40 protein-coding genes, 2 tRNA genes and 2 pseudogenes are annotated in these 47,671 nt (G+C 66.8%); 27 read left to right on the forward strand and 17 right to left on the reverse strand.

Features of this window, described 5'->3' with window-relative positions; genetic code table 11:
• The 4 genes and pseudogenes from HII36_RS20875 to HII36_RS20890 all read left to right on the forward strand — a co-directional run.
• Positions 1 to 1,145, forward strand: a pseudogene (locus tag HII36_RS20875) (hypothetical protein); the annotation flags it as partial.
• Positions 1,135 to 3,695 (forward strand): annotated as a pseudogene (gene pepN / locus HII36_RS20880) (aminopeptidase N). The pseudogenes HII36_RS20875 and pepN, both read left to right, overlap by 11 nt.
• A 225-nt stretch (positions 3,696 to 3,920) precedes the next feature.
• Complete coding sequence (locus HII36_RS20885; RefSeq protein WP_173524915.1) at positions 3,921 to 5,597, forward strand: AfsR/SARP family transcriptional regulator; 1,677 nt, start codon at positions 3,921 to 3,923, stop codon at positions 5,595 to 5,597.
• Between the two features lie 300 nt (positions 5,598 to 5,897).
• The gene (locus HII36_RS20890; RefSeq protein WP_173524916.1) at positions 5,898 to 6,500 is read left to right on the forward strand and encodes a hypothetical protein; all 603 of its coding nucleotides are present in this window, start codon (positions 5,898 to 5,900) and stop codon (positions 6,498 to 6,500) included.
• 92 nt (positions 6,501 to 6,592) lie between these two features.
• Here the strand turns inward: HII36_RS20890 and HII36_RS20895 are convergent, their stop codons facing one another.
• Complete coding sequence (locus tag HII36_RS20895; protein WP_173524917.1) at positions 6,593 to 6,907, reverse strand: hypothetical protein; 315 nt, start codon at positions 6,905 to 6,907, stop codon at positions 6,593 to 6,595.
• 171 nt (positions 6,908 to 7,078) lie between these two features.
• On the reverse strand, positions 7,079 to 7,525 hold the full coding sequence (locus tag HII36_RS20900) for a hypothetical protein (RefSeq protein WP_173524918.1): 447 nt from the start codon (positions 7,523 to 7,525) through the stop codon (positions 7,079 to 7,081).
• 1,747 nt (positions 7,526 to 9,272) lie between these two features.
• Here HII36_RS20900 and HII36_RS20905 point away from each other — a divergent pair.
• Genes HII36_RS20905 through HII36_RS20915 form a run of 3 tightly spaced genes read left to right on the forward strand, consistent with a single transcriptional unit; the run spans position 9,273 to position 10,380 of the window.
• Positions 9,273 to 9,512 carry a hypothetical protein gene (locus HII36_RS20905; protein ID WP_173524919.1) on the forward strand — a complete coding sequence of 80 codons (240 nt, stop codon included), beginning with the start codon at positions 9,273 to 9,275 and terminating at the stop codon, positions 9,510 to 9,512.
• Positions 9,509 to 9,841, forward strand: coding sequence for a hypothetical protein (locus HII36_RS20910; protein ID WP_173524920.1), 333 nt, complete (start codon positions 9,509 to 9,511; stop codon positions 9,839 to 9,841). Before HII36_RS20905 ends, HII36_RS20910 begins: the two co-directional genes overlap by 4 nt.
• Positions 9,769 to 10,380, forward strand: a complete 612-nt coding sequence (locus HII36_RS20915) for a site-specific integrase (RefSeq protein WP_173524921.1) — start codon at positions 9,769 to 9,771, stop codon at positions 10,378 to 10,380. Before HII36_RS20910 ends, HII36_RS20915 begins: the two co-directional genes overlap by 73 nt.
• A gap of 34 nt (positions 10,381 to 10,414) precedes the next feature.
• Here HII36_RS20915 and HII36_RS20920 read toward each other — a convergent pair.
• Positions 10,415 to 10,517, reverse strand: a tRNA-OTHER gene (locus HII36_RS20920).
• A 315-nt stretch (positions 10,518 to 10,832) separates the two neighbouring features.
• Between HII36_RS20920 and HII36_RS20925 the strand changes: the two genes are divergently transcribed.
• Positions 10,833 to 13,064: a hypothetical protein gene (locus tag HII36_RS20925; protein ID WP_173524922.1), complete on the forward strand. Its 2,232-nt coding sequence runs from the start codon at positions 10,833 to 10,835 to the stop codon at positions 13,062 to 13,064.
• 222 nt (positions 13,065 to 13,286) lie between these two features.
• Here HII36_RS20925 and HII36_RS20930 read toward each other — a convergent pair whose 3' ends face one another.
• Positions 13,287 to 14,516, reverse strand: coding sequence for a tetratricopeptide repeat protein (locus tag HII36_RS20930; protein ID WP_173524923.1), 1,230 nt, complete (start codon positions 14,514 to 14,516; stop codon positions 13,287 to 13,289).
• A 101-nt stretch (positions 14,517 to 14,617) separates the two neighbouring features.
• Between HII36_RS20930 and HII36_RS20935 the strand changes: the two genes are divergently transcribed.
• Entirely contained in the window at positions 14,618 to 14,953 is a 336-nt protein-coding gene (locus HII36_RS20935) for a hypothetical protein (protein ID WP_173524924.1), read from the forward strand.
• 243 nt (positions 14,954 to 15,196) lie between these two features.
• On the opposite strand, the gene HII36_RS20940 is transcribed toward HII36_RS20935, so the two are convergent.
• On the reverse strand, positions 15,197 to 15,760 hold the full coding sequence (locus tag HII36_RS20940) for a GNAT family N-acetyltransferase (RefSeq protein WP_173524925.1): 564 nt from the start codon (positions 15,758 to 15,760) through the stop codon (positions 15,197 to 15,199).
• Positions 15,753 to 16,565 (reverse strand): GntR family transcriptional regulator, encoded by an 813-nt coding sequence (locus HII36_RS20945; protein WP_173524926.1) that lies wholly within the window; start codon positions 16,563 to 16,565, stop codon positions 15,753 to 15,755. The genes HII36_RS20940 and HII36_RS20945 overlap by 8 nt, the downstream gene beginning before the upstream one ends.
• A gap of 388 nt (positions 16,566 to 16,953) precedes the next feature.
• Here HII36_RS20945 and HII36_RS20950 point away from each other — a divergent pair, with 388 nt between their 5' ends.
• The 10 genes from HII36_RS20950 (at position 16,954) to HII36_RS20995 (ending at position 25,089) form a co-directional block, all read left to right on the forward strand.
• Positions 16,954 to 17,259 carry a WhiB family transcriptional regulator gene (locus HII36_RS20950; protein ID WP_173524927.1) on the forward strand — a complete coding sequence of 102 codons (306 nt, stop codon included), beginning with the start codon at positions 16,954 to 16,956 and terminating at the stop codon, positions 17,257 to 17,259.
• 176 nt (positions 17,260 to 17,435) lie between these two features.
• Positions 17,436 to 17,600 (forward strand): hypothetical protein, encoded by a 165-nt coding sequence (locus HII36_RS20955; protein WP_173524928.1) that lies wholly within the window; start codon positions 17,436 to 17,438, stop codon positions 17,598 to 17,600.
• 2 nt (positions 17,601 to 17,602) lie between these two features.
• Positions 17,603 to 17,818 carry a hypothetical protein gene (locus HII36_RS20960; protein ID WP_173524929.1) on the forward strand — a complete coding sequence of 72 codons (216 nt, stop codon included), beginning with the start codon at positions 17,603 to 17,605 and terminating at the stop codon, positions 17,816 to 17,818.
• Positions 17,776 to 18,891 (forward strand): DUF2637 domain-containing protein, encoded by a 1,116-nt coding sequence (locus tag HII36_RS20965; protein WP_173524930.1) that lies wholly within the window; start codon positions 17,776 to 17,778, stop codon positions 18,889 to 18,891. The genes HII36_RS20960 and HII36_RS20965 overlap by 43 nt, the downstream gene beginning before the upstream one ends.
• A gap of 208 nt (positions 18,892 to 19,099) precedes the next feature.
• The gene (locus HII36_RS20970) at positions 19,100 to 21,295 is read left to right on the forward strand and encodes a cell division protein FtsK (protein ID WP_217369756.1); all 2,196 of its coding nucleotides are present in this window, start codon (positions 19,100 to 19,102) and stop codon (positions 21,293 to 21,295) included.
• Positions 21,296 to 21,438: 143 nt separating this feature from the next.
• On the forward strand, positions 21,439 to 21,687 hold the full coding sequence (locus HII36_RS20975) for a hypothetical protein (protein WP_217369757.1): 249 nt from the start codon (positions 21,439 to 21,441) through the stop codon (positions 21,685 to 21,687).
• Between the two features lie 21 nt (positions 21,688 to 21,708).
• Positions 21,709 to 22,605, forward strand: a complete 897-nt coding sequence (locus HII36_RS20980) for a bifunctional DNA primase/polymerase (protein ID WP_173524931.1) — start codon at positions 21,709 to 21,711, stop codon at positions 22,603 to 22,605.
• On the forward strand, positions 22,602 to 23,729 hold the full coding sequence (locus tag HII36_RS20985; protein WP_173524932.1) for an AAA family ATPase: 1,128 nt from the start codon (positions 22,602 to 22,604) through the stop codon (positions 23,727 to 23,729). The genes HII36_RS20980 and HII36_RS20985 overlap by 4 nt, the downstream gene beginning before the upstream one ends.
• Positions 23,726 to 23,947, forward strand: a complete 222-nt coding sequence (locus HII36_RS20990) for a helix-turn-helix domain-containing protein (RefSeq protein WP_173524933.1) — start codon at positions 23,726 to 23,728, stop codon at positions 23,945 to 23,947. The genes HII36_RS20985 and HII36_RS20990 overlap by 4 nt, the downstream gene beginning before the upstream one ends.
• Positions 23,947 to 25,089, forward strand: a complete 1,143-nt coding sequence (locus HII36_RS20995; RefSeq protein ID WP_173524934.1) for a tyrosine-type recombinase/integrase — start codon at positions 23,947 to 23,949, stop codon at positions 25,087 to 25,089. Before HII36_RS20990 ends, HII36_RS20995 begins: the two co-directional genes overlap by 1 nt.
• Before the next feature lie 62 nt (positions 25,090 to 25,151).
• On the opposite strand, the gene HII36_RS21000 is transcribed toward HII36_RS20995, so the two are convergent.
• The 10 genes from HII36_RS21000 to dnaA form a co-directional block, all read right to left on the reverse strand.
• Positions 25,152 to 25,709 carry an RNA-binding domain-containing protein gene (locus HII36_RS21000; protein ID WP_236003702.1) on the reverse strand — a complete coding sequence of 186 codons (558 nt, stop codon included), beginning with the start codon at positions 25,707 to 25,709 and terminating at the stop codon, positions 25,152 to 25,154.
• Between the two features lie 524 nt (positions 25,710 to 26,233).
• Positions 26,234 to 26,307: transfer RNA gene (locus HII36_RS21005), tRNA-Ile, on the reverse strand.
• Between the two features lie 127 nt (positions 26,308 to 26,434).
• Positions 26,435 to 27,115, reverse strand: coding sequence for a DUF3566 domain-containing protein (locus tag HII36_RS21010; RefSeq protein WP_173524936.1), 681 nt, complete (start codon positions 27,113 to 27,115; stop codon positions 26,435 to 26,437).
• Between the two features lie 3 nt (positions 27,116 to 27,118).
• Positions 27,119 to 29,617: a DNA gyrase subunit A gene (gyrA, locus tag HII36_RS21015; RefSeq protein WP_173524937.1), complete on the reverse strand. Its 2,499-nt coding sequence runs from the start codon at positions 29,615 to 29,617 to the stop codon at positions 27,119 to 27,121.
• 68 nt (positions 29,618 to 29,685) lie between these two features.
• A complete protein-coding gene (gene gyrB, locus HII36_RS21020; RefSeq protein WP_173524938.1) occupies positions 29,686 to 31,629 on the reverse strand; it encodes a DNA topoisomerase (ATP-hydrolyzing) subunit B in 1,944 nt (647 codons plus the stop codon).
• A 301-nt stretch (positions 31,630 to 31,930) separates the two neighbouring features.
• Complete coding sequence (locus HII36_RS21025; protein ID WP_328807804.1) at positions 31,931 to 32,431, reverse strand: DUF721 domain-containing protein; 501 nt, start codon at positions 32,429 to 32,431, stop codon at positions 31,931 to 31,933.
• A gap of 438 nt (positions 32,432 to 32,869) precedes the next feature.
• Positions 32,870 to 34,111 carry a DNA replication/repair protein RecF gene (gene recF / locus HII36_RS21030; RefSeq protein ID WP_173524939.1) on the reverse strand — a complete coding sequence of 414 codons (1,242 nt, stop codon included), beginning with the start codon at positions 34,109 to 34,111 and terminating at the stop codon, positions 32,870 to 32,872.
• Positions 34,112 to 34,228: 117 nt separating this feature from the next.
• Positions 34,229 to 35,170 carry a phosphogluconate dehydrogenase (NAD(+)-dependent, decarboxylating) gene (gene gnd / locus HII36_RS21035; protein WP_173524940.1) on the reverse strand — a complete coding sequence of 314 codons (942 nt, stop codon included), beginning with the start codon at positions 35,168 to 35,170 and terminating at the stop codon, positions 34,229 to 34,231.
• 46 nt (positions 35,171 to 35,216) lie between these two features.
• Positions 35,217 to 36,356 (reverse strand): DNA polymerase III subunit beta, encoded by a 1,140-nt coding sequence (gene dnaN, locus HII36_RS21040; RefSeq protein WP_173524941.1) that lies wholly within the window; start codon positions 36,354 to 36,356, stop codon positions 35,217 to 35,219.
• Between the two features lie 535 nt (positions 36,357 to 36,891).
• On the reverse strand, positions 36,892 to 38,472 hold the full coding sequence (gene dnaA, locus HII36_RS21045; protein ID WP_173524952.1) for a chromosomal replication initiator protein DnaA: 1,581 nt from the start codon (positions 38,470 to 38,472) through the stop codon (positions 36,892 to 36,894).
• 1,002 nt (positions 38,473 to 39,474) lie between these two features.
• Here dnaA and rpmH point away from each other — a divergent pair.
• From rpmH to HII36_RS21085, 8 genes are all read left to right on the forward strand, one after another.
• Entirely contained in the window at positions 39,475 to 39,612 is a 138-nt protein-coding gene (gene rpmH / locus HII36_RS21050; protein WP_043614899.1) for a 50S ribosomal protein L34, read from the forward strand.
• Positions 39,613 to 39,675: 63 nt separating this feature from the next.
• Positions 39,676 to 40,038, forward strand: coding sequence for a ribonuclease P protein component (gene rnpA, locus HII36_RS21055; RefSeq protein WP_173524942.1), 363 nt, complete (start codon positions 39,676 to 39,678; stop codon positions 40,036 to 40,038).
• On the forward strand, positions 40,035 to 40,316 hold the full coding sequence (gene yidD / locus HII36_RS21060; RefSeq protein WP_173524943.1) for a membrane protein insertion efficiency factor YidD: 282 nt from the start codon (positions 40,035 to 40,037) through the stop codon (positions 40,314 to 40,316). Before rnpA ends, yidD begins: the two co-directional genes overlap by 4 nt.
• Before the next feature lie 4 nt (positions 40,317 to 40,320).
• Positions 40,321 to 41,271 (forward strand): membrane protein insertase YidC, encoded by a 951-nt coding sequence (gene yidC, locus HII36_RS21065; protein ID WP_173524944.1) that lies wholly within the window; start codon positions 40,321 to 40,323, stop codon positions 41,269 to 41,271.
• A 20-nt stretch (positions 41,272 to 41,291) separates the two neighbouring features.
• Positions 41,292 to 41,780, forward strand: coding sequence for a Jag family protein (locus HII36_RS21070; protein WP_173524945.1), 489 nt, complete (start codon positions 41,292 to 41,294; stop codon positions 41,778 to 41,780).
• 389 nt (positions 41,781 to 42,169) lie between these two features.
• Positions 42,170 to 42,841, forward strand: coding sequence for a 16S rRNA (guanine(527)-N(7))-methyltransferase RsmG (rsmG, locus tag HII36_RS21075; RefSeq protein ID WP_173524946.1), 672 nt, complete (start codon positions 42,170 to 42,172; stop codon positions 42,839 to 42,841).
• A 137-nt stretch (positions 42,842 to 42,978) separates the two neighbouring features.
• Entirely contained in the window at positions 42,979 to 43,908 is a 930-nt protein-coding gene (locus HII36_RS21080; protein ID WP_217369760.1) for a ParA family protein, read from the forward strand.
• Positions 43,909 to 44,587: 679 nt separating this feature from the next.
• Positions 44,588 to 45,553 (forward strand): ParB/RepB/Spo0J family partition protein, encoded by a 966-nt coding sequence (locus HII36_RS21085; protein ID WP_173524947.1) that lies wholly within the window; start codon positions 44,588 to 44,590, stop codon positions 45,551 to 45,553.
• A 728-nt stretch (positions 45,554 to 46,281) separates the two neighbouring features.
• On the opposite strand, the gene HII36_RS21090 is transcribed toward HII36_RS21085, so the two are convergent.
• A complete protein-coding gene (locus HII36_RS21090) occupies positions 46,282 to 47,328 on the reverse strand; it encodes a threonine aldolase family protein (protein WP_173524948.1) in 1,047 nt (348 codons plus the stop codon).
• Positions 47,329 to 47,671 lie beyond the last annotated feature (343 nt).

Consider the following 47,671-nt stretch of genomic DNA (forward strand, 5'->3'; position numbering starts at 1 on the left):
CCTCCCACCTCGACCCGCGCGCCTCCCGTTGGGACCCGCACCGGCGGGCCGCAGAAGCCGGAGAAGCCGGAGAAGCAGGGAAGGCCGCGCGCCCGAATGCGGTAGTCCTGCTGATCACCAGGACGGCCGACACCGAGATGGCCGCCGTCGCCAACCTGCTGCGCCGGGTGGGCGTCCCGGTCCTCCGCCTGGACTCCGACGCCCCAGACCCCCCAGACCTGCTCATCGACCCCGCCGAACGCCTGATCCGCCTCGGCGAGGTCCATGCCAGACCGGTCGTCACCTGGGTGCGCCACTTCTCAACCAGGTCGCTGCCCGACTCGGGCGTGTCACCGCCCAGCTCGGGCAAGCCGCCACCCAGCCCAGGCGAGTCACCGCCCAGCCCAGGCGAGCCGCCCCCCAGCCCAGGCGGATACACGCAGTGGCGGCGCGAGTCATGGGCGGCGCTCGTCCGGCAGCTCACCACCGTGTCAGCCACGCTCATCCCGTCCAGCGGCCCCGGCCTGCTGGAACAGCTCGCGACCGCAACCCGGCTGGGCATCGCAGTCCCACGCACAATCATCACCACGAACTGGGCGGCAGCGGCCGCGTTGCCCGACCCCAAGGTCGTGCTGAAGTCACTGGGCGGCCACTTCGTGGAGGCCGAACCCGGCAGGCTCACCGGCGTCTTCGCCGAGGTCCACGAACTGTCCGCACTCGACCACCCCACGAGCCGCTTCGGCGCCCCCGTCGTCGTGCAGTCCTACGTCGAGCACGACAGCGAACTACGCGTCTACCTGCTCGGCGACAAGCTGGTCACCTACGAGGTGACCAAGCACTCGCCGTCCGACCCCTGGCGCCGCCCCGACCGCATACGCGCCCGCCTCGTCAGCACCCCCGAGCCGGTACGCGCCGCCACGCAGGCGCTGGCCGCCACGTGGAACCTGCGTTACGCCGCCTTCGACTTCCTGATCACCCCCGACGGGCCCGTCTTCCTCGAAGCCAACCTGGACGGCGACTGGCGCTGGCTGGAGCGCGGCACGTCCACGTCGGAGGTCACGCTCGGGGCCGCGCGGCTGGTGCGCGACCTGTACACGAAGGAGGCGCCGGTCGCCGCCGGCCTCCTGACGTTCCTCGCCGGAGGAGGCAGTCACCATGGCCGATAACCTCACCAGGACGGAGGCCGCCGAGCGCGCCCGGCTGGTCCGGGTCGCCGCGTACGCGGTCGAACTCGACCTGACCGGCGGCGCCGAGCGGTTCCGCAGCACCACCACGGTGCATTTCACCGGCCTCAAGCCCGGCGCCCCCACGTTCATCGACCTGCACGACGCCCACGTCCACCGGGCCACCCTCAACGGCGCCGACCTGGACGTCTCCACCTACGACGCCGCCAAGGGCCGGTTCCCGCTCCCTCCCCCCGCCGTCCACAACGAGCTGGTGATCGAGGCCGACTGCGCCTACTCGCGGACCGGTGAGGGCCTGCACCGCTTCGTCGACCCGCTGGACGGCGCCGTCTACCTGCACAGCCACTTCGAGACCGCCGAGGCCCACCGGGTCTACGCCTGCTTCGACCAGCCCGATCTCAAGGCGACCTTCCAGCTCACCGTGCACGCGCCAGGCGGCTGGACCTGCGTCTCCAACTCCATGGGCGGCAGAACCGGCAATACCTGGCGTTTCCCGCCCACGCCGGTGATGTCCACCTACATCACCGCCCTGGTCGCCGGCCCCTACCACAAGGTGACCGACGAGCACGACGGCATCCCGCTCGGCGTCTACTGCCGCGCCTCCCTGGCCGAACACCTCGACGCCGACAACATCCTCGAGGTCACCCGCCAGGGCTTCGACTTCTTCCACCGCGTCTTCGGCGTGCGCTACCCCTTCGGCAAGTACGACCAGCTGTTCGTACCGGAGTTCAACGCCGGCGCGATGGAGAACGCCGGCTGCGTCACCTTCCTGGAGGACTACGTCTTCCGCTCCCGCGTCACCGACGCCGTGGTCGAGCGCCGCGCCGAGACCATCCTGCACGAGATGGCCCACATGTGGTTCGGCGACCTGGTCACCATGCGCTGGTGGGACGACCTGTGGCTGAACGAGTCGTTCGCCACCTACATGGCCGTGCTCTCCCAAGCCGAGGCCACCCGCTGGGGCAAGGGCGCCTGGACCACCTTCGCCAACGTGGAAAAAGCCTGGGCCTACCGCCAGGACCAGCTGCCCTCCACCCACCCCATCGCCGCCGACATCCCGGACATGCAGGCGGTCGAGGTCAACTTCGACGGCATCACCTACGCCAAGGGCGCCTCGGTGCTCAAGCAGCTGGTGGCCTACGTCGGCCTGGACAACTTCCTGGCCGGGGTGCGTGACTACTTCGCCGAGCACGCCTGGGGCAACACCGAGCTGAAGGACCTGCTCGGCGCGCTGGAGCGCACCTCCGGCCGCGACCTGTCGTCGTGGTCGAAGGAGTGGCTGGAGACCTCCTGGGTCAACACGCTGCGCCCGTCCTTCACCCTCACCGACGGCCGGTTCGACACCTTCGAGGTGGTGCAGGAAGCCCCCGCCGACTACCCCACCCTGCGCTCACACCGCGTCGCCATCGGCCTGTACACCCTGACCGGCGGGCAACTGGTACGCACCAAGCGGGTGGAACTGGACGTCGTCGGCGCCCGCACCCCGGTCGCGGACCTGGCAGGCGAGCAGCAGCCGGACCTGGTGCTGATCAACGACGACGACCTGACCTACGCCAAGATCCGCCTGGACGAGCGCTCCCTGCGCACCCTGGTCGACGGCGGCATCGCCGCGTTCACCGAGTCGCTGCCGCGCGCGCTGTGCTGGTCGGCCGCCTGGGACATGACCCGCGACGGCGAGCTGAGCGCGCACGACTACGTCCGGCTGGTCGCCTCCGCCGCGCACACGATCGGCGGCGACCTGGCCGTCCTGGAGAGCGTGCTCAACCAGGCCAGGGTGAGCGCGGTGCAGTACACCGACCCCGCCACCCGGCCGCGGGCGCTCGCCCTGCTCGCCGACGCGCTGCGGTCCATGATCGAGGCCGCCGCGCCCGGATCCGACCAGCAGCTCGCCTACCTGACCTCGCTCGCCGCGGTCTCACGGCGGCCCGGCGACCTGGCCTTCCTCCGTGACATCCGCGACGGCGCGGCGGTGCCCGAGGGGCTGAGCGTCGACGCCGACCTGCGCTGGACGCTCGTCCACGCCCTCGTCTCCGGCGGCGTGCTGACCGAGCCGACATCGACGCCGAGCTGGAGCGCGACCCCTCGGCGAGCGGTGAGCGCGCGGCGGCCCAGTGCCGCGCGGCGATCCCCACCCCCGAGGGCAAGGCCGCCGCGTGGAAGGCGATCACCAGTGGGACGCTCACCGGCGCGATGCTCCGCAGCACCGTCATGGGATTTCAGGACGCGCATAATCCGGAACTGCTCCGCCCTTATCGGGAGCCGTACTTCGACGAAGTCGGCCGTATTTACCGTGCGTGGCCGTCCGACGCCGCACGCACATTCGCGCTGGGCGGCTTTCCGTTATTGCTCATCGAACGGGAAACGGTCGACCTGGCCGGGAACCGGCTGGCGGCGGCCGGATATCCGCCGGCCCTGAACCGTCTGGTGAGCGAGGGGATGGCCAATCTAATGCGCGCTCTGCGCAACCGCGCCTACACAACGCTACTGGTCGAAGGCGGGTCGACCGACCCGGACAGGCCCCCAACAAGATAGTTGACAAGCCAAGGATGGTGGTCAATTATCCTCGCAGGGGGCAGCTCCAAGGTAACCATCACGGGGGCCGATGTGCCTGGAAAAGGGCAGACACACTTATCCTCCCCCGATTCTCCGCACCGCCCGAAAAGCGGCACCGAATTCAGCATTCTCGGCCCGGTGAGCGTCCGGTCCGGCGGACTGAATTCGAATATCGGACCGCATAAACAACGGCTACTGCTGGCCATGTTGCTGTGCCGGGCGAACACCGCGGTACCGACCGCGAAGCTGGCCACCGACCTCTGGGACGAGTCACCACCCGCCCACGCGCGCAAGAACATCCAGACCTACGTCTCCCTGCTCAGGAAGATCGTCGGCGACCGGGTACGCAACGTCGGCTACGGCTACATGATCAACGTGGCCGCGGAGGAGCTCGACTGGCTCAGGTTCCAGGGCCTGGCCGCGGCCGGACGCAGGAGCGCGCGGGCCGGCGACCAGGCCGCCGCCGCCCGGCTGCTGCGCGAGGCGATCCTGTTGCGCAAGGCCACCCCGCTCGCCGACCTGCTCGACTCGCCGTCGGCGATCAGGGAGTCCGAGCAGCTCGAACTGCGTTTCCTGACCGTGTACGAGGACTGGGCCGAGCTCGCCGTCGCACTCGCCCAGTACGACGAGGTCCTCACGAGCAGCGAGGAGATCGTCGCCACGTACCCGCACCGCGACCGCGTCTGCGCCGCCAGGATGCTCGCGCTGGCCCGCATCGGCCGCGTACAGGAGGCCCTGAGCCTGTACGAGGAACGCCGCCAGCAGCTCGCCCGCGACCTCGGCCTCGACCCCAGCCCGATGCTGCGCAGACGCTACGCCGAACTCCTCGACCAGGACACCAGCCCCGCGCAGCAGCCGCGCCCGCCCAACCGGCTGCCCAGCGCCCCGGTCCGCATCCCGCCACGCGTCATCGACTTCGCCGGCCGGACCCACGAGATCCAGGCGCTGACCGGACTGCTCCACGAGGACGGCCCGCCTGGCGGCGCGGCGCTGGTCGCCGGGCCCATCGGCGTCGGCAAGACCACGCTCGCCGTCCACGTCGCACACCTGATGCACGCGCAGTTCCCCGACGGCGTGGTCGTCGTCACCCTGCACGACGCCAACTCCGCCCCGCTGCCGACCGGCCGCGTGCTGCGCAACCTGCTGCACATCATCGGCCTGGATCTGGGCACGGAGGTCGAATACGCCGACGCCGTCGCGATCTGGCGCTCCTGGCTGGCCGAGCACCGGATGCTCATCATCCTCGACGACGCGCCGAACGAGGCGTCCGTCCGAGCACTGCTGCCCAGTTTCGGCGGCAGCCGGGTGATCATCACCAGCCGGATGAAGCTGAGCGCGCTCGACTCCGTCCTGCGGCTGGACCTGCAGCCCTTCACCGTCCAGGAGGGCCTCGACCTGCTCAGCCGCATCACCGGCATGGACCGCGTACTCAGCGACCGCTCCGGCGCCGAGCGGCTGCTGCACGCCTGCGACCTGCTGCCGCTGGCCATCAGAGCGGCCGGCGCCCGGCTCCTGACGCTGCCCTACCTGTCGTGCGGCGGCCTGGCCACGCGATTGGAACGTACCTCGCCGTCACAGGCCGACGAACTCGACGTGGGCGACATCTCGGTCAAGGACATCTTCGCCCAGGGACTCCTGCGACTCCCACCCGCCCTGCTGACAGCCACCCGCGCACTGGCCTCACTACCCACCCACACGTTCACACTGGACGAGCTCACCCTGCTGGTGGACGACCCCGACCGGGTACTCGAGACGCTCATGGAGGCACACGTCATCACCTGCCCACCCGGCGACGTGTCCGCCCACTCCGTACTGTTCTCACTCTCCCCCATGACCCACAAGTACGCCGCGGAGCCCGTCGGGGACCCACGCCCCAGCTAACCAAAAACAGCCACCCGCTCCGCGCAGAACCCACCAGCAACAACAGCCGCCCACCCGATCCCAATTCACTCCTCATAAGCGACCCAGAGCAGCCCATCCTCGTCCTCCTTGACGCCACCGCACACCTCCTGACCAGCTTGCGACCGCTGATGGTGGTACGTCCGGGTGCGAAAGCGCGCACACAGCGGAAGGCGCAAGCTCAGCGCCGTCCAGTTCCACCAGCGATTGGGCATGAAGTCCGACAGCCGCCGCGACCCGATCCGCAGAGTCCGCACGTTCAGCGCGTGGTAGAAATCGCCCGTGAGTGATCCAATCCCGCCGGCTACATATCCGCGTAGGCGGGCGCTCCCCGTCCTGCTCCTCATCCTGGGCCTGACCATCGTCTTCACCGCCGCCGTGGTCATGACCCTGGTGCTGGTCTTCCAGCCTGCCGACACCCCCACGCCCGCGACCGCACCCACCAAGCAGACGACCACACCCCCAGCCCAGCCAATCGACTTCGACAACGACCACTACGAGCCCGAGGACCGCCTCCCGGCCGGCACCGCCGTCCCGCTCAGCATCAACCAGAAGACCCGCGACCAACTCGCCGCCATCGCCGTGAACGAGGCCACCGACGGTTCAGGCGCCCCGAACAAGGCCGGCAAGGTGACCAACAGCGGCGTCATCTACCTGGGCATGATCTACGGCCAGACCCCGGACGAGGACGAGTTCCACGTCGTGGCCCTGCTCGACGCCCAGTACTACTGGACGACCCGCGGCAAGAAACCGTGGAAGTACCAGGGCGTGTTCGACGCCCGACTCTGCGGCCCACCCGTACCGGGCAAGCTCATCCAGGCATGGGGCGCCCAGAGCCTGTTCGGCCCAACAGCCCCACCGGGAACCGACCCCTGCGCCAGATAACCCACACCCGCGCGATCAGCCCCATTCACGCGTCATGCCACAACCCCAGGCTCTCGCGCCTCATCATCAACCACGGCACAGGTGGTACAGCGCTACTTCTCCCGCAATCTCTCGATTTCAGCGGCCAGCACGACCATGTCACGCACATGGGCGTAGTACTTGATCGCATACTCGTCGTCGATCGCCGGAAGAACCTCCTCGAACACCGTCGCCAGCCGCATCAGACCAGCGCGGCGCCGTTCGCTGAGCGAGCCCTCAAGGACGCCCGCAGCGATGCCATAGGCGTCCGCGCCGAGCAGCACCATGTCCTGATCCTCGACGTCGATACCACGGAAGCCGGACGGGAACGGCATGGCCATATGCTCGGCCATCATCCGCGAGAGCGCATTGAGCGCCTCTTTCACCATGCCGGAACAAGGAATGGCTGTTGGAACCGTGTGGGAGCTACCAGAACTTGAACCCGGGTCTTCTTCCTCATCAGCACGAGCATCAATCGCATAGCTCGGCTCCCGTCTCATTCGGGACCGCGATCTGCACTCGCGGAAGACCAGCATTGTCCGCAGTCATTGCCGTCGGTGCTAACTCTGCGGTGGCTTCCAAATAAGAATGGCCCATTTGGCGCCCTTGGGCGCCTCGACCTGGATGCTACGGACAGCCGCCTTGTCGGGGATCGTGCTGAAGCGCACACCCCCAGGCCTGGCAGAGCATTGATGGGGAAGCTGAGATTTTCCTATGCGGACGATCATCGTCCCGCTTGCTTCGACGCAGTCCACATCGAGGCGAAACGACGTTCCCATCTTGAGCCTCGTGGTCCAGCGGTAGGTCTGCCCCTCATCATCGACATGATGAAGCAGCACCTTGCCTTTGGCGCGTTTCGAAAGATCCACGAGCGCGCGCGTGACAGGGGACGGACCGACCAAGCCACGTGGCGGCGAATCTCCACCCTGCCCCTGCTGACTTGGAATCGAAACCGCGCAACCGGCCAGGAGCGAGACAACGCCAATGGCCGCAACATATTTGCGCATATCACCCCCAGTTGATCAAGCCGCGACAAGGCCACGGCAGCCATACGATCCGCACCAGCCACGTTCGTCGAATCTTTCCGTCTGCCTCGTCTCCCGGAGAGCAGGCGAACAAAGTCCCTGGTCTGCTTGAGTCTGCCCGAACGCGGCAGGCGGAATGATCGGAATCACCAAAGCCATTCACGACGTGCGACTGTTCCGACTCTATGGAAGGGCGTACGAGAGCGGCACTTCTGGAAGCGACAACATACGATCCAACCGTCCTACAAGAGGCCCACGGTGTCGTCCTGCGCGTTCGGGATGTACTCGGCCGAACGCGTGAGGCTTCAGCCGTTTGGTCGCTGGGCTCAGCCCGCCACAGCCATCTGGCCGGCCAACCCGGCAAGCAGATTCGCGCCTACGACCATGACAATACGGAACCAGGCCATCATCCCGCCTCCCGTGAGGTTCCTGCCATCCATAGGGGCGACGATCTCGGAGGAAACACGTGCGCAAACGACGGCGGACACCAGTAGCGCGAAGATGACTGACAGACCGCACCTGCCAGGCTCACCCAGCAGCCTTGCCTCATGCTAGTGATCAGACGCCCGGCTCAAGACCGTAGTCACGCAGTTAGTCACTCAGAAGATTAAAAAGCCAGTACCGTGTTGCACGATTAGCGCTGATGCCACTAACCGAAAGTATGCAGCTTCATTCAGGCCGTTGCCGTCAGCATCACCGGTAAGTTCTCCTCGTCTACATGGTCCTTACGGACGGCTTCCGCTAGGACGCGGAGGACCTCGGACGACTCTGGCCGGCCAGAGGTCAGGCACGTCGCGGCCCTTCACTGGAAACGCGGCGACTGCCCGCTCGGGACAAGCCGTCAGAAACAGATGCTGTTGCCGCCCCTAAAAACCGTCAAAGGCCCGTCCGAGAGATCCGAACGGGCCTTCTAACTGGGTGGGGCTACCAGGACTTGAACCTGGGGCCTCTTCCTTATCAGCACGATCATTACCCGCACGATCCAGCCCTCACGACGAACAACGTCAGCGGGACTGATCGTGAACATGCGGGCCCGTTCGGGGCCGTTGCCGTCACTGACTTGAGAGATGCCGTCGCTCACCTGCCTTGCAGTGGTAGCACAGCTCAACCTCGCCATCATGGTTGTACCACTCATGATCACCACAGTCGCGGCGTCCCTTATCAGCAATGCCGAGGTTGATGAGGAACCACGGTAAGCGTCTGCGGAGACCGGTTCTCCAGCGGTATCGGCCTCCATGTCGAAGCATGAGATCCACCCCTCTCCTGGTCCAAGGGTAGAGAAGCCCGAGATGCCAGACGAAGGGATATTGCCCTCTACACCTTCCCCCGCGATCAGCCCGGAGCTGAGTCCCCGCCGGAGGTATGTCCTGACCTCTTCCGGCTTCGGTGCCTACTTCGGGTGACTACTGGCGTATGTGATCGGCTTGGCCCACTGTGATCCCTCAGCCCGCGCGGCTCCCCGCGCGAGACCGGCCCCGGGCCGCGCGGGCGTGCGGCGGCGCAGCCGCCGCCTTGATACTCACAATGGCAATTCGGCAGAGACTCGCGTCGTCAGCTAGAGGGCGGAAGATCCGCAAGAACCTGGTGAAAGCCGGACGGCAGAGAGGCGAAGTCGAGAGGAATCGGGCTGGCGGTGGGCCAGCGGTCTAAGACCGGCTTCGTAGAACGGCATAGGGCAAGATAGGTGAGTACGAGCTTGCCTTGTTCCACGCGGCTACAGCCGTCGACCATGGCCAAATACCGCTCCCTGCTGCAGAGCCACCTGCTTCACCGGTTCGGTAAACGTCGAATGCAGGTGAAGGAGTGGCCCACCGAGGAGTTCGACGGCTGGGAGATGGACATGATCCGGATCGGCTACAAGCGGTCGACCGCGGGCGGCGCCCGGAATCTGCTGGTGAACATCATCAACGCCGCGATCCCGAGGTACATGGCCTCAACCCCGCCGAACGGCGGACCGGCACGGGCATGAAGGGTATGCGCCGGCTGGAGGCGGCCGCCCAGGGCGCGAAGGTCTGGCCGAGTCCCCTGCAGGCGCTGCTGGTGGCCGAGCGGTGCGCGCTCCTGGCACAGCACGACGACGTGTTCCTGCAGATGATCACGAAGTCTTGGACTGGATCGCGCTGGTCCGAACTCCTCGCGCTGCAGCCGAACAAGTTGCTACGCAAGCAGCAACTGCTCGACATCAACCAGGAGGTCTACGAACTCAAGGGCTCGGCACGAGCATCATGCGGCCGGCGGCTGACGGCGCCTACCCGGCTCGGACCGGGAAGTTCGCCCGGCCGGCACTGCCGGTACTGACCGACGCCGCGGTGTACGGGCCGAAGCCGACGCGCGGCCGCCGTCAGGCACTTGAACGCAAGCAGCACTGGCCCGGGCGGCCGACGCTGTGGAAGTGGCCGCGGGCGGTCGTCGGCGAGGAGTTCGTGCCGCCGGTGGGGCGCGGGATCCCGGACTGGGAGAGCTGGCCGGAGAAGGAGCGACCGCACCTGGTGACCTGGCTGCCGTTGCTGCCCGGGCTGACGCCGCACGGGATGCGGCATGCGCACCAGACGTGGATGGACGACGGCGGGATCAAGAAGGCCCTGAAGGTCGAGCGGATGGGGCCTGAGGACTCGACGATGCAGGGCCGGTACGGGCACCCGACCCCGGCCATGCGCGCCAAGCTCGTCGAACTGCTGCAGGCGCTGTGGGAGAACGCGGTGGCCGAGAGGTTCAAGATCTACCCATACAGCGCGATCCCGCTGCTGGACGCCGAACTCGCGAAATGGTGGGAGGGGAAGGCGACCAAGGTCGTCTCCCAGATTTCTCCCATGATGCGAAAAGGAGCCGCGTCCTAGATCAGGATGCAGCTCTTTTGGCTGGTCATTCGAGTGGGGCTACCAGGACTTGAACCTGGGACCTCTTCCTTATCAGGGAACTCGAACACTGGTTCGTCTCGCGAGCAGGAGGTTGCCGCCTGCGACGATGAGCCGCCAACGTTCGCTGACGTCCACCTTGGTCTACGGCCGTTGTCACGCAGAACGTCACTCATCTGAGACGCGACCTCCTTCATCAGCACGACCACAACGCTCACTCCGGCGTCCTGCCGATGCCATGCAACCCCCATGGGCGAAACGATCTTGACTGAGCGAAACGACCGAACCGGCCCGGCGGACCATGTCGCTAGAGGTATGCCTACATACATTTGTCCGAAAGACATCGAGTACCTGTTTGGCGTGTGCGAGCCTATTGCTGTCCCCTGGCGCAAGTTACGGTCATCCCAAACATCGAATTAAGTCGCGAGGCGCCCATGTCCGAACCGAACACCTCAGCTCATTGGCTCTCGCGCGACACACGTCTGAGGAAGTCACTGGAGAAGCTCGTACTAACGGAGCTTGTCTCAGACGAAATTCAGTCAGCATCAAAAGATCTCGCCATTAACCAACAACGACTAAAAATAATCTCCTTGAGCATGCTTCTAGACCTTCCCATCAACGAGGTCCCAGGCTATCGCGCCTACAAAAGAGCACTTAATCAGTTCAACATCACAGTGCAAGAATTCATCGACCGAGCCCCACAAGATATGCATACGGGTCGACTGCATCGAGTCGCTATATGGGCCAGTGCGACAGGATTCCTCATGCTTATACTCGGAGGACTTCTCAGCATTTGGCTCACCTTCTTCAGTTCCGTACGCGATCTGGGGCTCATGGCATTACTCTTGGCCGGTCTAGCAATGGGCGCCAAGCACGCGCTCTCCCATGAGCGCGGCGTAAGTACCCTTCTAAAAATATACGATCACGATGCTGCTGCAGACTTGAGGAAGACACGCGCGACTCTCGTTAACGGAGTACACACGAGTGGGCTTATTATCCGGCTGCTACGACTTGCCATAAACGAGGCCCGCGAGGACCGCCTTACACAACAGTTCGCCGTTACGTCAAGCCCAGGCCTGAGCGACCTACATGGAACCACATACTATGTGTCTACGTCAGCCTATGATCGGGTTGACGAACTCGTTGAGATGCTACAAGGCGGAAGCATCGGAATCGCAGGACAGCGCGGCGCAGGAAAATCTGCCCTAATACGTGCCTATTGCCGAGCGGAGAATCTTAATTACCAAAGCGACGTGTGCTGCCTCGTGTCTGCACCGGTCGATTACGTGGCTCGCGAGTTTGTTCTCTATCTATTTGCAGTCTTGTGTCGGGCAGTTCATTCGCGCTTCCGTCAGCCAAGACGTAGCTGGAGGCAACGACAGACTGCTTGGAAACGTCAAGTTTCATGGAATAAACGCCTGCTATGGCTAGTTGCTGACACGATCTACGGCCTTAGCGTCTTTACGTTCAAGCTGCTCTGGACGGTGGCGCTGCTGCTGATTGGTTTCTACGCCAACTTGACCCCATTTCTGTCATTCGCAGCCATCATACTCGGACTCTCCGTCGTGATCTGGACCACATATCGCGACGTGCGCAACATCATGGTGCGCGAAATATCCTTCCGTACCGAGCGACGGCTTCGCTCACGCGCTAAGCGAAACTTGAAGCGCATTCGCTATCTCCAGACACGCACATCTGGATGGAGCGGAGGACTCAAGCTCGGTATAGGGCTAGAGGTGCAAGCATCGCACGGCTACGCAAATGCGGAGCAGCCGTACACGTACCCGGAACTTGTCCGAGAGTTTCGCGCCTTCACAGAGACAGTAGGCCGTCATCTTCGCCGTACTGATGACCAGCTTTTCATCGGTGTCGACGAGTTAGATAAGATAGGCTCCGGCGAGCAGGTTGAGAGATTTCTCAACGAAATAAAGAGCGTCTTTGGAATACCCAACGTATACTTCTTCGTATCGGTGTCGGACGATGCTCTTATGGCCTTCGAGCGTCGAGGCTTTCCACTGAGAGACGTTTTCGATAGCGCCTTTGATGAGATCGTCCGAGTCGCACCGCTTACGTACGCCGAGTCTCGTCGACTTCTATACGAACGCGTTATAGGACTAACCGAGCCGTACGTAGCCCTGTGTCACGTACTATCTGGCGGCCTGGCACGCGATCTAATTCGGATGGCTCGACAAGTTATTCGAATCGGGAGTGAGAGGTCGTCGCTAGCTGAAATTTCCGAACGAATCGCCAGGGATGAAATTTATGGCAAAACAGTAGCGGCGCTTACGAATCCTGCCGCTAAGGATGCGACCGTTCTGCTACGACAGCTTCATTGCCTGGCTCACGACATCAGAACTGCCATGCCGATAGAAAACCTGCTTGATGAACTAAATTCCAGCTCTGAGGACGAAACAGAAACGACACGGGCTCTTCGGAGGGAACTAGCGACGTACGTCTATTTCTGTTTAACGGTAAGCGATGTTTTCGACCAGAAGCTCGCCAATCATAACGTTGCGAAGGCTACAGATGATGAAGCCTATCCTGCAACTTTCAACTACATGGCCTCGGCACGCCTGGCGTTTGGAGTAAATCCCGAACTCGCCGCCCGACTGATCGATGATTTTCGATACAGCTGGGGACTACACGTTCCGGGTTACCTAGCCTAAACGTCTGCCCCAGCTTGGGATTGATCGGCCAAGAGGCGGAATCGCAGGAGCACCATGCGTAAGTGCTGGAACACCAGTGGGCACCGGTGCCGCCAGGGGCCAGTGGTCCAGCAGTATGCGGGGACAGCACCGGCGTCTCTGTCCTCGATCTGTCCCCTTGACTCCGTGGATACCCCCACTTCGAAAGGAGGTGAGGGACAGCGGGGACAGCGGGGACGTTGGCTACGCTTTCGAGCCTGTCAGGGATTCCTTGATCGCCCGAGCACCGGGAGCGCCTGCTGAGGCGAGGTCATGAGCGGTGCGTTGGAGTTCGGTTACGGCGTAGGCGTTGAGATCGATGGCGTCCGGCGCGGCATTGAGAGCCGCGGCGACGGCCGCTTCGGCCTCGCCCCTAAGGGCTTGGGCGCGGGCGAGGCAGGCTCCGTACCAGGCTCTGTCGCGGCGGTAGTGGTCGGGCAGGGTGGATAGGCCGCGTTCGAGGTACTCGGCGGCGCGGCGGCCGTCGCCGAGCTCCAGTTCGGCCATGCCGCGTTGCATGAGGAACCAGCCCTCGTCGTAGAAGTACATCCAGGGTGGTTCGTCCTCGGGGTGCTCGGCGGCGCGGCGGATGAGGTCTTCGGCTTCGGCGAGGCGGGTGCGGGCCTGGTTGGCTTCGCCGAGTTGGGCGTGGCCTCGGCCGGCCATTTGGGCGGCCATGCCCTGGACGCCGGGGGTGGTGCGGCCGTCGTGCCAGCGGGAGGCTTCGGCCAGGCGGACGCAGCGCTGTCCGTCGCCGAGGCTCCAGGCCTGGTGGGCGCGCATGTTCAGGGTGGTGGAGGCGAGGCAGGCGTCTCCGGCTTCCAGGGCCCAGGCGTGGGAGCGGTCGTACCAGGCCAGGGCGGCGGCGGGCTGGCGGGAGTCGTGGCACATCCAGGCGAGGAACTGGGCGTATTGGGCCAGGGCGGCGACGGCGCGGTCGGCGAGTGGGCCTCTGGCGCCTCGGGCGAGGTCGGCCACGGTGGTGAGCTGGGCGTGGATCAAGGGTAGGAGGGGGCGGCTGCCGATGGTGTCCTCGACGCGGCGGTGTTCGGCCAGGCAGTGTTCCAGCCATTGGACGGTGGCCAGGTCGACGCGGGACGGGTGCTCGATGGCGCGGGTGATGCGCTCATACAGGTCTGCGTCTGGGGCTAGGGAGGGCAGGGCGAGGCTGGGGATCGGCTTGGTGACGGTGCCGAAGAGCTGGTCCTGGGTCAGGCCGAAGGCCTTGCAGTAGAGCTGGGTGTAGAAGTCGTCCGGCCGGTGTGCGCCGGTCTCGTGGCCTCGGATGCGGCGGACGACATTCGGTAGTTCGGGGAGGGGCTTGTCGGAGACGCGGGCGAGTTCTCGGGCCAGGTCGCGCTGGGACCAGCCTTGGGCCGTGCGGGCGGCGAGTAGGCGCGCGGCCCAGGCCGGGGCGGCTGCGGTGTCGCTCATCCGGTGCACCTCCGGGGACGGGCGGACACGGGGGCGGACATGGGGCTTCGCCTCTCAGTGTCCTCTTCTGACGTGATACCGCGCATGGCTCTGATGGAGACGTGCATCTGGACACCGAGGGTTTCTACTCGTGGACGGCTTCTGACGACGACGACGGCCGGGGCGCGTGCGGCATAACCAGTGATCCTGGGCGGGCTGCGGTGCTCCTGCTGCGGGCATTGAAATCGTTGACGCCCGGTGCCAGCGGCTCGGTCCAGATCGTGCGGCTCGATCGTCAGGCATCGCATCCCTCCTACATCTACGGCGCGACCTTGTTGCGGCTGTGCAGGCTTGCGGACGGTGTTGCCGGCGCAAGGGCCATGGGCTCGTGCGCCCGGCCTGCCGAGGCGGTGGGGAGCGGAAAGCGGCGTCGCTCCGTGCGCGGGACCTGGAGGTGAGACGCGATGTACGAGTGGGAACCGCACATCCCTCGTACCTCCCGGATTCGCGTGACCCAGACCTCTTGCTGTGGCGAGTACGAGTGGTGCTCTGAGGCGGGGCAGTTCTTCGTCCTGCGCCGCACTGAGAACGGGTATGAGGAGACCGGCCGGGGACGGGAGGCCCTTGCCCGGGTCGTGTGGGTGGCGCTCGTCTCCGAGCACCGCCACCAGCGCCGGAAGTGGTGAGTCGCCTCGCTCGCGTTAGGCATCGGCCTGGGTGCCCGCCTCGGTGATGTTGTCCACCTTGGTCGGTACGGCTTCCCGCTGGAAGCAGGCCCCCGAATCGCGTCCGTCCACCACGACGGTGCGGACGTGCTCGAAGCCCAGCTCCCGGTAGTAGCGCTGGAGTCCTTCGTTGGTGCGCCAGACGTCCAGGCGCAGCCAGGGGAAGCCGTGCCGGGCGGCCTGGTTCACCGACCAGTTCACGATGTCCGCACCCAGACCCTCGCCTGCCCGATGCCGAGCCACCAGGAGCTTGTACAGGTAGAGGGCCGGGCCGTCGGTGTCCGGGTGCCAGAAGTCCAGGTCCGGCCGGGTGTTCAGGGTCACCGTGGCGATCACCTCACCGCCGTCCTCGAACACCCAGGTCTCGCGGTTGGCGATGTTGCGCCGGATCTTCTCCCGGCCGACCTCGTCCCACTTGGCCGTCCACTGCTGGATGCCACGCTCGGCCAGCCAGCGTTCGGACTCGGCCCGCAGCTCGATGACGCGATCGGTGTCGCTCTCGACGGCGAGCCTGGCCACCAGGACGGGACGCTCAGGCATCGTGGTTTCCCACGTGGTAGATGTACTTGGACCCGTTGCCCGGCCTGATCTGGTGCAGTACGAGGATCGGCTTTCCCGAGGTGGTCATGGTCGTCCGCACCACTTCGAGTACGGCCATGACGCCGGTCAGCTTCAGCCGGTCCGTCTCCTGCCGTGAGGCGATGCGTGGGGTCAGCTCGTCGACGTGGTCCCGCATCGGACACCCGAGTTCGGCCAGGACCTGCGCGGTGTTGACGCTGTCCGGCTCCATGATCCCGGTGTCCTTGACCACGTTGTACGCGTAGTAGGAGTCGGCCAGCGACTCGGGTTCGTTGGCGGGCTGGTCCGGGCCGGGGCCGATGTAGCGAACGCGGCTGCGGACGACGACTCGTTCGCTCTCCGGGATGCCAAGCCGTTCGGCGACCGGTGTTCCAGCGACCAGGTGGCTGCCGGGCAGGATGCTCACGCTGATCGTCTGACGGTGGGAGTAGCCGGCGGCTTCGACGTCCGCCGTCCAGCCGTCCACCTGGACGTTCTCCAGGCGCTGCGGGTCCTGCCACTTCGTCATGTGCCAGGTCATGCACAGCGACTCGCGGACGTAGAAGCCCTTTTTCGGTACCGCCACGACCAGGCCCTCACCGATGAGCGCCTGGTAGGCGTGTCGCACGCTCAGGGAAGAGACCTGCTCTTGCTCCATGAGCTCTGACGTGCTGGGAAGCCGTTCTCCTTCGGCGTATTCGCCGCTCAGGATGGCCTGTCGTAGGTCGTCGGCGATCCTCGCCGACACGTCCCCGCGGAGCGCGTCGCGCCGCCTCTGGCTGGGCATGTTGCGGCCCCTCTCATGTGCCTTGTTCAAACAAGTATGCCAGCGTCGTTGACGATGATTGTTCATCTTGTTTAAATAAGACGCACCAGGGGATGATCCAGCACAGCTGACCAGCCCAAACAACGAAGAAGCCGGGATGCGGTCCCTAGTCGCCAAACCAGTCCCGCACCCCGGCGCCCCTTCTAGAGAGGTGTCCTCATCATGACCCACGGGTCCAAGACCACGCAGGCCGTCCCTGACGACCTCGCCGAGCCCGTCCAGTGGTTCTGCCTCATGTGCGACGGCGTGGAGGAGTCCGCGCGGACGTCGAACCGCCGTCGCCGCCGATCTGTCCTGTCTGCATCCGGCTCGCCCTCGTCCAGGCGCTCAGCGCGCTGGGGGTGAAGCTGTGAACGACCACGACGACCAGTACGACCTGCTGGACGACCTCATCAACGCCGAACCGGCCTGCGACTCCACCATGGCCGTGCTCTTCACCGGCCCGGACGTCGAGACCGACGAGGAGCGGTGGGCGCGTGAGGCGACCGCCAAGGCCATCTGCCAGACCCGATGCCCGGCCCGCGCCGCATGCCTGTCCTACGCCCTCGCCTTCGACCCGGAGGCGGGCGTCTGGGCCGGATACACCGCAGAGGAACTGCGGGAAGTCCGTCCGTTCCTCTCCCTCCCGCACTACCGCTCGAACGAGGTGGCGTGAATGGCCAGCCGCTTCCAGTGCTGCGAGTGCGGCAAGCGATCACGCAGCCCGCTGGGATGCCGGTGCGGCGGTGGCCGTCCCGTCCAGCGGTGCGTCATTCACGGCCTTCGTTGCCAGCCCGGCTGCCGCGTCTGCCGCATGCTCGTCCGTTCCTGCCACTGATCGGAGATTCGTCCATGTCCGACGACCAGTCACCGAACACCATCAGCGACCAGCAGTGGACGCGGCTCCAGGAGCGCGCCCGCGAGGCCAACCCGCACCTCGACCGGTTCTCCGACCCGGCGGCGGTCGAGCGCCGCATGCAGGCCAACCAGCAGTTCAAGAACCGTCACTGGAGCTGACCATGATCTCTGCTCTCGTCTATGTCCTGCTCTTCCTGGCCGGTGGCCTATGCACCGAGCTGGTGCGCGTCGGCCAGGAGGCCCGCCGGATGCGGCTCGCCGCCCGCATGGCCGTCCGCCACGGCGGATCGGTGGACGAGGCGGCCCGCTCCTGGGCCATCCGCCCGAAGTACTGGTGCGCCCGGCCCGGCTGCCCGCGCTGCTGGAGAAGCCGATGAACCAGCACCGCCATCCGCTCGACCCCACCCGCTCAGAGAACGGAGCCAATCCCGTGAACGACCTGACCAGCGGCCCGCGCCCGCTGTCGGACGGAGAGCAGACCCTGATCTCGGTCACCGCCGCCGCTGTCGGCGTGCTGGGCCTGGTCGGGTTCGTCATCTCGTTCGCCACCGTCATGGACGCGGCCAAGCCCACCTTCGGCCCGCTCGCCTTCCTGCTGCCTCTCGGGGTGGATCTGGGTATCGCGGTGTTCTCCGCGCTGGACCTGGTCCTGGCCCGGCTGGACATGCGGGTGCGCTGGCTGCGGTTCATCCCGTGGGCGCTGACCGCCGTCACCGTCTACCTGAACGTCGCCGCCTACACCAGCACGCCCAGCGGGCCGGACTGGTTCGCGGTCGTCGCCCACGCGATCCTGCCCGGTCTGTGGATCGTGGCCGTCGAGATCGGCACGCACGCCGTACGCAAGCGGGCCGACCTGGCCAACCCGTCACGCCGTATCGACAGCATCCGGGTCTCGCGATGGCTGCTGTCGCCGCTGCCCACGTTCGCCCTCTGGCGACGGATGGTGTTGTGGGAGGTGCGCTCGTACCCGGAGGCTCTGGGCCGCGAGCGTGACCGCATCCTGGCCAAGACGGATCTGCAGGACCGGTACGGCCGCCTGTGGCAGTTCAAGGCCAGCCGACGCGAGCGCGCCCTGTACAAGCTCGGCGAGCTGGTGCCGGCCAGCACACCGGTCCGTGCCGAGGCGGTACGCATCACACCGCCTCCGGCTCCCGAGCGCCCGGCCTTGACCGCCGCCCCTGCCCGCAAGCCGTCGCCCCGGAAGCCCAAGCCGCGTAAGAACACCCGTCCGGCCGTCGCGCCGTCCGAAGTGGACGACCTGATGCCGCTCGGCTGGCAGATCGCCGCCGACCACGACGCACGCGGCATCACGCTCACCCGGGACCGGCTCCGCGACGCCATCCGCCAGACCGGCCGGTCCATCTCCACCGACCGCGCCGGAGCACTGCTGGCCCGCCTGCGGACCGAGACCGGTCCGACCGCCCAGGACGTGGAACGCGAGGCGGCCTGATGGACCTCACCCTCGTCCGCCCATCGACCGGCGACCCACCACCGGTCGGACCGACCGTCCGCATCGACACCACAGCTCGCAAGGACGAGGCGCGGTCCGACCGCACATCGTCCCTGATCAAGCCAGTACGGGACGCGACCTCATCCGCCAAGACTTCGGCCGCGCCCCGCAACCCCGCTCGCAGCTACGCACACGAGGTGCACACATCATGACCCATCACCCGCACGAGCACGAAGACCCCGACGAGCCGACCGTCTTCGAACCCGGTGGCGAAGTCGTCCCGCTGGACGCCGCCCGCCGTCGCGCCCGCCGTCGCGCCCGCCGCGCGGATGACCAGGAAACCGACGGTGACGAGTTCTTCGACCGCGAGACCATCGCGATCGAGGGCACGGTTCTCGGGCCTCCGGTCGACCCGCCGGACGACGACGTGCCGTACCGCTCCGGCAACGACCGCCGCCGCGCCCCGATCATCCCGGCCACGCTGCGGTCCTGGAACGGCACGCGTTCCATGCTGGTCTGGGCCGCCAAGGACGCCGGGTACGTGCTCGGCTACCACGCGGTCCGCTCGCCCAAATACGCCGCCAAGGCCACCGTGTACGCCCCAGTCGGGTTCTTCCGCGCCACCGGCAAGCTGCTGCACTGGGCCACGGCGGAGGAGGGTAACTGGGCGCTGCGCCAGTACGCCGCTGACCGCAACGACCCGGAGACGTGGCTCAAGCTGGACCGTCAGCGGCAACGCCAATCGCGGTGGCGCTGGTGGGTCGTGGCCGCTCTGGCCGTGACGTTCGCGATCGGCCTGCTGGTCTTCCTGCTCGCCGATATCCCGACCTGGGGCCATCTGCTGGCCGTCGCCGTGGCGGTCCCGGTGCTGGCCCGCGCCGGACGTCCCACCGACAAGCCCATCACCGACCGCGTCTCCGAAGGACCGCGCTACCGCAAGCTCACCGCCGAGCTGGTGCGCCGCGCACTGCTGTCCTGCGGCATCTCCGGCATCAACCAGGCCGTCAGCAAGGACCCGAACGCCATCAGCTTCCCGACCGAGATCCACCGCGACGGCCCCGGCCACCTCGCGGTCGTGGACCTGCCGTTCGGGGTGGAGGCCGCCGACGTCGTGGCCCGGCGCGGCCGGTTGGCCTCCGGCATGCGGCTCCCACTGGACCAGGTCTGGCCCGAGCCCGGCGACGGCCACCCCGGACGGCTGTCCCTGTGGGTCGGCTACGAGCCCGCCTCACAGATGAAGCAGCCTGCCTGGCCGCTGCTCAAGGACGGCAAGGTGGACGTCTTCAAGCCCTTCCCGTTCGCCACCACCCCGCGCATGGACACCATCAACGCGGCCCTGATGTTCCGTAATTGGCTGGTAGGCGGACAGCCCGGCTCCGGCAAGACCTTCGCCCTGCGCCTGGCCGTCCTCGCCGCGTCACTGGACCCGCGCGCCGAGCTGCGCATCTACGAGCTCAAAGGCGTCGGGGACTTCAAGGTCCTGGAACCGGTCTGCACCGAGTACGGCAACGGCTTCGACGACGAGACGATCGCCCGGTGCGCCGGAATGATCCGCTGGCTGTACAAGGAGTGCGAGCGCCGCTCCAAGCGCATCGCCCACTACGCCCAGCTCGGCAAGGCCCCGGAGAACAAGGTCACGCCCGAGCTGGCCTCGCTCAAGGACTCCGGCCTGCATCCGCTGATCGTCGCGATCGATGAGATCCAGGAACTGTTCCTGCACGCCAAGTACGGCAAGGAAGCCGGGGAGATCCTGGAGAAGGTCATCAAGCTGGGCCGCGCCCTGGGCGTGATCCTGCTGATCGGCACCCAGATCCCTGACAAGGACAGCCTGCCGACCGGCATCACCCGCAACGTCAACACCCGCTACTGCATGAGCGTCGCCGACCAGGTCGCCAACGACATGATCCTCGGCACCTCGATGTACAAGCAGGGTTACCGCGCCACCATCTTCGAGCCGGTCAAGGAGGCCGGTTGGGGCATCCTGTCCGGCCTGGGCAAGCCCGCCGCGCGCCGCTCGTTCGAGGTGGACACCGACAAGGCCAAGCAGGTCGTGGCCCGCGCCATGCAGCTCCGTGGGTTGGCCGGCACTCTGCCCGAGGAAGGCACCCAGATTCGCACCGACGCGCCCACCTTCGACCTGCTCACGGACCTCGCCCAGGTCTGGCCCGCAGGAGAGACGGCCGTGTGGAACGAGGTGCTGTGCTCCCGGCTGGCGGACCTGCGGCCCGACTTCTACACCGGCTGGGCCTCCGAACAGCTCACCACCGCACTCAAGCCGCACGGCGTCCCGGTGAACGCGATCGGCCGCCGCATCGACGGCAAGCCCGTCACCAGGCGCGGCATCCGCCTGGACGATCTCACCGACGCCATCGCGGAACGTAACCGCCGAACCGGCACCGAGTGACCCCGTCCGGGGCTGCTAGCGCTAGCGGCTGACCCTGCTATCGCTAGCACCCCCGCTAGCACCCAGAAATAGGCCCTGGCCAGGGCGTTAGCACGCTAGCGCCCTCGCTTGACGACACCCGAAAACGGCCCAGGAGGCCCGTCGTGAACCCTGCCACGCTCGCCGCTAGCGCGGTGATCGCTACAGCCCTGTTCGTGACCGTCCGTTACGCCGCCGAGTGCTACATCCGGCCCTTCCGCCGCTGCCGCTCCTGCCAGGGCAAGCGCCGCAAGCCCAACCGCATCGGACGCGGCATGCACGACTGCCGCCGCTGCCACGCCACCGGCCTACGCCTGCGGATCGGCCGCCACCTCTGGAACCACCTCCGCGCCCTGCACCGCGACTCCCGCTGACCCAACCGAAAGCAGCCGCCCATGACCCGTGACCTGACCCGCTACGCCCTGGCCGCCGCCGCCCGCGGCTGGCATGTCTTCCCACTCGCACCGAACGGCAAGACCCCGCCCCGCGGCTTCACCGCCTGGCAGGACCGCACCACCACCGACCCGGCCACGATCCGGCGCATCTGGCAGCGCCCGTACAACGTCGGCATCGCCACCGGCCCGTCCGGCCTGGTCGTCCTCGACCTCGACCAGCCCAAGCCCGGCGAGCAACCACCACCGCAGTGGAACCGGCCAGGCATCCGAGACGGCGCGGACGTCCTCGCCGCCCTCTGCGACCAGGACGGACAACCACTCCCGCTGGAGACCTTCCAGGTCCGCACCCGACGCGGCGGCCTGCACCTGTACTTCACCACGCCACCAGGAGAGACCCTGACGAACACCCAAGGCAGCCACGGCAACGGACTCGGCTGGCTGATCGACACCCGCGCCCACGGCGGCTACGTCGTCGGCCCCGGCAGCCATGTCACCGACCAGGACGCCACCGGCACCTACGAGGTGCTGCACCCGATCCCACCCGCACTACTCCCGGCCTGGCTGGCCGAACGCCTACGCCCGGCCCCGCTCCCACCCCAGAAGCCAGTCACGGTGCCCCTGGCATCCGACCGGCGCGGCTCCTACATCCGCGCCGCCGTCCTCGGTGAGCTGCAACGGGTGGCCGGCTCACCACCACACGGACACAACAACGCGCTCTACCTCGCGGCCGTCGCGCTCGGCCAGCTCGTCGCCGGAGGCGAACTGGACGCCGCCGCCGTCATTACGTGGCTCACGGAGGCAGCCACGCAGGTCGGCCAGCCGTACCGCGAGGCCCAGCGCACCATCGCATCCGGCCTGCGCGCCGGTGCCCGCCGTCCCCGGACGGTGGCCGCATGACCGACCGCACCACACACCTGCGGCTGGTCAACGGCGAGACCGCACCGGCCGCCGCTCCCACGATGCCGTTCCGCACGTCCTGGACCGCCGACGAACTGATGGCCATGACCTTCCCGGAGCCCCGCTGGGCCGTCCCCGGGATCATCGCCGAAGGACTCAGCCTGCTCGCAGGCCCGCCCAAGGTCGGCAAGTCCTGGCTCAGTCTCGGCCTGGGGATCGCCGTGGCCAGCGGCGCCAAGGCCCTGGAAGTCATCGAACTGGAGCCCGGCCCGGTCCTCTACCTCGCCCTGGAAGACACCGCCCGCCGCCTGCAAAACCGCATGGGCAAGATCCTCAGCGGCCAACCAGCCCCGCAGGACCTCACCCTCGCCACCACCTGCCCCACCCTGCCCGCAGGCGGAGAAGAGGCCATCGCCCGCTGGCTCGACCGCCACCCGAACGCCCGCCTGGTCGTCATCGACGTCTTCGCCAAGATCCGAGGCACCACACCACCCGGCCTGTCCGCCTACGACGCCGACTACGCCGCCATGACCCGCGCCAAGCGCCTGGCCGACACCTACGGCGTCGCCGTCGTCCTGATCCACCACGTCCGCAAGATGGCCTCAGAAGACTTCCTGAGCGAGGTCTCCGGCACCAACGGCCTGGCCGGAGCCGCAGACGCAACGTTGGTCCTCAAACGAGCTAGAGGAACCGCAGACGGCGTCCTGCACGTCACCGGCCGCGACGTCGAAGAGGCCGAGTACGCCATGGCCTTCCAGCCAGCCGCCGGCACCTGGCATCTGCTCGACGGCCCACCCGAAGACCACGCCCTGTCCGACACCCGCGCCGCCATAGCCCGCCACGTCCGCCAGCACCCAGGCAGCACGCCCAAGGCCATCGCCGAGGCTACCGGCCTGTCCCACGAGAACGTCCGCAAGACCTGCCAGCGCATGAACGCCGACGGCCAGCTCTGCGTGAACGCCACCGGCCACTACCGCCTGCCCGGCACACCACCAGGAGGTGTCCCCAGCGTCCCCGGGGTCCCCAACCAGGCCACGACCAGCACCAACGCCGAAATCAACCAGGGACAACCGGCCCTGCTACCCGTCCCCGCTGTCCCCGCCGACGAGGAGAACCACGAGTGACCACCTCAACGCCGGACAGCGTCCGGCTCGCCGACACCCAGCTCTACCGCGTCACCGACGCCATGCGCCTGCTCCGCATGAGCCGAACCGTCATCTACGACCAGATCCGCACCGGCCGCCTGCGCTCCGTCAAGCAAGGCCGCGCCCGCCTCATCACCCCAAGCGCCATCCGCGCCTACATCGCCCTCCTGGAGAAGGAAGCAGAGGAAGCAGCCTGATGACCAAGCGACGCAGCAAAGGAGACGGCGGCCTCCACTGGGACGACAAGCGCCAACGCTGGATCGCCACCGCCAGCCTCGGCTTCGACCCCAGCGGCAAGCGCATCGTGAAGCGGGGCAGCGGCAAGACCAAGACCGAAGCCAAGAACAAGCTCAAGGAAGTCCTACGCGACTACGAGGACGGGCTGATCATCGCCCCAGGGGACTACACCGTGGGACAAGCCGCGAATGACTGGCTGACCTACGGACTCAGCGGACTTGATCAGAACACGGTCACCACAACCACGATCCTGTGCAAGACCCACATCATTCCGGCCCTGGGTAAGAGGAGGCTCCGGGAGCTCAGTGCACAGGATGTGGACAAGTGGCTGGCAGAGAAGGCCAAGTCGCTCAGCACCAGCACGCTGTCCCGCCTCCACTCCTGCCTGAATCGGATCATCAAGCGGGCCATGGCCAGAGACAAGGTGCGGCGGAACGTCGTCGAGCTGTGCCGCGTCCCTCAGGGCCGAAAAGGCAGGCCTTCCAAGTCCCTGACAATGACCCAGGCCGAGGAAGTGCTGAAGGCTTCAGGGGGCAGGAACCTGCACGCCTACATCGTCGTATCGCTCCTGACGGGAGCACGTACGGAGGAGCTCCGCGCGCTGTGCTGGGATCACGTGGACCTGGTCGGCCACCCCGATGCCGTCCCATCCGTGCCCCCGTACATCGCCGTGTGGCGCTCGGTACGAAACGGTGGAGACACAAAGACTCGCAAGTCTCGCCGAACGTTGGCCCTGCCCGCACGATGCGTCGATGCGCTGATCCAGCAGCGAGCAGCCCAGCAGGAAGATCAAGGCGATGGCTGGTCAGAGCACGGCTTGGTCTTCGCCTCGACCTCAGGAACCGAACTGGACGCGGCCAACGTACGCCGAGCGTTCCGACGTGTGATCAAGCGCACCAGTCTGAACGCGGCCGAATGGACGCCCCGAGAGTTGCGGCACAGTTTCGTCTCCCTGCTCTCCGATGCCGGGACTCCCTTGGAGGAGATCTCCCGGCTGGTCGGACATAGCAGTACTGCTGTCACAGAGTTGGTCTACCGCAAGCAGATCAGGCCTGTACTGCAGGAAGGAGCGGTAGTCATGGACCGCATCTTCATGAAGTGACTCAACTGGTCGCGGCCCCTTGCCATATCTTGGCGGGGCCGCGCCTCGTTAAGATATGGCACTCAGTCACCAATGATCAAAGTAGCAATGGCTCCCAGAATCGTTCCGAGCAGGGCACCCGCGATGCACCAGTAGAGCTGCCGCCGCCAGTTTCCCGTCTTCTCCAACGCTTCTCTCAGCGACGCAATGGCCTGCGTTTGATCAGCTACGACCTCGGCCAACCGCTGCATGCGTGCATACATCTCGTCACTAGACGAGTAACTGCTCTGCTGTTCGACCAGGTCTTGAGCGGCGGCCGGCCTCACGTGAGAGCCCGCCCGTACGACGACTTCTCCGTCCAGCACGGTAACAGGGCCACCACTAGCGGGCTCTACTTCTACGATCACCAGGGACTTGTCACCTGCATCCAGCACATGCGTGCTGAAGGGTGGGACGGGCTTAAGACTCTGAGCCGCCCGGTCGATCACCTGCAACATTCGCCCGGAGTCGACTCCAGAGAGTGCAGGACCTTCTGCTGTCTCTTTGATCCCGAAAGCTACAAGGCCGCCATGAGTGTTCGCCATGGCAGCCAGCTCACGTGCAACAGTCCGAACGTTTGGGATGGACTGTTTGAACTCCATCGTTGCGCTCTCGGTCTGACGCAGAACCCAATCGATGCTGAGAGGTTCACCAGTCGCCACAGTGCTCCACTTCGAGGACCGACGTTCGATATCCCTCCAACGATCAGAGGCGGTCCAAAGTGCCCCCGGCACTCGCACAGGTGGCCTGCGCAACGGCAAAGTTGGCTGCTGGGCTCAGCCCGCCACTGCCATGTTGCCGGCCAACCCGGCAAGCAGATTTGCGCCTACGACCATGACAGGACGGAACCAGGCCGTCAGTCGCTCTCTGAGTTTCGACATCATCCCGCCTCCCGTGAGGTTCCTATCATCCGTAGAGGTGACGATCCCGGAGGAAGCGCGTTGGCAAACGACGGCGGACACCAGCAGCGCGAAGATGACTGACAGACCACACCTGCCAGGCTCAACCCAGCAGCCTTGGCTCATGCTAATGATCAGACGCCCGACTCGGGACCATAGTCACGCAGTTAGTCACTCAGAAGATCAAAAAGCCAGTTCCGATCTCCAGAACTGGCTCTCTAGCTGGGTGGGGCTACCAGGACTTGAACCTGGGACCTCTTCCTTATCAGGGAAGCGCTCTAACCGTCTGAGCTATAGCCCCTCGCACACCGAACGTTACCGCATCCGCGAGGCGGAATGCGAACCGGTTGTTCGGACAAGAGAAGCTTACCGCCTCTCGGGTGCTGCTCGCGCCGCCCCCTTCGGGGAGGCGGCGCGAGCCCATGCCGTTACTCGGCCTCGCTGAAGGTCACCTCGACGCCGCCGACCAGGTCGGAGGCGACGTTGTAGATCACCGCACCCAGCGTGGAGAGCGCCGTGATGAGCACGACGTTCACCGCGCCGATCAGGGCCGTGTAGCCCAGGATGCGCACCGGCTCGAACCAGGAGGCGATGTTGATCGGGATCGCGCTCTGGCCCTGTTCGCCCTGGCCGAGCTGGTTGACCAGGTCGACGAGGGAGTCGAAGACGCCCAGAGCGGACAGCACGCCGTACAGCACGGCGACTGCCACGAAGAGCACCACGAAACAGACCAGGGAGACCACGAAGCTGAACTTCATGGCCGACCACGGCTCGATGCGGCGCAGAACCAAATGGGCCTTGCGGGGGAGCCGCGCCCCCGCCGAGCCTGACGACTTCTTCTTGGACGAATCGGCGGGCGGCGGCGGAGCCTCCGAGATCAGCGACGGACGGATGCGTACCGTGTCGTTGCTCTCCTGCTCCTGCTCCGGCCTGGGCCGCTGCTGGGTCTGCGGACCGTTCGACTGCTGAGGCTGCACGGGCGCGCCCTGCGCGGGCGTGTCCTTGCCCTCCTCAGCCGGGTCGAAGATCTCGGTCTCTGCGGGTTTCTTCGGCTGCTGGCCGTTCCCCGAGGCCGCCTTGGTTCTGGCAGAACCACCCTGGGCGCTCATGAACTACTCTCCTCCCCCGTCTTCCTCACTCTCCACCGAAGTCTCCATGGACTCCGCATTCCGGGCGAGGGCCACCACGCTGTCGCCTTCAGCGAGATTCATCAAACGCACTCCCATGGTCTGGCGGCCGGACTGCTTGATCTCTCCGGCACTCGTCCGGATCACCCCGCCGGCGGACGTGATCGCGAAGACCTCGTCCTCAGGGTTGACCATGACGGCTCCGACCAGCTTGCCACGGGCACTGACGATTTTCGCCGTCAGCACACCCTTGCCGCCACGTCCTTGAACGGGATACTGCTCCACTGGTGTCCGTTTTGCGTACCCAGCCTTCGTGGCGATAAGCACATCTTGACCGTCCGCGATCCGATTCATGGCGAGAAGTTCGTCACCTTCGAGGAACCTCATGCCGATGACACCGCTCGTAGCCCGGCCCATGGGGCGGAGAGCCTCGTCAGAGGCGGTGAACCTGATCGACTGCGCGCCCTTGGAGACCAGCAGCAGATCGTCTTCTTCGGAGACCAGTCGGGCTCCGATGACCTCGTCGTCATCCCGCAGGTTGATCGCGATCAGACCACCGGACCTGGGGGAGTCGTATTCGGCCAGGCGGGTCTTCTTGACCAGGCCACTGCGGGTGGCCAGGACGAGGTACGGGGCGACGTTGTAGTCGCGTAGGTCGAGAACCTCCATGACTGTTTCGTCGGGCTGCATGGCCAGAAGGTTCGCGAGATGCATGCCGCGGGCGTCGCGGCCGGCGTCGGGCAGCTCGTACGCCTTGACCCGGTACACCCGGCCCTTGTTCGTGAAGAACAGCAACCAGTGGTGCGTCGTGGTGACGAAGAAGTGGTCGACGATGTCGTCCTGGCGCAGCTGGGCGCCCCTGACGCCCTTGCCGCCGCGCTTCTGCGCCCGGTACAGGTCGGTCTTGGTGCGCTTGGCGTAGCCGCCGCGGGTGATGGTGACGACGATCTCGTCCTCGGCGATGAGGTCTTCGATCGACATGTCGCCGTCGTAGGCGATGATCTCGGTCTTGCGCTCGTCGCCGTACTTGGCGACGATCTCGCCGAGCTCCTCGTTGACGATCTCGCGCTGCCTGGCCTCGCTGGCCAGGATCGAGTTGTACTCGGCGATCTGCGTCATCAGGGAGTCGTACTCGTCCTGAATGGCCTGGCGCTCCAGGGCGGCCAGCTTGCGCAGCTGCATGTCGAGGATGGCCTGCGCCTGGATCTCGTCGATCTCCAGCAGCCCCATGAGGCCCTGCTGGGCGTGCGAGGCGGAATCCGAGGCGCGGATGAGGGCGATGACCTCGTCCAGCCGCTCCAGGGCGCGCAGCAGGCCGCGCAGGATGTGCGCGCGCTCCTCGGCCTTGCGCAGCAGGTAACGCGTCCTGCGGACGATGACCTCGATCTGGTGCGCCACGTAGTGGCGGACGAACTGGTCGAGACGGAGCGTACGCGGCACGCCGTCGACCAGCGCCAGCATGTTGGCGCCGAAGGTGTCCTGGAGCTGGGTGTGCTTGTACAGGTTGTTCAGCACGACCTTGGCGACCGCGTCCCGCTTGAGCACGATCACCAGGCGCTGGCCGACGCGCGAGGAGCTCTCGTCGCGCACGTCGGCGATGCCGGTCAGCTTGCCCTCACGGACCAGCTCGGCGATCTTCAGCGCCAGGTTGTCCGGGTTGACCTGGTACGGCAGCTCGGTGACGACCAGCGCCTGCCGGCCCTTGTCCTCCTCGACCTCGACCACCGCGCGCATGGTGATCGAGCCGCGGCCGGTGCGGTAGGCGTCCTCGATGCCCCGGCGGCCGACGATCAGCGCCTTGGTGGGGAAGTCGGGGCCCTTGACCAGCCTGATCGCGGCCTCGAGCAGCTCCTCGTCACTGGCCTCGGGGTTCTCCAGGCACCACTTGACCGCCGCGGCCACCTCACGCAGGTTGTGCGGCGGGATGTTGGTGGCCATGCCGACCGCGATGCCGCCCGAGCCGTTGACCAGCAGCTGCGGGAACCGCGCGGGCAGGACGTCCGGCTCCTGCGACTTGCCGTCGTAGTTCGGCCGGAAGTCGACGGTCTCCTTGTCGATGTCGCGCAGCATCTCCATGGCGATGGGCGCGAGCTTGCACTCGGTGTAGCGCATCGCCGCCGCCGGGTCGTTGCCCGGCGAGCCGAAGTTGCCCTGCCCGTCGACCAGCGGGTACCGCAGCGACCACGGCTGCGCCAGGCGGACCAGCGCGTCGTAGATCGAGGTGTCGCCGTGCGGGTGGTAGGTGCCCATCACGTCACCGACGACGCGGGCGCACTTGAAGTAGCCGCGGTCGGGACGGTATCCGCCGTCGTACATCGCGTAGAGCACGCGGCGGTGCACCGGCTTGAGACCGTCGCGCACGTCCGGCAGCGCCCTGGACACGATGACGGACATCGCGTAGTCCATGTAGCTGCGCTGCATCTCGGACTGGATGTCCACCGGTTCGATGCGGTCGGCCGGGGGAGTGGTGTTCACGTCCGTCACAGGTTGAGGTCCTTCTTCGTGGTCCGGTGAGCCGGGTGACCCGGCTCACCGCGTACGGCCAGCCGCTTTTAGACGTCGAGGAAGCGGACGTCGCGCGCGTTGCGGATGATGAAGTCGCGCCGCGCCTCCACGTCCTCGCCCATCAGCACGCTGAACAGGTCGTCGGCCTGCGCGGCGTCGTCGAGCGTGACCAGGCGCAGCAGGCGCGTCGCCGGGTTCATCGTGGTCTCCCAGAGCTGACCCGCGTTCATCTCGCCCAGACCCTTGAAGCGCTGGACGTTGTCGCGCGGGCGCGGGTCGGGCTTGCCGTTGGCCATGCCCTCGGCGATGACCGCGTCGCGCTCGGAGTCGGAGTAGGCGTACGAGGCGTCGTCGCCCTTCCTGTCCCACTTGATCTTGTAGAGCGGCGGGCACGACAGGTAGACGTGGCCGGCTTCGATCAGCGGCCGCATGAACCTGAACAGCAGCGTCAGCAGCAGGGTGTTGATGTGCTGGCCGTCGACGTCGGCGTCGGCCATCAGGATCACCTTGTGGTAGCGCAGCTTGGCGATGTCGAACTCGTCGTGCACGCCGGTGCCCAGCGCCGTGATCAGCGCCTGCACCTCGTTGTTCTTCAGAACCTTGTCGATGCGCGCCTTCTCGACGTTCAGGATCTTGCCGCGGATGGGCAGGATGGCCTGGAAGCGGGAGTCGCGGCCGCCCTTGGCCGAGCCGCCGGCCGAGTCACCCTCGACGATGAACAGCTCGCACTTCTCCGGGTCGTTCCACTGGCAGTCGGCCAGCTTGCCGGGAAGGCCGCTGCCGGACTCGAGCAGCGACTTGCGCCTGGTCAGGTCGCGCGCCTGACGAGCCGCGAGTCGAGCGCGGCTGGCCTGCAGCGACTTGTTGATGATGTCCTTGGCCTCGCCGGGGTTGCGCTCGAACCAGTCGCGCAGGTGGTCGTTGCACGCCTTCTGCACGAACGACTTGGCCTCGGTGTTGCCCAGTTTGGTCTTGGTCTGGCCCTCGAACTGCGGGTCGGACAGCTTGACCGAGATGATCGCGGTCAGGCCCTCGCGGACGTCCTCGCCAGAGAGGTTGTCGTCCTTGCCCTCCTTGAGGAACTTCTGCTCGCGCGCGTAGCGGTTGACGATGGACGTCAGCGCCGCGCGGAAGCCCTCCTCGTGGGTGCCGCCCTCGGCCGTGTTGATCGTGTTCGCGAACGTGTAGACCGACTCCGAGTAGGAGTTGTTCCACTGCATGGCGATCTCGACCGCGATGCCGTCGCCCTCGGTCTCGAAGGAGATGATCGACGCGTGCGCCGGCTCCTTCTTGTTGTTGAGGTGCTTGACGAAGTCGGCCAGGCCGCCCTCGTAGAGGTATTCGACCGTGTGCGGCTCGCCGTTGACGTGGTCGGGGCGCTCATCGGTCAGCGTGATCTTGAGGCCCTTGTTGAGGAAGGCCATCTCCTGGAAGCGGCGCGAGAGCGTCTCGTAGTTCCAGGTGGTGGTCTCGAAGACGTCGGGGTCGGGCCAGAACGTGATCGTGGTGCCGGTCTCGTCGGTCTCCTCGCCCTTGGCCAGCGGCGCCGTGGGCTTGGAGTGCTCGTAGCGCTGGCGCCAGTAGTGGCCGTTCTGCTTGACCTCGACGTCCATCGCGGTGGACAGCGCGTTGACGACGGCCGAGCCGACGCCGTGCAGACCGCCGGAGACCGCGTAGGACTGGCTGTCGAACTTGCCACCCGCGTGCAGCGTGGTCAGCACGACCTCGACGGCGGACCGCTTCTCCACCGGGTGAATGCCGGTGGGAATGCCGCGGCCGTTGTCGACCACGCGCACGCCGTTGTCGGCGAGCAGCGTGACGTTGATCGTGTCACAGTAGCCGGCGAGGGCCTCGTCCACCGCGTTGTCCACGATCTCGTAGACGAGGTGGTGCAGGCCGCGTTCACCGGTCGACCCGATATACATACCCGGGCGCTTGCGAACCGCCTCAAGCCCTTCGAGTACGGTGATTGAGCTAGCGTCGTAGGACAACTGCGAAATCCTCCTGCCGCGGACACGCGGCGGGGGAGGCGACCACTTGCCAGCTGCCCCTGCCGTGCCCGTCACCGTCGTGAGTGCCCCGATGCGCGGTCACCCAGGGGAGTCGGCTTGCTGCCGGGGTGACACGCAAGCGGACGTGTCCGGAATCCTTTTTCATTCTACCGGCTCCGGAGCCCGAAGGTGGCATTGAACGCGCCTGTGATGCCCGCTAGCTCGTTTTGCCCCCAGTCAAGCATCCCCCCTTTGAAACGGGGGCTCATCGCGTCTGCGGCAATCTGATCGCCCGAGACGCCTAACCATAGGTGTCTCCGGGGCCCCGGCTTCCGGTCACCCGCAACCCGCCCGACGGACGCGGCGCGTTCTGCGGCCCCCTGACCTTGACCTTCGTCACCGTGCCTTCGCCCAACTCCTCGTTGAGCCTGCGTACGAGGGTGCGTGCGAGCAGCCGGACCTGGGTCGCCCAGGCGGTGGAATCGGCGCTGATCAACACCTCGCCGTCCTCGAAGGACTCGGGTTTGGTGTGCGCGGCCAGGTCGGGGCCGACGATGTCCGGCCAGCGTCCGAAAACGCCGCCGACGGCCGCGTCGCGCTCCCAGCCTCGGTCGGACAGCAGATCCATGATCGCGCGGCCGAAGAGCTGGGGGTCGCCGGCCTCCCTGCGCGGGCCGGCCGCCTTGCGCCTGGGCTCGCGGCGGGGGAGCTGGCCGCGCTTGGCCGCGTCGGCCTTGGCCTGGGCCAGCTTCTCCCTGGCCATCGCGGCCCCTCTGGCCGCCGGATTGTCCTCAACCGACACGGGTCACACTCCCCTCATTGGTTTTCTCCTCGCGTGCGCGTCCGGTGTGCGGACGCGCGCGCCGCCTGCGGGTTGGCAGACACCCTTCGGGGGCGACGCCCTTCGGGACCGACGCCTGCCGTGGACGCCGGAAGCCGCCGAGCCTTGAGCACCGGGCCGCCCGGGCGCCGGGCCGTGAGCACCGCTGGGCCGCCTGGGAACCGGGCTTCAAGCGCCGCTGGGCCGCCTGTAGGCCCCTCGACTCCGTCTGGGGCGCCTCCGGGGCCTCCTGCGGCTTTCTGGGCCCGCTGAGGCGCTCCTGGGGCCGTCTCACGGCCCCCGCCCGCCCCAGGGGCCGTTTCCCCACACACCGGACCACACCTGTGGACGACCGTCGCCCCGCCACGGCCGCCGTCCGCCCCCAGCCCGTGGACGGCCTGTGGACGAGACGGCGCGCGGTCAGCGGACACGGGCCACGCCCCCTTCGGCGACGTCGAACCGCGCTCCCACCAGCTCCTTCGGCACGTCGTCGGGCACCGCGGCGGTGATCAGCACCTGCTCGGCCGGCGCGACGATCTCCGCCAGCCGCCGCCTGCGCTGGCTGTCGAGCTCGGCGAACACGTCGTCGAGTATCAGCACCGGATCGCCGCCGTCGGCCCGCAGCAGGTCGTAGGCGGCCAGCCGCAGGGCGAGCGCGAACGACCACGACTCGCCATGACTGGCGTACCCGCGGGCGGGCAGGTCGCCGAGCCCGAGGATCAGGTCGTCGCGGTGCGGCCCGACGAGTGTGACGCCCCGTTCCAGCTCCGCCTGGCGCACTTCCAATAGCCGCTCGCGCAGCCGCTCTTCAAGGGTTTTCCCCAAGTCTGTGGATAACGTGTGTGTATCAGAAGATCCCCGTTCACCGGGGACTTCGTCCTCAGCGGAGTCGTCGCCTGTGGACAACGTGGAGCGGTAGGCCAGTGTCGCGGGGGCGCTCGTGGGGGCGAGCGCGGCGTACGCGCCGGCGACCAGCGGACGCAACGCGTCGATGAGATCGAGCCGCGCCCGCAGCAGTTCCGCGCCGTGCCTGGCGAGGTGGGCGTCCCACACCTCCAGGGTGCTCAGCACGTCTCCCGCGCCCGCCGCGGCGAAGGCGGAGTCGCTGTCGGCCCGCCTGGCGCTCCTGCTGCCCCGGCTGCCCCTGCGGGCCTGCGCGGCCGTGCGCAGCAGGGCGCCGCGCTGCTTGAGCACCCGGTCGTAGTCGGCGCGGACGCCGGCGAACCTGGGCGCCCTGGCCACCAGCAGGTCGTCGAGGAACCTGCGGCGCTCCGACGGGTCGCCCTTGGACAACGCCAGGTCTTCGGGGGCGAACAGCACGGTGCGGAGCAGGCCGATCACGTCGCGCGGCCTGGACACGGGGGAGCGGTTGAGCCTGGCGCGGTTGGCCCGGCCCGGGTTGATCTCCAGCTCGATCAGCGCCCGCCGATCATCCCGCTGGACGGCGCAGCGCACGATCGCCCGCGCGGCCCCCTGGCGGACCAGCGGCGCGTCGTTGGCGACCCGATGGCTGGCGTGTGTCGCCACGTAGCCCAGGGCCTCGACCAGGTTGGTCTTGCCCTGCCCATTGGGCCCAACGAAGGCCGTGACGCCCGGCTCCAGGCCGAGCTCCACGGACGCGTAGGACCTGAAGTCGGTCAGCGAGAGGTGGGCGACATGCACCCCACGAAGGTTAGTAGGCCACGTGGGTAACCGGGGTCACCGGCGCACACCCTGTGGAAAACCGGCATCGCCATCCGGTTTCTCCACAGGGTTCACTCGGAACGGGTGAGACCGGGGTCACTCCGCCTCGCGGGGCGGCGTCACGTCCGCGCCCGGCGCGTCGGCGCCCTTGTCCTCCGAGCCCGCGGCCGAGGTGATCGCGTGGCCGCCGAACTGGTTGCGCAGCGCGGCCACGACCTTCATCGCGGGGGAGTCGTCCTGACGCGAGGCGAACCTGGCGTACAGCGCGGCGGTGATGACCGGCAGCGGCACGGCGTGGTCGACGGCCGCCTGGACCGTCCACCGGCCCTCGCCGGAGTCCTGTGCATAACCGCGCAGCTGCTCGAGGTGCTCGTCGTCGTCGAGCGCGCGGACCATCAGGTCGAGCAGCCAGGAGCGGATCACCGTGCCGGTACGCCAGCTGCTGAACGAGCCACGGACGTCCTTGACGACGTCGGAGGCCTCCAGCAGCTCCCAGCCCTCGGCGAAGGCCTGCATCATGCCGTACTCGATGCCGTTGTGGACCATCTTCGCGAAGTGGCCGGCGCCGACGTCGCCCGCGTGGACGAAGCCGTCCTCGCCCTCGGGCTTGAGGGTCTGGAAGATCGGCATCAGGCGCTCGACCGTGGCCGCGTCGCCGCCGCACATGAGCGCGTAGCCGTTCTGGAGCCCCCAGACGCCGCCGCTGACGCCGCAGTCGACGAATCCGATGCCCTTCTCGGCCAGCTCGGCGGCGTGCTTCTGGTCGTCCACGTAGTGGGAGTTTCCGCCGTCGACGACGATGTCGCCCTCGTCGAGCAGCTTGCCGAGATCGTCGACCGTCTGCTGAGTGGGCTTGCCCGCGGGGACCATGACCCAGACGGCACGGGGCGCCTGCAGCCGTTCGACGAGCTCCTGCAGGCTGGCCACGTCGCTGACCGCGGGATCGCGGTCGTAGCCGACGACCTCGTGACCGCCGCGGCGCAGCCGTTCGGCCATGTTGCCGCCCATTTTGCCCAGTCCGACCATGCCGATCTGCATGTTGTCCTACCCCCTTGTCAGACTTCCATCATCCCCGATGGCGGATTCAGCCAGACAGGCGGATGGGCATGATCAGGTAACGGTAGTCCGTCGTACCGCCGTCGTCCACAGGCTTGCCGCCGGTGAGGATGGCGGGCTTCGTCGAGGTGGTCATCTGCAGCCTGGCCACGTCCGAGTCGATGGCGCCGAGCCCTTCGAGCAGGAACTGGTGGTTGAAGGCGATGTTCATGTCGTCGCCCTGGTAGTCGACCGGCAGCGCCTCGACGGCCTGCGCCTCGTCGCCGCTGCCCGCTTCGAGCACGACCTCGCCGCTCTTGAACGCGAGCCGTACCGGCGTGTTGCGCTCGGCGACCAGGGCCACGCGCTTGACGGCCTCGACGAACGGGCCTGTGGACAGATCGGCGCGGGCGGAGAACTCCGTCGGCAGCAGCGAGCGGTACTTGGGGAACTCGGGGTCGAGCAGCCGGGTGGTGGTCCTGCGGCCGGCGCTGGAGAAGCCGATCATGCCTTCGCCGGTGCCGCCCGCCGAGCTGAGCGCGATCTCCACCTCGGCGCCGGTCGCGCCGAGCGCCTTGGCGGTGTCGGCGAGCGTCTTGCCGGGGATCATCGCGATCGCCGAGAAGTCGGGCTGGCCCGGCTGCCACTTCAGCTCGCGTACGGCGAGCCGGTAGCGGTCGGTGGCGGCGAGGGTGACCGTGTCGCCCTCGATCTCCATGCGGACGCCGGTGAGCATCGGCAGCGTGTCGTCGCGTCCGGCGGCGACGGCGACCTGCGAGACGGCGGAGGCGAACACGTCGCTGCCCACGCGCCCCGCGGCCGGCGGCATGGCCGGCAGCGACGGATAGTCCTCGACCGGCATGGTCAGCAGCGTGAAGCGGGCGCTGCCGCAGGTGACGACCGCCTTGGCGCCTTCGACCACGAAGTCCACAGGCTGTGCGGGAAGCGCGCGGGTGATCTCGGCGAGCAGCTTGCCGGAGACGAGGACGACTCCGGCCTCACCGGTCTGCAGCTCCAGGGTCACCTCGGCGGAGACCTCGTAGTCGAAGCCGGACAGCTTGAGCCGCTGCTCTTCCGTGACCTCCAGGCGCATACCGGCGAGGACCGGCACCGAGGGGCGGGCGGGGAGGCTGCGTGCCGTCCATGCCACCGCCTCAGCGAGGACGTCTCGCTCGATTCGGAACATCACGGTGATCAGCCTCCTGGGTTCGTCGTTGATTCAAGTGTTCACTCTCCCGCACCCGAGCTCCGGGAGAACCCCTCTATGGGTCTTTGATTTTCTTAGTTAGAGAGATTAAGAGGTCATCACACTAGGGGCTGTGGGAACTGTGGACAACCTGAGTTCGCGCAGGTCAACGGCCCGATTTTCATCCACTGCGGATGTGGGTGACGCCTGGGGGTAACTCTGGCGGCTGGGGATGACGATTCTTCGCCCACAGCTCGTCCCCAGATCATGGGGTCTTCATCCACTGGTTATCCACGGGGTTTCCACAGGTTGTCCACGGGGTAAAGGGGGGTCTTCTGGAGCCCCCGATCGGCTGTACACAGGCCGTCCACACGTTATCCACGAGTAGTCCCCAGAACTTGGCCAGTTCTCCTCAGGATGTCCCCAGTGTTGTCCCCAGCCATTGTGGGCTGATTTTTCGGGCATGCCCGGCCATCATGCCCCTGGCTTTCGGCGTTTTCGCTGGTCCACAGTGTTTTCCACAGGCTGTGCATGGCCATCAAGATCCACGTTGGGTCTGCTTGATGCGCATTGTCAGCTCGTTGACCTGGTTGTACATCGATCGGCGCTCCGCGATGAGCGACCGAATCTTCCGTTCCGCGTGCATCACCGTGGTGTGGTCGCGGCCGCCGAACTGCTGGCCGATCTTGGGCAGCGACAGCTCGGTCAGCTCCCGCGCGAGATACATGGCGATCTGCCTGGCGTTGACGAGCGCCCGGCTGCGGGAGGTGCCGCACAGATCGTCGATGCTGATGCCGAAGTAGTTGGCGGTCTCGGTCATGATGGCCGCGATCGTGATCTCGGTGTCGGACTCCGAGGTGATCAGGTCCTTCAGCACCACCTCGGCCAGCTGGAGATCCACACCCTGCCGGTTGAGACTGGCGAACGCGGTGACCCTGATCAGCGCGCCCTCCAGCTCACGGATGTTGGTGGAGATGCGGCTGGCGATGTATTCGAGCACCTCGGGCGGCGCGGCCAGGCCCTCCTGGATGGCCTTCTTCCTGAGGATCGCGATCCGGGTCTCCAGCTCGGGCGGCTGGACGTCGGTGATCAGACCCCACTCGAACCTGTTGCGCAGCCGGTCCTCCAGCGTGATCAGCTGCTTGGGCGCGCGGTCGCTGGAGATGACGATCTGCTTGTTCGCGTTGTGGAGGGTGTTGAAGGTGTGGAAGAACTCCTCCTGGGTCTGCTCCTTGCCCTCCAGGAACTGGATGTCGTCCACCAGCAGGATGTCGATCGCCCGGTAGCGACCGCGGAAGCCGTCGGCCTTGTGGTCGCGGATGCTGTTGATGAAGTCGTTGGTGAACTCTTCCGAGCTCACGTATCTGACCCGGGCGCCGTCGTACAGGCTCTGCGCGTAATGCCCGATGGCGTGCAGCAGGTGGGTTTTCCCCAGCCCGGAGTCGCCGTAAATGAAGAGCGGGTTGTACGCCTTCGCGGGGGATTCGGCCACCGCCACCGCGGCGGCGTGCGCGAAACGGTTGCTGGCCCCGATGACGAATGTCTCGAATGTGTACTTTTGGTTGAGTCTGGCCGGTTCGCTGGGCTTGTTGCTCTTCGCTTCCCACCGGTTCGGCGCCGGCTCGGGCGCTTTCTCCACCGGCGGTGTGTACGGCTGCGCCTGTTCAAAAGAGAACGTCGGCTGTGGATATTCGGTGGATACCTGGGTCGGCTCCGGCTGTGGAGAATAGAACTGCGGCGGCTCGGATGCCTGGTAGTGCTGCGGTTGGGCCGGCTGTGCATAACGCGGCTGCGGCTCGGAATTCTGGGGATAACCGTGAGCCACAGGCTGTTGATGAGCGTCCGGCATCGCCTGCTCGGGGGCGGTCGTGTCGATCATCACCGCCAGCCGCATGGTCCGGCCGAGCTCCTGTGACAGCGCGTGCGCCACGAGCGGGCGCAGTTTGCCCTCGATGAGGTCCTTGAGGAAGTCGTTGGGCACACCCAGCACGATCGTGTCGTCGGCCAGCGCGATCGGCCGCACCATGGCCAGCCACGTGCGCTGCTGAATGGGCACGTTCTCGTTGAGGAAGTTGCCCAGGGCCCTCGCCCATACCGTGCCGAGGTCGACACCGTTCATGGTGCGGCTCCCCCTCCTCCCTCTCGCGGCCCCCCGCGATCGTTTATCCACATACATGAGCCGCCCGCTGTGTCGAGCGACCCCTTCGTCCACAGCGTGGCGGCCGAGCCTTGTACCCAGGATCTCCACAGGAGATCCACAAGCTGTGCACCGCGTTTGGGCGGGTCCGGAAGGGCCGACAGTATCTATGTGCACAGCTGTGTTCAAGACGTTGTCCACAGCGTAGTGGCACCTGGACGCACAAACTGTGGACGTCGGCGTGGCGGTGGAAAAGTCGCCTGTGGATCAGTGGATAACTCCGGCTGGACCGGAGGATAACCGCGTTCGGGGGCTGCGTTGTCCCCAGAGCTGGGGATGAATGCGGCGGGCGCCTCGCGGGCTGTTGATCGGGAGGGGGCCGCTTCTTCGGGCGGGCTGCTTCTTTGGCGGAATCCCGAGTTGTTCGGGGCGGCTGAGGTGATCGGTCGGGCGGTCGCAGCGATCCCGGAAGGCATGTCGTCGGCCCTCCGCAGGCGATCATCCCGGTCCCGCTGCAGGCGATCCCTCCGGTCCCTCTGCTCGTATCCCGGTCTTTCGGCTCGTGGTTCTCGCTGGCGTGGGTGTCGGCTGCCGTTGCCTGGCGGGCCGACGATCAGTGTCCTGGGTGATGGCGGCCATCGTCTTGTGTGACAGTGGCCACTTTCTTGAGCGGGGGCCGGGGTACTTCTGGGGAGGCCCTCCTCGGGAGGCGGCCGGGCGGGTCGAGCCGTTGCGTGGTCACCCGTGTGGGAAGGCGTTTCGGTGGCGTTGCTCGTCCCATATGGCGGGGTTGCCGAGGGGATGGTGCGGGTCTGGTGACCACGGCCTGACAACCCGTCAGTTTGACCTGGGAGCGGATCGCCCCGTAACGTACGACGGTCGGCTTGCCACGCGACGGCTATTTCGCGTGCCCTCGCTCCCGTGGTAGGCCAGCCATGTGTGTTAAGCGCCCCTGGGGCGCACCTTCAAGCCTGGAGCCCACCCGTGAGCAAGCGTACTTTCCAGCCGAACAACCGTCGCCGCGCGAAGACCCACGGCTTCCGGCTGCGGATGCGCACCCGGGCCGGTCGCGCCATCCTCGCCGCCCGTCGCCGTAAGGGCCGCGAGAAGCTGTCGGCCTGATCGACCCGCGCCCGAATGTCGGCCCGCCGGTGAACTTCGCCGGCGGGCGATAGGCGTATACAGGTGCTATCACAACAATCCCGCATGCGGCGCGGGGAGGAATTCGAGGCGGCCGTCCGGCGCGGGAAACGCGCGGGAAGGCCCACCTTGGTGGTGCATCTCAACATTTCTGGGAATGAGACACCTCTGGTGGGCTTTGTGGTGAGCAAGGCCGTTGGGGGCGCCGTGACCCGGAACAAGGTCAAACGTCGGCTCCGACACCTGATGCGCGACCGTCTCGACCGGCTGCCAAGAGGTAGCCTGCTGGTGGTACGCGCCAATCCACCGGCCGCGTCCGCGCGATACGAGCACCTGGCCGCCGAGCTCGATTCCGCGCTGGATCGTTTGCTCAGGCGGCGCGAGTCCTCGATGGATGGACACAGATGACGGAGCAGCCGCAAGGGGTGGTGCCGAGCTTCGCCGCTCGGATACTGATCCTCCCTATTCGGTTTTATCGGGCGTTCATCAGCCCGTTGCTCGGTCCGCGCTGCCGTTTCTATCCATCGTGTAGCGCTTACGGACTCGAGGCGATTGCCGTACATGGAGCATTGCGCGGCACATGGCTGACTGTCCGGCGTATCGGGCGGTGCCACCCATTCCATCCCGGAGGTATAGACCCGGTGCCCCCACGCCCGGTCCGGTCCCACGAAACGCAAGGGAGATAGCTCGGTGGAGCTGTCCTGGCTGAGCTGGCTCTATGAAGCCGTAGCCTTCGTCATCATCTGGATCCATACGGGGTACAGCACGTTCCTCTCCCCGGACAGCGGGTTGACGTGGGCGCTGACGATCATCACGCTGACCGTCTTCATGCGGATCCTGATCTTCCCGCTCTTCCTCAAGCAGATGCGCTCGTCCAGGAAGATGCAGGAGCTCGCGCCCAAGGTTCAGGAGCTGCGCAAGCGCTACAAGAACGACAAGCAGCGCATGAACCAAGAGGTCATGGCGCTGTACCAGGGCGCGGGCGCGAACCCGCTCGGCGGCTGTCTGCCGATCGTGGCGCAGTTCCCGATCTTCATCTCGATGTTCACCGTGCTGCAGGCCATGGCCAACGGTGAGACCAAGTTCGGGATGTCGAAAGAGCTGGTCGAGAGCGCCAGGTCCGCGCACATCTTCGGCGCTCCGCTGCCGGCGAACTTCTGGATGTCGAGCGAGCAGCTGGCGACGTTCGACGCGGGCAACGTCCAGACGAAGATCGTCCTCGGCATCTTCGTGGCGGTCAGCTCGCTGACGACGTTCCTCACCGTCCGGCAGAGTGTGACGCGCTCCATGGCGCAGATGCCGGACAACCCCATGGCGCAGCAGCAGAAGATCCTGATGTACATCTCGCCGCTGTTCGCCGTCTTCAGCTTGAACTTCCCGCTCGGCCTGATCCTGTACTGGGTCACCACCAACCTGTGGACGCTCGGTCAGCAGCACTGGTTCTACAGCCGTCACCCGATGCCCCAGTACGACGCCAAGGGCAACGTGATCCCCGTCCAGCCGAAGCAGGGCCTGATCGGCAAGCTGCGCAAGACCACTCCCGAAGAGCAGGCGCCGCCGGAGCCGCCGCAGCCTAAGATCGTTAGGCAGCAGCCCAGCCGCCAGTCCCGCAGCAAGCGCACCGGCAGCAAGAAGTCTTGAACACGAAGGAGAGGCCGGCCATGACCGAGGCCGAGCAGGAGAAGGCTCCTGATCTCAACGCGCTTGAGCAAGAAGGCGAGATCGCTGCCGACTACGTCGAGGGCCTTCTCGACATCGCCGACATCGACGGTGATATCGACATGGACGTCGAGGGCGATCGGGCCATGGTCTCCGTCGTCGGGGTCAAGGGCACCGAGCTGGTCGGTGCGGCCGGTGAGGTTCTGGAGGCGCTGCAGGAGCTGACCCGTCTGGCCGTGCACCGGCAGACGGGGGAGCGCTCGCGCCTCATGCTCGACGTCGCCGGCTATCGCGAACGTCGGCGCGCGGAGCTCACCAAGCTCGGCACCGAGGTCGCCAACCAGGTCAAGGACAAGGGCGAGCCGAAGGCGCTGCAGCCGATGACGCCCTTCGAGCGCAAGATCGTGCACGACGCGGTGGCCGCCGCCGGGCTCCGCAGCGAGTCCGAAGGCGAAGAGCCGCAGCGTTACGTGGTCGTCCTCCCGGCCTGACCGCCTCATCCTGCTTTCGGCCGTCCGCCCGCCTCGCGCGGGCCGGGCGGCCGTTCGCGTTTCCGAGGCGTGGACGCCGCTCGTATGCCTCATGAGGTACGAGAGCCGTACATATCTGTCTATAGGGGATTCGGGGTTGCCGGGAAGAGCGGTGCCCGGATCCGGGTGAGGCAAGCGGCACACCCCGCGTCCGGGATAAAGTTGCCTAGCTTCCGGACAAAAGAGACTCCTCGCGACGCATCACCCAGAGATGCCCGCAACGGCGGCGTGCTCGAAGGTCACCTTCAGGCCAGCCCGCTAGTCTTCTTTTGTGATCTCCCATTTAGCCTTGGGGTAGAGCCGCCTCCCGACCGGGCACCGTACAGCACCGAGAAAGGGCCACCGAATCAGTGAGCGATGACCTGCCGCCGCCGCCGGAAATAGCGCGGGAAGTTTTCGCCGGGGAGGCGTGGGACCGTGCCAGGGCGTTCGCCGATCTGCTCGCGGGCCCTGGGGTGGTTCGCGGGCTGCTGGGCCCGCGGGAGGTGCCGCGGATCTGGGATCGCCATCTGCTCAACTGCGCGGTGGTGGCGGAGGCCGTGCCCGAGGACGTCCGGCTGGTGGACATCGGCTCGGGCGCCGGGCTTCCTGGAATCGTGCTGGCGATCGTCCGGCAGGACATCAAGGTCACGCTGCTGGAGCCGTTGCTGCGCCGTACCGTCTTCCTGGAGGAATGCGTCGAGGCGCTGAAGCTGGAGAACGTCGAGGTGTTGCGCGGCCGGGCGGAGGAGCTGGCGGGCAAGCGCGAATTCGACGTCGCCAGCGCCCGGGCGGTGGCGCCTCTCGACCGGTTGCTCACCTGGGCGATGCCGCTGCTCCGCGAGGGCGGCGAGCTGATCGCGATGAAGGGGGAGCGGGCTGCGGGCGAACTCGCCGAGGCCGAAGCGCAATTGCGGGCCTGTGGAGCCACAACGGCTGAGCTTGTGACCGTCGGGCGCGGTAAGGTCGAGCCGCCTGCAACATTGGTTCGGGTGGTAGCGGGTCGCGCGCCGGAGCGAGCAAGGCGGCGACGAAGGAGGTGACGGTTGTGCCAGGCGCTTCATGTGGTCTTGGCTGGCCGGGCGGTCCTCTGTCCGAGAGTCCAACCGGGGTTGGCTGGCCCGAAATGGGCGTGTCGCGACAGTCAATTCCCGCCACCGGCACACCAACGGTTGAAAGGATGGCCATCGTGACCCAGACCCCCCTGAACCCCGGTGATTCGCCGTTGGTACGAGAGGCGCTCAGCTCAGTGGTTTCACGTGAAACATCTGCTACCCAGGCCACCGCCCAGTCGGGTGAATCCGGTGAGAACGGTGCCTGGCCGCGTCCGTCCAAGACCCGGCTCATCGCGGTGGCGAACCAGAAGGGCGGCGTCGGTAAGACCACCACGTCCGTCAACATCGCCGCCGCGCTCTCGATGAACGGTCAGCGTGTCCTGGTCGTCGACCTTGACCCGCAGGGCAACGCCTCGACGGCGCTCGCCACCGAGCACCGGGGCGACGTCCCGGACGTCTATCAGGTGCTCGTCGACGACCTGCCGATGGCGGAGATCGTCAAGCAGGTGCCGGACATGCCGAACCTCTACTGCGCTCCCGCCACCATCGAGCTGGCCGGCGCGGAGATCGAGCTCGTGTCCATGGTGGCTCGCGAGGCCCGCCTCCGTCGTGCGCTGGCCGCGTTCGACGCCATCGACCTCGACTACATCGTGATCGACTGCCCGCCGTCGCTCGGCCTCCTCACCGTTAACGCCTTGGTGGCGGCGGACGAGGTCATGATCCCGATCCAGTGCGAGTACTACGCGCTGGAGGGGTTGGGGCAGCTGCTCAGGAACGTGGACCTCATCAAGGCGCACCTGAATCCGACGCTGCGGCTGTCCACCATCGTGCTCACCATGTACGACGGCCGGACGCGGCTGGCCTCGCAGGTGGCCGATGAGGTGCGGGCGCATTTCGGTGACACGGTGTTGAACACGGTGATCCCGCGGAGTGTGCGGCTTTCTGAGGCGCCTAGTTATGGGCAGTCGGTCATGACGTACGATCCGGGGTCCAGTGGGGCGATGGCGTACATGGACGCTGCTCGGGAGATCGCATACCGCGCCAGTCTGGTGTGACCGACTGGGTGTAGGGGATGGCCGCGGCCGTGGTGGGATTGCCTGCCCGGTGCGGCGGCGTCGTGACTTTTGGGTGTTGGGCGCAGCATGCCCACCGGGTGCTTCCTGTTGGGGCGGGCGTCAGCGGGTGGCGTTGGGGCTGCATCAGGGAGGCGCTTGTGTGAGCCGGGGGGAGGAGGCTGTCCCTCAGGATGCCGCTCATGGAGCCTTCGGGAACGACCTGCTACCTCGGCGGTCTCGCGCCACTCGCCCCCCCCGGAGGCTGTGGCGCTGGATCTGGGCTGCCGTGCACATAAGCCCGGATGATGGCAGTGTGGTTTGGGATCCCGTCTGTGGTTCAGGAGCGCGGCCTCGTCGTTCGACGTATGGCTGCGTTCGGCCTGCCCGGGATTCTACGAACTCGACTGATGGCCTGCCCTGGCCTACTACTAGCGACATCAGCCCCGCGACCGACGTTCGGTGACCAGCAAGGCCAGACGGGGGCGGCGTATGCAGGGATGCGAGAGAGACGGGCCGGGCGCAAGGGGTTTTGCGGTTAAGGGGCTGCGAGTTGAGCAAATTATGATCGTGTCTGGGTAAATCCGTCCGGCCGTGTGTGGCGAGCGGGCACCCCGCAGGGTCGGCAACGGTAACCTCTCCAGGAGTGACCGGAATCGGCCGGGGTGGATGAGGAGACGCAGTGAGCCAGCAGCGGCGGGGATTGGGCAAGGGACTCGGGGCGCTCATCCCGACCGGTCCCATCGTTGACGGTACGGGAACGGTGACGCCCGCGAACGGCGCGGCGACCGACTCCGGGCCGAAGCCGATCGCCGGAGCGTACTTCAAAGAGGTTGCCCTCGACGCGATCGTGCCGAACCCGCGTCAGCCGCGTGAGGTCTTCGACCAGGAACGCCTGGATGAGCTGGAGAGGTCCATCCGAGAGGTCGGCCTGCTGCAGCCGATCGTCGTGAGGTCGGTCGGTGGCGGCAAGTACGAGCTGATCATGGGGGAGCGTCGCTGGCGCGCCTGCACCCAGGCCGGTCTCGATCCGGTGCCGGCCATCGTGCGCAACACCCAGGATGACGATCTCCTCCGTGACGCCCTCATTGAGAACCTTCAGCGCGAGCAGCTGAACGCGCTGGAAGAGGCCGCTGCCTACCAGCAGCTCTTGGACGACTTTCAGGCCACGCACGACCAGCTCGCCAAGAAGGTCGGCCGCTCCCGCTCCCACATCACCAACACGCTGCGCCTGCTCAACCTCCCGCCTGACGTTCAGCTCAAGGTAGCCGCCGGGACGATCAGCGCCGGGCACGCACGGGCACTTCTTGGACTGGAGAGTGCCGAGGAGCAGATCCAACTGGCCAAGCGCATCGTGGCGGAGCTGTTGTCCGTGCGGGCGGTGGAAGAGATTGTGGCGATGGGGAGCGCCAAGGCAGGGGTGCAGCAGAAGGCGCCTCGTGAGCGTCAGCAGGCCAAGCCGACCGCTCCCGGTCTGACCCATCTGGCCGATCGGCTCTCGGATCATTTCGAGACCAAGGTGAAGGTGGATCTCGGGCGTAGGAAGGGACGCATCGTCGTGGAGTTCGCGACGATCGACGACCTTGAGCGGATCATCGGCACGATGGCTCCCGAAGCCGCCCGCACCCTCCGCGACGCCGAAGCCTGATCCTTTCGGGGTGGGAGGTCCTGCCTCTCGAAGGTGCGGGCCTCAGTCCCGCTGAGGCCCGCACCTCACGCCGCCCGCTGAATTCCGACTCCGACTTCGACGCCGGCTTGCTTGGCTTGGGCCGAGATCTTCGGTCGGAGGGCCGGGCGGAGTCGAGGTTTCACGTGAAACAGCGACCCTAAGCGCCGGAGATCAGCGGCAAGGATTACCGTGATTTCGCCACCGACCTCCAGCACCCTCGCACACCCACCTCGGTCTCGGGGAACCTGAACCCCATGGGCGTGCGGGGCCGCGCTCGCATCTCGCCGCGCTCCGACCATCGGTCGCCATGCCCCCGCATATCAGGGCTTACCGGCACCCACACCTCCCCGACGGCCCGACCCTCCACCCGGCCCCTCGGTCCGGCCCCTCGGTCCGGCCCCTCGGTCCGGCTGCTCTGTCCGGCCCCTCCGCCTGACTCCATGGCCGGGACTTCCCAGTCGCCGTGTCGCCCGCTTGATCGCTCGCGTGGTTCGTGTTTCACGTGAAACCAGTCCAGGAGTGTCGGCGGCTGCGCTGCCGTTCGCCGTTCTTCTCGCCCGCCATTGGCGGTTGATCGGCTCAGTGGGGCGTCGGTGCGCGCCATCCTGATGGCGGCTGTTTCACGTGAAACAACGATGCGAGAGGAAGGTGTGCCGGGCGGTCGCCGTGTTTCACGTGAAACAGCGACCCTTCCTCCACCGCCTTCGTTAGGCGCTCGCTGCCTTGCGGAGGTCGTCCAGGAAGTCGTCCACGTGTTCCGGGGTGGTGTCGAAGGCGGTCATCCACCGGACGGTGCCGGCCGCCTCGTCCCACGAGTGGAACAGGTAGCGCTGTCGGAGTACGGCGATCACCTCGGCCGGGAGTGTGGCGAACACGGCGTTCGACTGCACGGGATAGGCGAGGGTCACGCCGGGGACGTTGGCCGTCCCGTCCGCCAGTCGCTGGGCCATCGCGTTGGCATGTGCGGCGTTCTTGAGCCAGAGGTCGTCGGTGAGGAGTGAGGAGAGTTGAGCCGAGACGAAGCGCATCTTCGACGCCAGTTGAAGGGACTGACGCCGGAGGAAGGGGACCGCCCGTGCGAGCGAGGGATCCAGGACGACGACGGCTTCCGCCCCGAGCGCGCCGTTCTTGGTGCCGCCGAAGCTGAAGACGTCCACACCGACCCCGGTGGTGATGGCGGCCAGATCGCAGTCGAGATGCGCGGCCGCGTTGGCGAGCCGGGCGCCGTCCACGTGGAGCCGTAGCCCGGACGCGTGGGCGGCCTGCGCGAGCGCGGCGATTTCGTCGGGGGAGTAGCACGTGCCCAGCTCGGTCACCTGAGAGATGGAGACCACCGTGGGCTGGGACTCGTGTGGATTGCCGATGCCACCGAGACGGCTCGTGATGTCGTCCGGGCGGAGCTTGCCGTCCTCGGTGGGGACGGTCATGAGCTTCACCCCGAGCAGGCGTTCCGCGGCGCCTGCTTCGTGCGTGGCGATGTGGGCGCTGTCGGCGCAGATGATGGCGTCGTAGCGGCCGAGCATCAGCGACAGGCCGACCATGTTGGCCCCCGCACCGTTGAACACCGCGAACGCCTCCGCCTCCGAACCGAACGCGTCCTTGGCCCGGCGCTCGAACGCCGAAGTCCAGTGGTCGTCACCGTAGGCGGGAGCGTCGCCCTGGTTCGCCGCCACGATGGCGTCGAGGATGACGGGGTGCACGCCGACGTGGTTGTCGCTGGCGAAGCTCTTTGGGTACGTCGAATCGATCAGCACACCGCCAGGCTACTTTCCGCGCCTGGTTGATCTGCTCCGTCCTGCCACTGAACCGGTCGTCTGTGACGACACCGATCCGCGGCCGCCACCGCAAGCGGCTGTGTCGATCGCAGACAGGAACGGCCTGCGGGGCGGCCCAGAACAGGACCCGTAGGAACGCCCTGGATGGGCCGCCGGTCCGGAGCGAGACCCGCAGGGTCAGCGATGGGATGAGGTAGCCCATGCAGGGGGCGGTACAGAGACGGTGGCGGTACAGACAGGGGCAGGGCCGGTCGGAGGCGGCCGCGGATCGGTGTCGTCACAGACGACCGGTTCAGTGGCAGGACGGAGCAGATCAACCAGG

Source organism: Nonomuraea antri (assembly GCF_013283785.1).
In the GTDB taxonomy this organism is placed as follows: Bacteria; Actinomycetota; Actinomycetes; order Streptosporangiales; family Streptosporangiaceae; genus Nonomuraea; species Nonomuraea antri.

Excerpts from the sequence above, each read along its gene's own strand:
- HII36_RS20885 (WP_173524915.1), top strand. The coding sequence starts at position 3,921 with ATGTTGCTGTGCCGGGCGAACACCGCGGTACCGACCGCGAAGCTGGCC.
- HII36_RS20895 (WP_173524917.1), bottom strand. The coding sequence starts at position 6,907 with ATGGTGAAAGAGGCGCTCAATGCGCTCTCGCGGATGATGGCCGAGCAT.
- HII36_RS20900 (WP_173524918.1), bottom strand. The coding sequence starts at position 7,525 with ATGCGCAAATATGTTGCGGCCATTGGCGTTGTCTCGCTCCTGGCCGGT.
- HII36_RS20905 (WP_173524919.1), top strand. The coding sequence starts at position 9,273 with ATGGCCAAATACCGCTCCCTGCTGCAGAGCCACCTGCTTCACCGGTTC.
- HII36_RS20910 (WP_173524920.1), top strand. The coding sequence starts at position 9,509 with ATGAAGGGTATGCGCCGGCTGGAGGCGGCCGCCCAGGGCGCGAAGGTC.
- HII36_RS20915 (WP_173524921.1), top strand. The coding sequence starts at position 9,769 with ATGCGGCCGGCGGCTGACGGCGCCTACCCGGCTCGGACCGGGAAGTTC.
- HII36_RS20925 (WP_173524922.1), top strand. The coding sequence starts at position 10,833 with ATGTCCGAACCGAACACCTCAGCTCATTGGCTCTCGCGCGACACACGT.
- HII36_RS20930 (WP_173524923.1), bottom strand. The coding sequence starts at position 14,516 with ATGAGCGACACCGCAGCCGCCCCGGCCTGGGCCGCGCGCCTACTCGCC.
- HII36_RS20940 (WP_173524925.1), bottom strand. The coding sequence starts at position 15,760 with ATGCCTGAGCGTCCCGTCCTGGTGGCCAGGCTCGCCGTCGAGAGCGAC.
- HII36_RS20945 (WP_173524926.1), bottom strand. The coding sequence starts at position 16,565 with ATGCCCAGCCAGAGGCGGCGCGACGCGCTCCGCGGGGACGTGTCGGCG.
- HII36_RS20955 (WP_173524928.1), top strand. The coding sequence starts at position 17,436 with ATGTCCGACGACCAGTCACCGAACACCATCAGCGACCAGCAGTGGACG.
- HII36_RS20960 (WP_173524929.1), top strand. The coding sequence starts at position 17,603 with ATGATCTCTGCTCTCGTCTATGTCCTGCTCTTCCTGGCCGGTGGCCTA.
- HII36_RS20970 (WP_217369756.1), top strand. The coding sequence starts at position 19,100 with ATGACCCATCACCCGCACGAGCACGAAGACCCCGACGAGCCGACCGTC.
- HII36_RS20980 (WP_173524931.1), top strand. The coding sequence starts at position 21,709 with ATGACCCGTGACCTGACCCGCTACGCCCTGGCCGCCGCCGCCCGCGGC.
- HII36_RS20985 (WP_173524932.1), top strand. The coding sequence starts at position 22,602 with ATGACCGACCGCACCACACACCTGCGGCTGGTCAACGGCGAGACCGCA.
- HII36_RS20995 (WP_173524934.1), top strand. The coding sequence starts at position 23,947 with ATGACCAAGCGACGCAGCAAAGGAGACGGCGGCCTCCACTGGGACGAC.
- HII36_RS21000 (WP_236003702.1), bottom strand. The coding sequence starts at position 25,709 with ATGGAGTTCAAACAGTCCATCCCAAACGTTCGGACTGTTGCACGTGAG.
- HII36_RS21010 (WP_173524936.1), bottom strand. The coding sequence starts at position 27,115 with ATGAGCGCCCAGGGTGGTTCTGCCAGAACCAAGGCGGCCTCGGGGAAC.
- gnd (WP_173524940.1), bottom strand. The coding sequence starts at position 35,170 with ATGCAGATCGGCATGGTCGGACTGGGCAAAATGGGCGGCAACATGGCC.
- dnaA (WP_173524952.1), bottom strand. The coding sequence starts at position 38,472 with ATGAACGGTGTCGACCTCGGCACGGTATGGGCGAGGGCCCTGGGCAAC.
- yidD (WP_173524943.1), top strand. The coding sequence starts at position 40,035 with ATGACGGAGCAGCCGCAAGGGGTGGTGCCGAGCTTCGCCGCTCGGATA.
- HII36_RS21070 (WP_173524945.1), top strand. The coding sequence starts at position 41,292 with ATGACCGAGGCCGAGCAGGAGAAGGCTCCTGATCTCAACGCGCTTGAG.
- HII36_RS21080 (WP_217369760.1), top strand. The coding sequence starts at position 42,979 with ATGGCCATCGTGACCCAGACCCCCCTGAACCCCGGTGATTCGCCGTTG.